30 protein-coding genes and 1 pseudogene are annotated in these 40,536 nt (G+C 46.8%); 23 read left to right on the plus strand and 8 right to left on the minus strand.

What is annotated here, in order from left to right; all coding sequences use genetic code 11:
* The 4 genes from WJ238_RS05170 to WJ238_RS05185 all read left to right on the plus strand — a co-directional run.
* On the plus strand, positions 1–911 hold a 911-nt coding region (locus WJ238_RS05170; protein WP_524536990.1), incomplete at its 5' end, for a translation factor GTPase family protein.
* A 139-nt stretch (positions 912–1,050) separates the two neighbouring features.
* A complete protein-coding gene (tuf, locus tag WJ238_RS05175; protein ID WP_230107208.1) occupies positions 1,051–2,244 on the plus strand; it encodes an elongation factor Tu in 1,194 nt (397 codons plus the stop codon).
* Between the two features lie 93 nt (positions 2,245–2,337).
* A complete protein-coding gene (locus WJ238_RS05180; RefSeq protein ID WP_337606324.1) occupies positions 2,338–3,162 on the plus strand; it encodes a carbon-nitrogen hydrolase family protein in 825 nt (274 codons plus the stop codon).
* 138 nt (positions 3,163–3,300) lie between these two features.
* A complete protein-coding gene (locus WJ238_RS05185; RefSeq protein WP_230107206.1) occupies positions 3,301–4,389 on the plus strand; it encodes a glycerol dehydrogenase in 1,089 nt (362 codons plus the stop codon).
* A 20-nt stretch (positions 4,390–4,409) separates the two neighbouring features.
* Here the strand turns inward: WJ238_RS05185 and WJ238_RS05190 are convergent, their stop codons facing one another.
* Both WJ238_RS05190 and WJ238_RS05195 read right to left on the minus strand, forming a co-directional pair.
* Positions 4,410–5,336, minus strand: coding sequence for a GTP-binding protein (locus WJ238_RS05190; protein WP_337606326.1), 927 nt, complete (start codon positions 5,334–5,336; stop codon positions 4,410–4,412).
* Positions 5,337–5,360: 24 nt separating this feature from the next.
* The gene (locus WJ238_RS05195; RefSeq protein ID WP_337606327.1) at positions 5,361–6,422 is read right to left on the minus strand and encodes an NAD(P)-dependent alcohol dehydrogenase; all 1,062 of its coding nucleotides are present in this window, start codon (positions 6,420–6,422) and stop codon (positions 5,361–5,363) included.
* Positions 6,423–6,845: 423 nt separating this feature from the next.
* On the opposite strand from WJ238_RS05195, the gene uraA reads away from it, so the two are divergent.
* Both uraA and araD read left to right on the plus strand, forming a co-directional pair.
* Positions 6,846–8,102 (plus strand): uracil permease, encoded by a 1,257-nt coding sequence (uraA, locus tag WJ238_RS05200; RefSeq protein ID WP_230107198.1) that lies wholly within the window; start codon positions 6,846–6,848, stop codon positions 8,100–8,102.
* A 113-nt stretch (positions 8,103–8,215) separates the two neighbouring features.
* Positions 8,216–8,914 (plus strand): L-ribulose-5-phosphate 4-epimerase, encoded by a 699-nt coding sequence (gene araD / locus WJ238_RS05205; protein ID WP_337606328.1) that lies wholly within the window; start codon positions 8,216–8,218, stop codon positions 8,912–8,914.
* A gap of 32 nt (positions 8,915–8,946) precedes the next feature.
* On the opposite strand, the gene WJ238_RS05210 is transcribed toward araD, so the two are convergent.
* A complete protein-coding gene (locus WJ238_RS05210; RefSeq protein WP_337606329.1) occupies positions 8,947–9,735 on the minus strand; it encodes an HAD family hydrolase in 789 nt (262 codons plus the stop codon).
* Positions 9,736–9,915: 180 nt separating this feature from the next.
* Here WJ238_RS05210 and rpiB point away from each other — a divergent pair, with 180 nt between their 5' ends.
* Positions 9,916–10,362: a ribose 5-phosphate isomerase B gene (gene rpiB, locus WJ238_RS05215; protein ID WP_230107196.1), complete on the plus strand. Its 447-nt coding sequence runs from the start codon at positions 9,916–9,918 to the stop codon at positions 10,360–10,362.
* A 65-nt stretch (positions 10,363–10,427) separates the two neighbouring features.
* On the opposite strand, the gene WJ238_RS05220 is transcribed toward rpiB, so the two are convergent.
* Positions 10,428–11,321, minus strand: coding sequence for a LysR family transcriptional regulator (locus tag WJ238_RS05220; RefSeq protein WP_337606330.1), 894 nt, complete (start codon positions 11,319–11,321; stop codon positions 10,428–10,430).
* A gap of 149 nt (positions 11,322–11,470) precedes the next feature.
* On the opposite strand from WJ238_RS05220, the gene WJ238_RS05225 reads away from it, so the two are divergent.
* Positions 11,471–12,901, plus strand: coding sequence for an alanine/glycine:cation symporter family protein (locus WJ238_RS05225; protein ID WP_337606331.1), 1,431 nt, complete (start codon positions 11,471–11,473; stop codon positions 12,899–12,901).
* A gap of 85 nt (positions 12,902–12,986) precedes the next feature.
* Here WJ238_RS05225 and WJ238_RS05230 read toward each other — a convergent pair whose 3' ends face one another.
* Positions 12,987–16,808: a choice-of-anchor I family protein gene (locus WJ238_RS05230; RefSeq protein WP_337606332.1), complete on the minus strand. Its 3,822-nt coding sequence runs from the start codon at positions 16,806–16,808 to the stop codon at positions 12,987–12,989.
* Positions 16,809–17,094: 286 nt separating this feature from the next.
* On the opposite strand from WJ238_RS05230, the gene WJ238_RS05235 reads away from it, so the two are divergent.
* From WJ238_RS05235 to WJ238_RS05250, 4 genes are read left to right on the plus strand one after another with little or no spacing between them, the layout of a single operon-like run.
* On the plus strand, positions 17,095–18,717 hold the full coding sequence (locus WJ238_RS05235; RefSeq protein ID WP_337606333.1) for a substrate-binding domain-containing protein: 1,623 nt from the start codon (positions 17,095–17,097) through the stop codon (positions 18,715–18,717).
* Positions 18,718–18,721: 4 nt separating this feature from the next.
* Entirely contained in the window at positions 18,722–19,408 is a 687-nt protein-coding gene (locus tag WJ238_RS05240) for a 5-bromo-4-chloroindolyl phosphate hydrolysis family protein (protein WP_337606334.1), read from the plus strand.
* 3 nt (positions 19,409–19,411) lie between these two features.
* Positions 19,412–20,497: a hypothetical protein gene (locus tag WJ238_RS05245; RefSeq protein WP_337606335.1), complete on the plus strand. Its 1,086-nt coding sequence runs from the start codon at positions 19,412–19,414 to the stop codon at positions 20,495–20,497.
* Between the two features lie 38 nt (positions 20,498–20,535).
* Entirely contained in the window at positions 20,536–21,663 is a 1,128-nt protein-coding gene (locus tag WJ238_RS05250) for a toxic anion resistance protein (protein WP_337606336.1), read from the plus strand.
* Between the two features lie 17 nt (positions 21,664–21,680).
* On the opposite strand, the gene WJ238_RS05255 is transcribed toward WJ238_RS05250, so the two are convergent.
* From WJ238_RS05255 to WJ238_RS05265, 3 genes are all read right to left on the minus strand, one after another.
* Positions 21,681–22,529, minus strand: a complete 849-nt coding sequence (locus WJ238_RS05255) for a putative manganese transporter (protein ID WP_337606337.1) — start codon at positions 22,527–22,529, stop codon at positions 21,681–21,683.
* An 89-nt stretch (positions 22,530–22,618) separates the two neighbouring features.
* A complete protein-coding gene (locus WJ238_RS05260; protein WP_337606338.1) occupies positions 22,619–24,418 on the minus strand; it encodes an aminopeptidase P family protein in 1,800 nt (599 codons plus the stop codon).
* A 140-nt stretch (positions 24,419–24,558) separates the two neighbouring features.
* A complete protein-coding gene (locus WJ238_RS05265) occupies positions 24,559–27,840 on the minus strand; it encodes a DUF5107 domain-containing protein (RefSeq protein ID WP_337606339.1) in 3,282 nt (1,093 codons plus the stop codon).
* 125 nt (positions 27,841–27,965) lie between these two features.
* Here WJ238_RS05265 and WJ238_RS05270 point away from each other — a divergent pair, with 125 nt between their 5' ends.
* From WJ238_RS05270 to WJ238_RS05320, 11 genes and pseudogenes are all read left to right on the plus strand, one after another.
* Positions 27,966–28,856: a helix-turn-helix domain-containing protein gene (locus tag WJ238_RS05270; protein ID WP_337606340.1), complete on the plus strand. Its 891-nt coding sequence runs from the start codon at positions 27,966–27,968 to the stop codon at positions 28,854–28,856.
* Between the two features lie 468 nt (positions 28,857–29,324).
* Positions 29,325–30,389: a zinc-dependent alcohol dehydrogenase family protein gene (locus tag WJ238_RS05275; protein ID WP_337606341.1), complete on the plus strand. Its 1,065-nt coding sequence runs from the start codon at positions 29,325–29,327 to the stop codon at positions 30,387–30,389.
* Positions 30,390–30,392: 3 nt separating this feature from the next.
* Positions 30,393–31,472, plus strand: coding sequence for a M24 family metallopeptidase (locus tag WJ238_RS05280; RefSeq protein ID WP_337606342.1), 1,080 nt, complete (start codon positions 30,393–30,395; stop codon positions 31,470–31,472).
* A gap of 154 nt (positions 31,473–31,626) precedes the next feature.
* Positions 31,627–32,037: pseudogene (locus WJ238_RS05285) on the plus strand (D-proline reductase (dithiol) proprotein PrdA); the annotation flags it as partial.
* Positions 32,038–32,294: 257 nt separating this feature from the next.
* On the plus strand, positions 32,295–33,431 hold the full coding sequence (locus WJ238_RS05290) for an ROK family transcriptional regulator (protein ID WP_337606343.1): 1,137 nt from the start codon (positions 32,295–32,297) through the stop codon (positions 33,429–33,431).
* 73 nt (positions 33,432–33,504) lie between these two features.
* Complete coding sequence (locus WJ238_RS05295; RefSeq protein ID WP_337606344.1) at positions 33,505–34,554, plus strand: NAD(P)-dependent alcohol dehydrogenase; 1,050 nt, start codon at positions 33,505–33,507, stop codon at positions 34,552–34,554.
* 196 nt (positions 34,555–34,750) lie between these two features.
* Positions 34,751–35,527 carry an SDR family oxidoreductase gene (locus WJ238_RS05300; RefSeq protein WP_230107184.1) on the plus strand — a complete coding sequence of 259 codons (777 nt, stop codon included), beginning with the start codon at positions 34,751–34,753 and terminating at the stop codon, positions 35,525–35,527.
* An 83-nt stretch (positions 35,528–35,610) separates the two neighbouring features.
* Positions 35,611–36,645 carry a sugar ABC transporter substrate-binding protein gene (locus tag WJ238_RS05305; RefSeq protein ID WP_316266169.1) on the plus strand — a complete coding sequence of 345 codons (1,035 nt, stop codon included), beginning with the start codon at positions 35,611–35,613 and terminating at the stop codon, positions 36,643–36,645.
* Between the two features lie 80 nt (positions 36,646–36,725).
* The gene (locus tag WJ238_RS05310; RefSeq protein WP_230107182.1) at positions 36,726–38,234 is read left to right on the plus strand and encodes a sugar ABC transporter ATP-binding protein; all 1,509 of its coding nucleotides are present in this window, start codon (positions 36,726–36,728) and stop codon (positions 38,232–38,234) included.
* 5 nt (positions 38,235–38,239) lie between these two features.
* A complete protein-coding gene (locus WJ238_RS05315; RefSeq protein WP_230107181.1) occupies positions 38,240–39,187 on the plus strand; it encodes an ABC transporter permease in 948 nt (315 codons plus the stop codon).
* Between the two features lie 169 nt (positions 39,188–39,356).
* Positions 39,357–40,457: an ROK family protein gene (locus WJ238_RS05320; RefSeq protein ID WP_337606345.1), complete on the plus strand. Its 1,101-nt coding sequence runs from the start codon at positions 39,357–39,359 to the stop codon at positions 40,455–40,457.
* The last annotated feature ends 79 nt before the right edge of the window (positions 40,458–40,536 follow it).

Raw genomic sequence — 40,536 nt, forward strand, 5'->3', positions numbered from 1 at the left:
AGCAGCATCCGGTAATCCTGGAGTCCATGGAGTTCCCGGAACCTGTTATCGAGCTTGCTATCGAGCCTAAGACAAAGGCTTCCCAGGGTAAACTTGGTGAGTCTCTTGCAAAACTTGCAGAAGAAGACCCGACATTCCGTGCTCATACAGATCAGGAAACAGGTCAGACGATCATCGCCGGTATGGGTGAGCTCCACCTGGAGATCATCGTAGACCGTCTGCTTCGTGAATTTAAGGTAGAAGCTAATGTAGGTGCACCACAGGTTGCTTACAAAGAGGCGTTTACTAAAGCAGTTGATGTAGACAGCAAGTATGCAAAACAGTCTGGTGGACGTGGACAGTACGGACATTGTAAAGTAAAATTCGAGCCAATGGATGTCAACGGTGAGGAGACATACAAGTTCGAGTCTACTGTAGTCGGAGGAGCAATTCCGAAGGAATACATTCCGGCAGTAGGCGAAGGTATCGAAGAAGCAATGAAATCCGGTATCCTCGGCGGATTCCCGGTAGTCGGACTGCACGCTACTGTTTATGATGGTTCTTACCATGAAGTCGACTCCAGTGAAATGGCATTCCATATTGCCGGATCCCTGGCATTCAAGGATGCGATGAAGAAAGCTGCTCCTGTACTTCTTGAGCCTATTATGAAGGTAGAAGTAACTATGCCGGAAGAATACATGGGAGATATCATCGGTGATATCAACTCACGCCGTGGACAGATCGAAGGTATGGATGATCTGGGCGGAGGAAAGATCGTACGTGCACACGTACCGCTTTCCGAAATGTTTGGCTATTCCACAGACTTACGTTCCAGAACACAGGGACGTGGTAACTACTCTATGTTCTTCGAGAGTTACAAACCGGTTCCGAAATCTGTTCAGGAAAAAGTTCTGTCAGGAAAAAATGAATAATTCCCGCGCATTTTCTTTGAAAAAGTGCGAAAAAGGCTTGAAAATCAAGGGGATATGAAATATAATCAGAAATAGCCGAGTAAACTGAAAAATCATGAAAAATGCCCGAAAGGGCGGTTGAATAAGGAGGACATTCAAAATGGCAAAAGCTAAATTTGAAAGAACAAAACCACATTGTAATATTGGTACCATCGGCCACGTTGACCATGGTAAAACAACTCTTACAGCAGCTATCACAAAAGTTCTTTCCCACAGAGTATCTGGTAACGCAGAGGTTGCATTCGACAACATCGATAAAGCTCCGGAAGAAAGAGAACGTGGTATCACAATTTCTACAGCTCACGTTGAGTATGAGACAGAGAAACGTCACTACGCTCACGTAGACTGCCCGGGACATGCTGACTACGTTAAGAACATGATCACAGGTGCTGCTCAGATGGATGGAGCTATCCTGGTTGTTGCTGCTACAGACGGTGTTATGGCTCAGACAAGAGAGCACATCCTTCTGTCTCGTCAGGTAGGTGTACCTTACATCGTTGTATTCATGAACAAATGTGATATGGTAGATGACGAAGAACTTCTTGAATTAGTAGAGATGGAAATTCGTGAACTGCTTGATGAATATGAATTCCCGGGAGATGACACACCGATCATCCAGGGATCCGCTCTGAAAGCTCTGGAAGATCCAGACGGAGAGTGGGGAGATAAGATCATGGAGCTGATGGATGCAGTTGATTCATATATTCCAGATCCACAGCGTGCTACAGATCAGCCGTTCCTGATGCCTGTAGAGGACGTATTCTCTATCACAGGACGTGGAACAGTTGCTACTGGTAGAGTAGAGCGTGGTGTTCTGCATGTATCTGACGAAGTTGAAATCGTTGGTATCCATGAAGAGAAGCAGAAAACAGTTGTAACAGGTGTTGAGATGTTCCGTAAGCTGCTTGACGAGGCTCAGGCTGGTGATAATATCGGTGCTCTGCTTCGTGGTATCCAGAGAACAGACATCGAAAGAGGTCAGGTTCTTGTTAAACCAGGTTCTGTAACATGCCATACAAAGTTTACAGCACAGGTTTACGTTCTGACAAAAGATGAAGGTGGACGTCATACTCCATTCTTCAACAACTATCGTCCACAGTTCTACTTCAGAACAACAGACGTAACAGGTGTTTGCAACCTGCCGGACGGCGTTGAGATGTGCATGCCTGGTGACAACGTAGAAATGTCAATCGAACTGATTCACCCAGTTGCTATGGAGCAGGGACTTCGTTTCGCTATCCGTGAAGGCGGACGTACAGTAGGATCAGGACGTGTTGCTACAATCATTGAGTAATCATTGACAGGAGTAATATAAAAATTTACCCTCAGAGAGCTATGCTTTCTGAGGGTTTTTGACTTTGCAATGCTGTTTAAAAGGAGGGATTCCATGAAGATCGCACAGATACAGTCCCGTGTTTATAGTGATAAGAAGAAAAATATAGAACAGCTAAAGTTGTATCTCGAAAAAACAGAACCGGAAGAGCCGGATATTGTAATGCTGGGAGAAATGTTTAACTGTCCCTATGAAACGAAGCAGTTTCCGCTTTATGCAGAGGAAGAAGGGGGAGAGACATGGACGATGCTAAGTCATCTTGCAAAGGAATACGGGATTTACCTTGCAGCAGGATCTGTACCGGAAATTTCAGACGGGAAAATATACAATACTGCCTATGTTTTCGACAGAAAAGGGAGACAGATCGCAAAGCATAGAAAAGTTCATTTGTTTGACATTCAGGTAGAGGGCGGACAGCAGTTTAAGGAGTCGGAAACACTGGCAGCGGGGGATAAATGCACATTATTTTCTACAGAGTTTGGAAAAATCGGACTCTGTATCTGCTTCGATTTCCGATTCCCGGAACTGGCAAGGATGATGGTACTTGGGGGAGCGAAAATGATTCTGGTCCCGGCCGCTTTTAACATGACTACCGGACCGGCGCATTGGGATGTAATGTTCCGCGGCCGGGCTGTGGACAACCAGTGTTTTGTGGCGGGTACTTCCAGTGCAAGAGATACAGGAGCCTCTTATGTTGCCTGGGGGCATACCCTTCTGGTATCTCCATGGGGAGATGTCATTGAAGAGATGGAGGGAGAAGAAGGATACATTATCCATGACGTTGATCTGAAAGAAGCAGATAGTATCCGCAGGCAGCTGCCGCTTCTTTCGGCGCGCCGGACGGATATATACCAGAGCGAAAATGGAGCAGAATTTTAATGATAAAAAATTAACGAAAAAATCGAAAATATAAACTGCATATTTGGACAGTTTTCATCTTGCTTTTTGAATTAAAAGTTCTATAATAAAATTAAATTGATAAATAATTAACAATAAAAATTGTAGGAGGGTGTTACTATGGCAAGATTAAGACTGATGCGTGCTCCGCAGAAATATGTGCAGGGAAAAGATTCTCTTTTGAGTTTCTATGAAGAGATGAAAGAGCTGGGAAACAAATGGCTGTTTATTTGTTCAAAAAGCGGACATAAAATGTGCCATGACAAGATTGAAAAAAGTTTCGGCACTGCAGATGACAGCAGGTGCTATGAAATCTTTGGCGGTGTTTCCAGTGTCGGTGAAATTGAAAAAATGAGAGCGATTGTCCGTGAGAAGGGGATCAATGTTGTAGTTGGCGTGGGCGGAGGTTCGGCTATAGATACGGCCAAGGCAACTGCTTACTATGAAAAGCTTCCGGTTGTCATTGTTCCTACTGTTGTGGCAACAGATGCCCCCTGTACCGGCCTTTCTGTTATTTATAATGACGATGAGACTTTTAACAGTTATCTGTTTTATCCGAAAAATCCGGAGGCAGTCATTGTGGATAGTGATATCATTGCCAAGGCGCCCGTGAGATTCCTGGTTGCCGGAATGGGAGATGCTCTGGGCACTTATTTTGAGGCCAGGGCCTGCCAGAGGACAGATGCCCCCAGTCTGGAATTTGGAGGAATTACAAGATCGGCTATGGCTCTTTGCGGTCTGTGTTATGAAACATTGAAAGAATACGGGGCAGCGGCAAAACATGCCTGCGAAAATCAGGTTGTTACTCCTGCTCTGGATGCGATTATCGAAGCGAATGTATATTTGTCCGGTGTCGGTGCAGATAACGGCGGTCTGGCTGTAGCTCATTCCTTCTACAATGGACTGACAGCTCTTGGCGGACACAGCGCTCCTCATGGAAATTGTGTGGCATATGGTACTTTGGTACAGCTTGTTCTGGAAGGGGCATCCAAAGAAGAATTTAAAGAAGTGCAGGATTTCTGCATGGAAGTAGGGCTTCCGATTACTCTGGAAGAGCTTGGAGTTACAAAGAAAGAAGAAATTGAGGTAATTGCGAAGAATGCATGTGCAGAGGGAGAATCCATTCATAACATGGTAGCGGATGTAACGCCGGAGCAGTTATATGATGCGATTGTTGCGGCAGATTCTCTTGGAAGAGCCAGAAAATAAAGGAAATAAAATTCCGGCTGTCAGGAAGACGGCCGGAACTGTATACGGGGAATGTACTGTGGAAGGAGTTTCCGGCGCAGTGCATTCCTTTTTATATTTGTGCCAATAAACACACCTTGAGATTTGCCGGATGATTCGAAACCAGTGAGGCTGTAGCGCATATCCACGGTATCAAAACGAAGATGGCACTGTCCTGTATTAAGGATCCCTTTTGACCGGCAGATGTCTCCAAATTCTCCCCGGACAAGCTGCTCTAAAAAGAGAAGAAGAGCAGAGCTGTTTTCCAGAGAAATGCCGGATAGAGTGAAGCTGTCAAGATCAGACTTTGCCTCTCCTTTATTTTCTATTATATTTCCGCTGAAGTCCGTTTCCAGAAGACTTTCCCACCAGGAAGAGTCAAGATAGGAATAGTGCTGGGCCTGGATCCTGGCATCCGGCGCTGTCTTTTGAACTTTTTGCACAAATTCGTCGGTTTCTTCAGGTGTATGGAAATCCCGCTTGGATATTATGATAGTTCCGGCGGATTTCAATTGATCTTGAAAAATTTCCTCATAGTCATGCATATAGCGGTCAAAGCAGTTGGCATCCAGAATAGTCACGGGGCGAAGCAGAGTGATACGCTCATATTCGATCTGCCGGATATTCTGGATGACATTGCTTAGCATACCGACGCCTGTAGGTTCCACAATGAGATACTCCGGATCCAGAGTGTTGGCAATGGTCAGGATGGAAGATGCGAAATCTGCTTTCATTGTGCAGCAGATACATCCTTCTGTCATTTCCCAGATATTTAGTTTTTCGTTATCCTGGAGAAAGGTTTCATCCATATTTGTCTCGCCGTATTCGTTTTCCATGACAACAAAATCACGGTCCAGTTTGCGGGACATCTCTTTTATAAAGGTGGTCTTTCCGGCGCCAAGAAATCCGGATACGATCAGTATCTTCATGTGTTATAATCCTCCATGGGGCAGTTAATCTTCGATTTTTACAACTGGTTTGATCAGATCCTTCGGTTTGTCACGCATCATGAACAGAGCTTCTTCCAGATGTTCCCAGCCTTCAAATACGTGGGATACAAGAGGATGTACGTCAAGTTTTCCGGCAGAGACAAGTGCGCCCAGTTTTTCCATACGGAGACGTCCGCCTGGCATCAGTCCGCCGTTGATCTGTTTGTGTCCCATGCCGACGCCCCATTCAGCGCGGGGGATGTTTACATAGGTTCCGCTTCCGAGATAATTTACATTTCCGATTTTTCCGCCTGGTTTCAGGGCTTTAACAGCGGATTCAAACGTTTCGCATCCGCCTCCGGCAACGATCACCTTATCTACGCCTTTTCCTCCTGTCATGGCAAGAACCTGATCTTCTATAGTTCCATCTTTATAACTGATAAAATCAACAGCGCCGTATCCTTTGGCTGCTTCTACACATGCCGGGCGTGTGCCGACTGCAATGATCCTGGATGCGCCTCTTAAATTTGCACCCGCAACAGCCATAAGGCCGACCGGGCCGATTCCGATTACAAGAACGGTATCTCCAAACTGTACGTCTGCCAGTTCTACGCCGTGGAATCCGGTAGGAACCATATCAGACAACATACATGCGTCTACCGGAGTAATGTTGTCAGGCAAAAGTGCGAGATTGCCGTCGGCATCGTTTACATGGAAATATTCGGAAAATACGCCGTCTTTAAAGTTGGAGAATTTCCATCCTGCAAGCATTCCGCCGGAGTGCATGGAGTATCCTGCCTGGGCTTCCAGAGAGTTCCAGTCAGGTGTAATGGCCGGAACAAGAACACGGTCTCCGGGTTTGAAATCCTTTACGAGAGAGCCTACTTCTACAACTTCAGCACAGCATTCATGTCCAAGTATCATATTGTGACGTTCTCCGATGGCGCCTTCCCAGAGAGTGTGAACATCGGATGTACAGATGGCAACTGCCAGTGGTTTACAAATGGCATCCAGTGGTCCAAAGTCAGGTTTTTCCTTTTCGATCCAACCGGATTCCCCGATTTTAAGCATTGCATAGCCTTTCATATCGTTCCCTCCTTTTACTTTTTGAAATTGATAATTTATCTCATTATAACAGGACGCCTATGAAAAGTAAATAAAAAACAGAAAATTAACAATAATTTATTAAGTTTGTAGAAAATATATCAAATAGAATATAATATTTTGAATATATGAAGAAAAATGTGACAGATAATCCAGCATATAAGGGAGAATCCGACAGTCTCTTTTTTCCCTGCGGAGTCCTCCTATATGGTATAATAACCACATCGTGGTTATTATACCTGCGCATAAAGCGGTTTCTGCGGAACCGCAGAAATCCGCTGCGCATCCGCCCGGGGCAGCCGTAACTGCGGCAGCAGTTATGGTATAATAACCACATCGTGGTTATTATATCTGCGTGATTCACGGCCTGAAAAGTAAAAATTGATTACGAGGAGGATGAGAGAAATGGAGAGTGGAAAAATTATACAAGTGGAGGAAAAAGTGCCATTTCGGCTTTTGGTTCCGCTTAGTATTCAGCACATGTTTGCTATGTTTGGGGCGTCGGTCCTTGTACCCTTTATGTTTGGAATCAGCCCGGCAGTTGTATTGTTTATGAATGGTGTGGGCACACTTTTATTTATCGCTATCACAAAGGGAAAGGCGCCTGCTTATCTGGGATCGAGTTTTGCCTTCCTTGCTCCGGCTGGGCTGGTGATCGATAAAATGGGATATGAGTACGCGCTGGGCGGATTTGTGGCAGTCGGATTCTGCGGCTGCGTTCTGGCGCTGATCATTTATAAATTTGGATGTGATTGGATTGACGTTGTACTGCCTCCGGCTGCTATGGGTCCGGTGGTGGCTTTGATCGGCCTGGAGCTTTCCGGTTCTGCAGCAAGCAATGCGGGACTTTTGGATGAAAAGATCAGCACCAGCAATATCATTGTATTCGGAGTAACATTGGGAGTTGCTGTATTTGGCTCCATCCTATTTAGGAAATTCCTTTCGGTTATTCCGATTCTGATTGCTGTCATTGCCGGATATATCGCCGCTATTTTATGCGGGATTGTAGACTTTACCGCCGTTTCAGAGGCATCTTTATTTGCACTGCCTAATTTTATGCTTCCGAAATTCAGTGCAGAAGCTATTATTACAATCTTGCCGGTTATTCTTGTGATCACGTCTGAGCATATCGGGCATCAGGTTGTTACCAGCAAGATCGTGGGAAGGGATCTTCTGCGGGATCCGGGGCTTCACCGGTCTTTGCTGGGGGATAATTTATCTACCATGCTTTCCGGTCTGATTGGCGCGGTTCCGACTACAACATATGGAGAAAATATCGGAGTCATGGCAGTAACCAAGGTGTACAGTGTAAGAGTCATTGCCGGCGCCGCGGTTCTGTCTATTATCTGCTCCTTTGTCGGCAAACTTTCCATGCTGATCCAGACAATTCCGGGACCGGTTATCGGAGGGATATCCTTCCTTCTTTACGGAATGATCGGAGCATCCGGTATCAGAATCCTTGTAGATTCCAGGGTGGATTACGGGCGGTCCAGGAATCTGACACTGACCAGTATTGTATTTGTGACAGGCTTGTCCGGAATTGCGGTAAATATCGGAAATATCCAGCTTACCGGCATGGTTCTGGCATGTATTGTAGGTATGATATTAAGCCTTATTTTCCACCTGCTGGATAAACTGAATCTGACAAATGACAGGGAATAGCGGTGTTAAATGAATCCGGCTATTTATGCCGGAAAAAAGAATAAAACAAGAATAAAAATTTCTCCATCTGCAGAACCTGTAAAGAGAAACAGTACAGACAGGAGGCTTTTCATATGCTGGAGGAATTGAAAAAAGAAGTCTATGAGGCAAATATGCTCCTTTTGCAGTACGATCTTGTGACATTTACCTGGGGAAATGTAAGCGGGATCGATCGGGAAAAGGGGCTTTTTGTTATTAAACCAAGCGGAGTAGAGTATGGACAACTTGCTCCGTCAGATATGACAGTTGTGGACCTGGAGGGAAACAGAATAGAAGGAAGATACCGGCCTTCTTCCGATACGGCAACCCATGCGGTGCTGTACCGGCGATTTCCGGAAATAGGAGGCGTGGCTCATACCCATTCTGTCTGGGCAACCAGCTGGGCACAGGCGGGCCGGGACATTCCATGCTATGGGACGACTCACGCAGATCATATTTACGGGGAAGTGCCTTGCGTGAGAGAACTGACTCCAAAAGAAATTGATGAAGATTACGAAAAAAATACCGGACTTCTGATTGCGGATGAATTTTCTTTGCGCAATATAGGCTACCTGGCGACCCCGGCAGTCCTGTGCAGAAATCATGGTCCCTTTGCCTGGGGGAAAAATGCCGGAGAGGCCGTATATCATGCAGCAGTTCTGGAGAAAGTTGCCCGGATGGCAGCGCTTTGTGAATGGATCAATCCCGGAAATGAACCGGCTTCCCAAAACCTGCAGGACAAACATTATTACAGAAAACATGGCGAAGATGCCTATTACGGACAAAGAAAATGAAGGATGGAAAAGAGAAAGGAGCGGCAGGGGGACTAAAGCTCCACGCCTGCCGCAATATCTTCCAATACTTCCTCTACAGAATCTGTTACATAGGTGGAATAGTATGCAATACCGGGAGCAGCGCTCGACATAGCATAACTTGTACCTGCAAGCTGCAGCATCTCCACATCGTTATATTGGTCTCCGAAGGCGACGCATTCCTCCGGCTTTATGTGCAGATGATCCATAAGAACCTGAAGGGCGATGCCTTTGTTTGTGCCTGGCGCGATAAAGTCCACCCATCTGTTTCCGGAAGTGACAATCTTTATTTCGGAAGAAAACAGTTGTTTCATATAAGCTTCGCAGTCAATACTTTTCTCAAAATGAAGAACGGCTATTTTCAGAAAAGGCTCAGGCACATCTGTTTTAAGGTTTTCTACCTGCATAACATCGAATTTCATCTCATCCAGAAGATAATGTATGAATCTGGGATCGGAAGAATCTGTATAGAGAGTTTCCACTCCTGATACAATACAGTTGCAGCCCGGATAATTGTGGACAGCATCGATGATGCGCATGGAAAGGTCGTGATCTATGGATGACCGGGAAAGCATCTGGCCGTTGTGGATACACAGAGAGCCGTTTTCTGCAATATAGGAAATGCGATCGGCAAAAGGTGCAAAAAGTCTCCTTAAGTTGTTGTACTGTCTTCCGCTGGCAGCAGTAAAATGGATGCCATTGTCGAGAAGTTTTTCGATCAGCTCTATCGCCTGCCGGCTTACTGTCTGTGCACCTTTTTGAAGCAGAGTTCCGTCAAGATCGCTGGCTATTAATTTTATCATAGTTCTGTTACACTCCTTTAAGATAGACATTGCTATTCATACAGCAAGACATTATAATGAAGTTGGGATCAAAAGCCCCAACCACTTTTGAGCAAGCTCATGTGGGCCGGGACCTTTTGAGCCTGGGATTATTATAATATAAGAGCAGAAATTTTTAAAGCAAAGATTGGAGACGAGGACATGAAAATAGGAATAGGAAACGATCATTCAGCAGTAGACATGAAAAATGAAATCGTGAAGTTTTTACAGGATCTTGGCTATGAAGTAGTAAATTATGGGACAGACTCCACCGAGAGCTGTCATTACCCGGTATATGGAGAAAAAGTTGCAAGGGCTGTGGTATCCAAAGAAGTGGATCTTGGAATTTTAATATGCGGTACAGGTGTCGGAATATCTCTTGCAGCCAATAAGGTGAAAGGCGTAAGAGCAGTTGTATGCAGTGAGCCGTACACAGCAAGATTATCAAAACAGCACAATAATACCAACATTCTTGCTTTTGGCGCAAGAGTCATCGGCATTGAGCTTGCGAAGATGATCATAGAGGAGTGGCTGAATGCAGAGTTTGAGGGCGGACGGCATCAGGAGCGTATCGATATGATCACGGCGATTGAAGAGAGGGAAAGATAAAAAAATAGAAGCAGAAACAGTAAAAGTAAAAGGAAGCAGACCACATGGTGATTTGCTTCCTTATTTTATTCTTGGGAAAAACCCCGCTTAACACAGTGCTCCATCACCGATTCCATCTGGGGGGATACCCATTTGTTCCGATGGTACAGGAGCTGTTTCCACACTTCGATTTCCAGGTCTTCCACGGGAAGAAGAACCAGCTTTCCCTCGGCAACTTTTTTTGCGGTTACATAATCCGGAAGAAGAGAAATTCCAAGGTTTTGTTCCAGTAAAGCACAGATAAGATCTGTGCTTCCGATTTCCAGAATAGGATGAATTTCCAGAGACATCTCTGCCAGCCGCTCATCCAGAAGGCGGCGGTAGCTCATTCCCTTTTCTGTCAGGATAAAAGGATGGCTGCAAAGATCCCGGACAGAAAGCTTTGCTCCGAGGGGAAGGGGATACCCGGCGCCGGCTGCAAAGTGTACGCCTACTCGTTCTTCTTTTACGATCACATATTCTGTATTGTAGATATGGCTGTCCAGGGTGAGAACAAGATCTGCCTCGTTGTGGTCTACGAGCGTCAACATTTCACCGGTTCCGGCGGTGATAATTTTCAGTGCAATCTCAGGATAATTTTTTTTAAAAGAAGCATAATTTTTGCTGAAAATGGAACTGCACAGAGAATCTGCCATTGCCAATCTTACATGACCGCGGATGGTTCCTGTTTCCTGCATGTTTTCCTGAAGTTCCGAAGTCAGTTTGTTGACTTTGTGAGCGTAATCCAGGACTTCCCGGCCTTTTTCAGTTAAAGCTATGGTGTGATTGACACGTTCGAATAACTGGGAATTTAATTCACGCTCCAGCTGTCTGATCTGAAAGGAGACAGTGGACTGAGAAAATCCCAGCTTTTCGGCTGCTTTTGTAAAACTGTTCAGTTCGGCTACATAGATAAAAGTTGTCAGATTTTTGATATCCATTCTGTTACCGCCTTTACCATCTAATTTTTAGATTCATATCATTATAATTATTAATTTTACAGATGTTCCTTTCTATTATATACTATGGGGAAGAGAAAAACAAATACAGTGTCATTCAATAATGGTGCGAGAGAGAAAGGATACATATAATGGAGATTTTAAACGCGGCCGGTCAGGCGGTTGTGCGATTTTTTGAAACAATTTATGCGATGTTATGGGGAGATATTGTAACTATCCCTCTCCCGGGAGGAAGCAGTCTGGGATTATCGCTGCTGGTTATTATCCTCGTTCCGGCAGGCATATATTTTACAGTACGTACTAAGTTCCTGCCGTTTCGACTTTTTCCGGAAATGATCAGGGTTACGGTGGAAAACAGGACTTCTGCAGAACAACATGGAATTTCCGGTGTGCAGGCGCTGATCGTATCTACGGCTACCCGGGTAGGAATGGGGAATCTGGTAGGAGTTGTTGCGGCTATATCAGCAGGAGGCGCCGGAGCAGTATTTTGGATGTGGGTTATTGCCCTTCTTGGATCGTCTACAGCATTTGCAGAAGCGACTCTGGCCCAGATATATAAAGAAAAAGATCCTCTTTATGGAGGATATAGGGGAGGACCGGCTTACTATATTCATGCTTTGTTTATTACAAATAGGGGGAGCAAAAGAAAGAAATCTGTGATAGCAGTTCTGTTTGCTCTTTCCGGTCTTCTTTGCTGGTGCGGAATCAGTCAGGTCATCGGAAATTCGGTATCGTCTGCATTTGACAATGCATTCCATATCCCGCCTCTTTACTCTACCGTTGTACTGGTAGTTTTGGCGGCTGTGATCGTTCTTCGGAAAAATGCGACAGTAAAGGTACTGGATATCATGGTGCCTGTTATGGCAGCTTTGTATTTTATTATTACTATTTTTATCATTGTCATAAATATCCCACAGCTTCCGGCCGTGTTTGCCAGAATTTTTGAGGAAGCGTTCGGGATCCGTCAGGTGGCGGCAGGAGGGTTTGGCGCAGTTTTGATGAACGGAGTGAAAAGAGGGCTTTTCTCCAATGAAGCAGGATCCGGATCAGCTCCCTGTGCAGCGGCGGCAGCGGATATCAGCCATCCGGCGAAAGAGGGGCTTCTGCAGGCTCTTGGAGTATTCATTGATACTCTGGTGATCTGCACCTGTACTGCAATGATCATGCTTCTGACTCCGGAGGAATTGACAAATGGTCTGCAAGGAATGGATCTTCTGCAGACGGCCATGAGTTATCATCTTGGAGAATTTGGAGTCATATTTATTGCTGTGATTTTGTGGCTGTTCAGTTTTTCTACCTTTATTGGGATTCTGTTCTATGCCCGTTCCAATGTAGCCTACCTGTTTGGAGATAACTGGAGATCACAGACATTGTACAAGATTCTGGCGCTTGTTATGTTGTTTATCGGCGGGCTTGCGGCATATACTTTTGTGTGGGATCTGGGAGATACAGGCATCGGACTGATGACAATATTCAATATGATCGCTCTTGTTCCGCTGGCGAAAGAAGCGGTAGGATCATTGAAAGATTATGAGAGAAAGAAAAAAGAATCCCGGCAATAGCCAAAAAGCGGGCATATCTCGAAATATGATATGCCCGCTTTACTATGACAATTGTTTCAATCTGTACCCGCAGGAGTACATCTCATTACTGTGTTTTTTTGCGGCGGATCACGATGACAGAGGCAGAGCCTGCCGCCGCCAGCGCCAGCAGCAGATACAAACCGTAATCACTGCTGTCTCCGGTTCTTGCTGCTTTTTTTACAGAAGCAGCCTGTACATCCGTGCCGTTACCTGCACCGGGTTTTTGACCATCGCCTGCACCGGGATCCTGGCTGCCATCCGGATTTTTGTCACCATCGGGGTTCTGACTGCCATCCGGATTCTTATCGCTGTCCGGGTTCTGAGTATCCTCCGGTTTTTGTTCATCATCCGGATTAACGGATCCTGGATCATAGGCTTCGTTTGCTGCTGCATTGTAGACGGCAACTGTTCCGGATACCTCGCACGCAGCCAGGAGATATGCGTTTCCGTTCCAGCTCTTGTCTGCAGGGATGAAGCACAATCCCTCCGGCGAATTGTCGCCTGCGATATCTGCGCTGAAGTCTCTGGAATTGATATAGTTTGCAAAGACGCTGTTTGCCGGATCCGTAATATCGTAGGCCATTACGCCGCCGACTCTTTCAAGTCCTACGAATGCATAGGTCTTATCACCTACTGTTCCGACTGTGATGCTCTCGGACTCGGGGCCTTTCTTTCCGGAGCGGTCGTCGATGTCTGTGTTGTCGTTGGAGCAGTTGAAGAACTCCGGTACATAGACGGCTGTCTTTGCTTCAAAGTCGCTTCCGCTGCCGAACACTTCGGTCAGTCCGTTTCCATCTGCCTTATATATAGTGAAGGAGCGTCCGCCGAAGAGATAGTCAAGGTTTGTATCCAGCCCATCGTAATCGCTGCTGTCAAAGAATACTACTTTTCCTGACAGACCGCTGTTGTTCGCTGTGATCTTTCCTGTCAGGGAAGTTTCTCCGTCTTTAAAGTTTCTCTCCACCTCATTGAGATAGTCGCCCCATTCTCTGGAGTCGCCTTCGTTTGCGGTTACTACATAGTCTGTGCCGCCTACAGAGTAGAGCGCAATGCTGTCCGGCATGCGGATACCGCGAAGGGACTCGTAGGTCTTCGGATTATAGGCTTCGTCCTTTTTGTCGATATCAACTGCCACAGTGCTGTAGTCCTCATAGCCGGCGGAATAGATGCCTGTCACTTTAAGGCTGCTTAGATCAATGGCTGCGATAGCGTTTGCCTCCTGAAGGGTTACGTATGCCGCATCGTTTCCTGCCGCGATATATTCAGGTTCCAAATCTGCTGACGGATCTGCGCCTTTCTTCAGTACGATTCCAGCATTTACAAGAGCCTGTCTTGCGCCTGCGCTATCATATGTCTCGAATCCGACATTTACCGCACTTCCGTCTGCAAGAGAGAGCACAGTTACGGTTCCTTTGGGATCGGCCGCCCCTTCAGCGTACCCTTCCCTTGGCTCCCCTTCGTTCGCTGTCAGGATCTTACTGTCATCCGGTGTGAATGTTACCATATCCGGCTGCACACCTGTTTCGTACGCCTTTTCAAACGTGAGCGTTCCGTCAGCATTACAGGTGAAGACCGCCACGCGGCCGCTGTCCGTATAGCCTGCTGCCTGGATTGCTGCTGCAAGTTTTGTACCGTCCGCAGAAACTGCGACAGACGTCATGTCACCATATGTAAATCCTTCACATGCCGCCTCGATCATGGATTTCATATCGATATCATTGCCGTCCAGCAGATCCACAGTCTCGCCGGATGTCAGTGTCTTTACAGGGATGGCGGTCAGATTGCCGGTCTGTCCGTTGATGGCGTAAGCCCATCCGGTTACGGTATTGTAGCCTACAATCTCCATCACGCCGCCGTCTGCGTTTGTCATACCTGCGTCATAACGGCCTTCCTGCGCCAGGTTCAGGGAAGCGGAAGATGTTCCGTTTTCTGCTCCTTTCGCCTTTGCTCCGCCGTCAGCGTTTTTCGTTACGCTGAAGGAGTCGATAAGCTCACTGTCCGGAGATGCACTGTCGCCTGCCAGGTTGTATACATTGACGGAAATCTTGTTTCCTGTCACATCGAATAATGCGTAGCTGGGACTGTATTCCTGGTTCCATTCCTGATTGCCGACCGGAAGATAATCAGACGGATTTTCTGCATTTTGACCCTTCAGGTATGCCTGTGACCCTTTTTCGCCGTTGGCAAGGACAGGATAATCCGCGTTGTTCTCTTTGTCTACGGAAGCAAAAGGTGTATAGTACTGCATGTCGGAGCAGCAGTTGCCGGTCAGGTAGATGGCGCCATCCGGGTCATGATAGTTGTCCAGACGTTCTGCATTTCTCTGGCCGTCTTTGAGTACGTAGCTTCTGGAGTAGACATGGTCGTGACCGCCCAGGACAAAGTCAACATCAAATTCGTCCATTACCTTTTCAAAGCCTGCATCCACATAGTTCTCGATATCAGAGTCCGCGGCGTGCTTTGCTACCGTCTGGGAGGATTTGTGGTGGGTTACGATCAGCCACTGATACTGGCCGGCATATTCCCCGGTTGCCGCATTCAGCGTGGTGCGGAAGTTGTCCACGATTCCTTTTGCCTCGTTCTCGACAGCGGCGCTGGGTACGCTGGCGTTTCCGGCGTTCTCTTCGTCATTTCCGCCCGGATAGGCGCCGGTGTTCAGTGTGACGAAAAGGACATTGTCATAAAGATAGTAGTAGTTGCCTTTTGTTTCCATTTCCCGGCGTTCCGCAAAGTCGTACTGCCCTTCCGCGTTCGGAGTCACGCCGTTGGATTCAGAGCTATTTGCGATCTCGTCAGATGTTGCCTGGATATAGTTTCCATGGCTCTGGCTTGTGCCGTTGTTCTGCCCGCGGAAAGTGGTTTTTACCTGGGCGAGCACGCCGTTCTCATCCATACCTGCCACAGACATTTCATTTGGCAGATTGAAGTGATCCTCGAACATATAGTGGCGGTCGTGGTTTCCTACTGCAGGTGCATAAGCGATGGACGCCATCTCCTCAGGAGCAAAGAATGCTTCGTACTCGCTGGATTTGCCCCAGCTCTGGTCTTCCACCTGGTCGCCGGCGGATACTACAAGGCTGACGCCCTCGGATGCCATCTTCTTCATCATAGTTGCCCAGCCGGTCTGGTTCGTACCGTCTGACGGCTGCCAGCCCTGTCCGTCTGTGCTGCCGTTCTCTTTGATCTGCGGGTCGCTGGTGAAACCAAATTTGAAACTGCCTGCTGCCGGCGTTTTGTAGGTGTGCGCTTCGGACCATGTCTGTCCGCCGTCATAAGAAATCTGATACGTATATTCGGTATCTGCCGCCAACCCTGTGATCGAAGCCTCGCACACCATTTTCCCAGTGTCGGTGTATTTGCCTGCGTCTACCTTTGTGGGTGTTGTAAGCTCGCGCACAGTTGCATCGACAGTCTTGTCCCCGAATCTGACAATTGCCTTTTCCGTGCCTGCCGGTGCGTACCAGTTCAGGTTTACTGCGGAGCTCGTCTCTCCGGGCTGGAGAGTCAGATATTCCACGGTATTGCTGACTTCTGCGGCAGGTATCTGGAGCGTATTTACCTCCCTGGACTGGGAAACCGCTTCTTTTTGAGCCGATTCACTTTCTGTATCAGAAGCGTCGCTGTCTGTTTCTGCCTTTACATTGGAAGGAGCGCCGTTTGTACCCTGATTTTCTACATCAGCAGCCGGTTCTGTGTCGCTGCCGCCGTTTTCCTGTGTATCCTGCAGCAAATTGTCGGCCTCCCTTGTGTCCGTTCCGGCATCTGCTGCAGCGGCCTCATCGGTCAGGCCGGCTTCTTCCGCCTGGACAGATGCAGGAAAGCCCGATGTGCAGAGCATAGCGGCAGCCAGGGTAAGGGCAGCGCCTTTATGCCATCTTTTTCTCATGATATTTCCCCCTCTCAATTCTCAATAGTTGAAATTTGCACAGTTACTGTACAGTATAAATATTAAGTCGGAATGGAATTTTCTGAAAAAGTAGGTAAAATCTATGTAAATGGGCGCGGAAATGTAGAAATCCTACACAGGCCGCCGGAAACTTAACAAGGGTTTCACGTAGAATTTACATGGAGTTGATAGAGAAAATACAGAAAATAAAGGAAAATGAAAGTAAACAAGTAAACAGATGATTCGGCGGCTTGGACCGAACATATGTAAAGAAAGGAATCGATTTATGAAGAAAAGAAGATTTGGAACAGTTCTGCTCTGTCTTCTGTCCCTGGCTCTTCTTGCGACCGGATGCGCAGGTGCATCCGGTGGGCGGCAGACTAAGGAAGAGAAGGATACGTCCACAGAGGTCCTGAAAGCGGACGGGACGCTCCGTATCCTGTCCGGCTCGGAGAACAAGGAGCTGGAAACGGTGATAGACGAATGCAGCCGGGCGACCGGCGTGGAGATCGTGATGGAGTATAAAGGTTCTGTGGATATTATGCGGGAGCTGGAAAGCGGCGCAGCGGATTACGACGCTGTCTGGCCGGCCAGCAGCATCTGGATGTCCATGGGAGATGTGAACCATCTGGTGAAGCACAGTCAGTCCATCTCCATGACGCCGGTGGTCTTTGGAATCCGGGAAAGTCTGGCGGCGGAACTGGGATTTAAAGATAAGGATGTATCGGTTCAGGATATTTTGTCCGCCATCCGGGACGGAAAGATGAGTTTCTGTATGACAAGCGCCACCCAGTCCAACTCCGGAGCCAGCGCCTACATCGGCTTTTTGTATGCGCTGCTTGGCAAGCAGGAGGGAATGACGGGGGAAGACCTGCGAGGAGAGCGGCTGCAGACGGATATTACGGAACTTCTAAGCGGAGTGGAGCGCAGTTCAGGCAGTTCGGACTGGCTGAAGGATCTGTTCCTCAAGGAGGACTACGACGCTATGGTCAATTATGAGTGTCTGGTCATTGATGCCAACCGGCAGCGGGAGAGCGAAGGGAAAGAACCCCTCTATGTGGTGTACCCTTATGACGGTCTGTCTATTGCGGATTCCCCCCTCGGCTATGTGGATCACGGGGACAGTCAGAAGGAGGAGGCGTTTCAGGCTGTACAGCAGTATCTTCTCTTAGAAGAGACGCAAAGAGAGATTGAAGCGACCGGACGGCGCATCAGCGCGAATGGTGTTTCCGATGAGAACAGGGATGTTTTTAACGAAGAGTGGGGAATCAATACAGAGAAGATCCTCTCCCCTATCCAGATGCCGGATTCTGATGTATTGATGGCTGCGCTTAACCTCTATCAGACAAGCTTTAAGAAGCCTTCCCTTAATATCTATTGTCTGGATTTTTCCGGCAGCATGGAAGGAATTGGCGAAACTCAGCTTAAAGATGCCATGTCACAGATACTGCTCCAGGAGAATGCCAGCAAGAATTTTCTGCAGGCGAATGCAGGGGAGGTCAATGAGGTGATCTTCTTTGACCATACGATCCTGGATACTGAGCGGGCGGCAGATGACTCTGACGAGGCGCTGGCGCAGCTCTACCAGACAGTGGCGGACTTCCGGATTGCGGGCGGTACAGACATCTACAATGCAGTAGCCAGAGCTCTGGCAGATGCATCGTCCTATGATCTGGATAAATATACGCCCGCCATCATACTGATGACGGACGGCGTATCGGATTACAATTATCAGACATTTCAGGAGGCCTGGGAGGCCTGCGGGATCGACGTGCCTGTGTTCTCCATCACCTTTGGGGCGGCGGATCCCACACAGCTTGAGGAGCTGGCAGAAGCAACAGGAGGGCGCGTCTTTGATGGAACGCAGGATCTGACGGAGGCTTTCCGGAGCGTGAAAGGATACAATTAATCATATGAAAGATAAATGGAAAGAAATCATAAGCATCGTTATATCCGCAGTACTGGCGCTTGTATTTTTTATCGCGCTTCTTGTGGGGCTTGGTTGGAACATTTTGCTGTGCATGGGGCTTGCCCTTGTGTCCTATGCCGGTTTTCTTATGGTACTGCGCCCGGTGAGAAGGATCGGGCGGATTGACATTGAAACGCTGGGAAACGGGGAAGTTCTCCATGAAAGGCTGCAGGAAGCCGGATGCGACTTAAGGCGGATGGCAGATGCGGCCAGACGGATCCAGGCGCCGGGTCTTAAGCAGTCGGCGCATGAGTTGATCGCTGTCGCGGAAAACATCCTGAAATACCTGACCGACAATCCGGAGAAGATCCCTTCCGCCAGGCGGTATATTGACTACTACCAGGAAACGGCGGCAAGCGTGCTGGAAAACTATGTAGAGCTCCAGGACGCCAGGCTTCTTACGGATGAGTCGGAGAAGATCTTCCAGAATACGGCGGAGGCAGTTGTGACGCTCAAGGATGCATTCCAGATGCAGTTTCAGAAACTGATGCAGAATGAACTGATGGACATGGAAGCTGACCTGAACCTGCTTAAGCAGACGCTCCGATCGGAAGGATATGAAGTCAGGCGGAAGGAAAATCATGACGGAGAAAGTGACAGCCTAAAAAACGAAAAGGAAACAGGAGTGTAATACATGAGAAAGAAGATCATAGGACTGGTTTTGCTGATCTGTGTGATGGCAGCTGTGGGAGGCATCTACATTCTGACGGGAGGCACAGACAGCGAAGATAAGGGAACAGGGAAGATACAGCCGGAGACAACGGTATCCGGCTATGTGGGAGGCGAGAAGATCGGGTTCCTGGAAGACAAGGAGGTACTGTCTATCCTTGGAGAAAAATATGGACTGGGAGTGGACTACTCCAAGGCAGGATCCCTCGATATGATGACAGCGGATCTGGAAGGGAGGGACTATCTTTTTCCCTCCAGCAGTATTGCTCTGGAATACTATGAGGAGCTGCACGGCAGCCCGGCCCAGAGCGAGATCCTTCTCAACACGCCCATTGTACTCTACACCCATAAGATAGTACTGGACGCCTTTGACGGCCAGGGGCTGGTCACAAAGGACGGGGATGTGAACTATATCGACATGGCTAAGCTGGTAGAGATGATCCGAAATGATACAGTCTGGGCGGACATCGGCGTGCCGGAACTGTACGGTACGGTTTCGGTGGATACCACAGATCCGGCACGTTCCAATTCGGGAAATATGTTTGCAGCTCTGCTGGCGGATGTACTGAATAAAGGGCAGATGCTGACGCCGGAGAAGGTGGATGAAATCCTGCCGCAGCTCCAGGCAATCTTCGGAAAACTGGGCTACATGGAGACTTCTTCGGCGGATCTGTTCAGCCAGTTCTTGCGGATGGGCGTGGGAGCTACCCCAATCGCGGCGGGCTACGAGAGTCAGATCATTGAGTATGCCATGCTGCACCCGGAGGAGTATGAGGAGATCAAAGAGGATCTTGTCATCCTGTATCCGGCGCCTACTGTGTGGTCCGTCCATGTGCTGATCGCGCTGGACGATGAGGGCAAGACCCTGATCCGGGGACTACAGGACGAAGAAGTGCAGAAGCTGGCATGGGAGAAGCATGGCTTTCGTACAGGAAACTACGAGATATCTGACAAAGAACTTGGCGTGGCAGGCATTGCGGATAATATTACACAGGTAGCACAGGTGCCTTCCTACGCTGTGATGCGTCGGATCATAGATGGGCTCCAGTAAAAGGTTCTGAAAAAAGCAGTAGAAAGGAATGAATGACTATGGCAGAGATAACCCTGGAAATGTTGAGAAAACAAAGAGGGCAGACGGAAGATATGCCGGCGGCGGAAACAGCTGCCGCCCTGAAAGATCAGATTACCGCGCTTACTCCGGAGGAGAGACGTAAGGTGGAAGAGCTGAAGGAGCAGATCGATCTTACAGACTCCCAGATGCTGATGCAGTATGGCGCCGGAGCAAAGCAGAATATCGCAGATTTCTCTGAGAATATCCTCAATAATGTACGGGCGAAAGATACGGGATATGTCGGGGAATTGATGACCGGGCTCATCTCCAATGTGGAAGGACTGGATTTCAGCTCCCTGGAAAAAGAAGGAAGGATCATGGGCCTGTTTAAAAAGATGGAATCCAAAGTAAAGAAATTCCTCATGCAGTACGAGAAGCTGGAAGTGCAGGTGGACCGGATCGAGGGTAAGCTGGAGGAAGCCCGGATGGAGATGCTTAAAGACATCGGGATGCTGGACGCCATGTACGAGAAGAATCTGTCCTATTTCCGGCAGCTGCAGCTTTATATTGCAGCCGGAGAGGAGAAACTGCAGGAATTACGGGAACAGACACTCCCGTCTCTGCGCGCGGAGGCGGAGAAGAGCGGTAATCCTATGAACGCTCAGATTGTCCGGGATTTTGAAGATACGGTGAATCAGTTTGAGAAAAAGATCCATGACCTGAAGACAAGCAGGACGATCGCCATCCAGACGGCGCCCCAGCTTCGGCTTGTGCAGAACAACGATAAACTTCTGGCGGACAAGATACAGACGGCTATCCAGGAGACCATCCCCCTGTGGAAAAGCCAGATGGTCATGGCGCTGGGACTGTACCGGCAGCAGGAAGCCCTGAAGCTGCAGCGCGATATCACGGATACAACGAATCAGCTCCTTTTGCAGAACTCGGAGAAGCTGAAGCAGAACACCCTGGATGTGGCGAAGGAGTCGGAGCGCAGCATCATTGATATTACAACGCTGAAGAAAGCAAATGAGAACCTGGTCCATACAATGAATGAGGCGGTCCGCATCCAGCAGGAAGGCCGCAGAAAACGGCAGGAAGCGGAAGCAGAGCTGGAAAAGCTGGAGCACGATATCCGCGCTTCCCTGCTGGGGACAGCCCAGAGCTGATATGGAGAAGAGTTTTTTTAAAGTTTTGTCAAATAAAGGAGAATGCCTGAGATGACGGCGGTTCCATAGAGGAGCGTAATGAACTTAAGGCATTCTTTTTTGCTTTCGTTTACTTTAAAAAGAACGATCAGTCCGATTCCGGCGTTGGTACAAAGGCCTGCTATCACAGAGGCAAAGGAGAGAGCGCCTCCCAGATAAAGTTCTGTTAAAAGGACAGAAGCGGCGCAGTTGGGGATAAAACCAAGGAGCGCTGCCAGGAACGGCTGAAAGATGCTGCCCTGTAAAAGGAAGGAAGAAACGGATTCCAGTCCGGCGGCCTCAATGATAAAGGTGAGGATTCCGGTAAAAACAAAAATATAGGCAAACAGCTTTACAGTATGATTCAGAGCCGGGCGGATAATGCCGTGATGATCATGGCAGCCGCAGTGGTGGCACAGATCACCGATTTCCTTTTTTGTACAGATGAAACGGGCAAAGAAAATATCGGCCAGATATCCTGCAATAACCGCGATAATTACCTTTACAATGAGAAGAAAGAAAATATCCCTCTCATAGCCGGGATGGGCCATGAGGATAAGAAGCGCTTCGTCTGATGTGGCAAGAAATACAGCCAGGAGTGTGCCAAGAGAAACGACTCCGCCTGCATAAAGGTTGGCTGCCATGACAGAGAAGCCGCATTGAGGTATACAGCCGAACAGAGCGCCTACAATGGGACCTGCCTTTTCCAGTTTGATAAGGGTCTGCCGGATCCATGAGCTGGAGTAGTGCTCCAGCGCTTCCAGGAGAAGGAAGGCGACAAACAGGAACGGCAGCATACGGATCGTATCATTTGCAGTGTGTATAAAAACGTGTTCCAGTAATTCCATGTAAACTCCTTTTGAATCAAAACTCACGATATCTTGAAAATATTAGCAAGTTTCATGGGAAATGTCAAATAAAAGTTAGATGAAACGAACTATATTTTTCTGGTATATCCGGCCAGCCATTGTTTCTCTTCTGATGTCAGATAAGGAGAAAGTGTCTCATAAACTTTCTTATGGTAGGAGTTAAGGATTTGCCGTTCAAAATCGCTGATGAGCGAAGGATCCAGGGCGTCCAGATCTATGGGGGCCAGAGTGAGAGGCTCAAAGCACAGGAAAGTTCCATAGTCTGTCCTTTCTTTTTCCAGACACAACAGTTCGTTTTCCAGACGGATCCCATGTTTGCCGGAGATGTAGACGCCGGGTTCATCGGTGGTGATCATGCCGGCACGTACCGGTACAGGATCTGTGCCGCTTCGCATTCTCCAATTGAAGCTGTTTGGTCCTTCGTGTACGTTTAATAAATGCCCCACTCCATGTCCGGTGCCGTGGAGATAGTCAAGACCCTGCTGCCACAGGGGAGTTCTTGCCAGAGCATCCAGGTTCTGGAAGCAGACTCCTTCCGGAAATACTGCAGACATAAGGCTTAGCATACAGCGAAGAACCAGGGCGAAATGCTCCTTTTCCTCAGCGGTAAGGGGACCGAGGGCAAAGGTGCGGGTAATGTCAGTGGTTCCTTCGATATACTGACCTCCGGAATCCACCAGGTAAAGGCCCCGGGCTTTCAGAGGAATATCTGTCTCTTTTGTGACCGCATAGTGGACAATAGCTCCATGAGGGCCATAACCACTGATAGTCTCAAAACTAAGCCCCAGGCTCCCGGGAGCGGCTTTTCTTAGTCCATCCAGATAGGCTGCAGCGCTGGCCTCGGTGAGAGGACAGCCGTTTTGGATCTGTTCTTTCAGCCATTTCATAAAACGGACCATGATAACGCCATCTTTGATATGGGCCTTTTTGCTCCAGGAGATCTCGGTTTCGTTTTTCGCAGCCTTGAAACCGGTAACCGGATCCGGGCTGCACAAAATAGAAGCGCCTCCCTCTTTCAGAATATGAAAAAGAGTATAATTAAGCTGGGATTTTGAAAGCAGTACGCTGCTGTTGCTATAGCGCCTGATAAAATCATAGACGGAATCATAAGGGTGGATCTGAACGCCCTGCCTTTCGATATACCGGCAAGTGTCCGCATCCAGTTTTTCCATGTCTGTAAAAAGAAACGCCTTCTCTTTTTCAATGACTGCATAAGATAAAAAGACAGGATTATAGTCCACATCGCTGCCTCTTAAGTTAAAGAGCCATGCAATCTCATCCAGTGCGCATATGATATGGGTGTCTGCGCCTCTTTTCACCATTTCCTGGCGAAGAGCCGACAACTTGGAGGAGACGGACTGCCCCACATAAGTTTCTTCATAAATCCAGATTTTTTCTTTGGACATAGACGGTCGATTTTCCCAGATAGTGGATGCCAGGTCAAGAGAAGCATCCAGGCGGATCTGCTTTTTTGCCAGTGTCTCAGCCAGTTCCTCACCGGCAGAGGCGGAAAGCGTCCGTCCGTCAAAGCCGACACAGCTTCCGGCGCTTAAGCGGGAAGTCAGAAATTCTTCGACGGAAGGGACTTTTGGCATCTGCATTTTATAGAGTGTGATACCGGTGCCTTTAAGCTGCTGCTCTGCCTGAAGAAAATAGCGCCCGTCTGTCCAAAGGCCCGCCTCATCGGGCAGGACCACAAGGGTTCCAGCCGATCCTGTAAATCCGGACAGCCATGCGCGGAATTTGAAATGTTCTCCCACATATTCAGAGAGATGGTAGTCGGCGGTGGGAATATAATATGCAGATAATTGCTTTTCTGCCATGACGCTGCGAAGCAGGGCCATGCGCTGATTGATGATCGTATTCATAAGAAGCCTCCATTTCTTTGCTGTCATTTTCACCTATAAATAGACCATAACACCGAGTAAGAGGAAAAGTCAAGGGAGCGGGCAGCCTGTGATCAAGCTGCCCACTCCCTTGCAAATTGCATGGTGAGTTTTATGTAGTTTTATGCCTGGAGGCGTTTCAGCAGTTCTTTATGCTGGATCGCACCCTGATGGTCTGCCTGCATCTGAAGCACCATATCCAGCATGCCGGAAGCGGTGCTGTAATGTTTCAGACCGATCTCGCCAAGAGCTATAAGGTAGCGGCAGTATATGGTATTCCTCATCTGGATGTTATTGGGGAATACTTCCAGTTCCGGCAGGGAGACAGCAAAGTAATCATAGGATACTTTGTCAAAGATATGTTTTTCTCCGAAGGCTTTCAGCTGGTGGTAATCCCGCTTTGCTTTGTCGGTCTGCCCCAGAGCGTCTTTGGCAAGCCCCTGATAGAGAATGGTGTCCGAGGGCTGGTCATTGTAGTACAGTGCAACGGAAGGCTCGGAAAGGCCCTCGGATGCACGGGTAAAGTATTCTTTGGCCTTTTCCTGTTCGTCCATCGCTTCGTAGCAGCGGCCGATGTAGTATTCTGCCATGTTATCCTGTACGTTCGGCAGTTTCCCTTCGCCCAGATTATCCGGATAAGTAAAGGTGTCAGTAAGAAGCCGGATTGCGTCCCGGTAGTTTCCGGCATCCATTTCCTGAAGGGCTTTTTCTGTGAGGGCATAGCGGTACTGACCGCTTACCTTGCCTTCTCCGCCTTCCCATGGATGGAAGATATGTCCTTTCAGGCAGGTGAGCGCTTTGTCATACTGTCCGGTTTTGTTCAGCAGTGTAATGTATTCCAGATAGAGGACATCTCTTTCTTCCAGAAGATGCGGATACTGTTCAAGGACGGACAGCCGCTCTTTGACAGAGACATTATTTTTGGCAAGGAGCTGGTCGTACTCCTGAAGGAAACGGGGATAAGACGGATCCAGTTCCAGCGCTTTCTTCATGACATCCAACGCTTTAGCGGGATCTTTTTCTTTATTATAGTAAGCAATGGCAAGATTGCGGTAAGGCATTGCATAGGTTCCGTCTTCCTGAACGGAGGTTTCCCACTGGGCAGCTGCAGCTGCGTACTGCTTTTTGTCATAGAATAAAAGTCCAAGATAGTAGTGTGCATACGGAGCAGTGCCAAGAACCTTTACTGCACGCTGAAGAATGACGATTTCCTCTGCTTTATTTGGGAAACAGTAGTCAGGGTTCGCTTTTTCAGCCTTCATAAAAGCGGCAGCAGCCTTCTCGTTATCCTGCATTTCTGTAAATACAAAGCCCTGGTAGTAGAAAGTCATAGGCGTTTTTTCCGGTGAGGCTTCCAGAATATCTGCAGCGTCCTGGTAGAATCCCGCCTTCATATAAAGAAGGGAGAGTTCCAGGTAATTGTAAGAAGGAGAGCGCATTACATTTACCCAGGCATCCATGTCATTTTCTGCTTTTGCATTTTCGTAGAGACAGCCCATGGAAAGCGGATCGATCTCAAGGCTTTCCGCCAGGAAGCTCTTCGTGTCTCTTTCAAGAGCACGAAGAATAGCAGCTTTCAATGTGCGGGCGTTCATGTTGTGCCAGTTGTAAATGAGAGATTTGTCAATAAACTCCAGTGCCTGGCTGTAGAGGCGCTTCTTACAGCTTAAGGCAGCCAGCTGATAAAATCCTCCGCTCTGTGTTTCCATGCTCCAGGTGGATTTATAGAAAGCATCAAAGGCTTTTTCATCTTCGCCTAAAAATCTGAGGGCAAGCCCGAGATTAAAGTAGCTCTCTCCGTAGTAAGGATTGGGATTTTTCCAGGTCTGTTTTTCGATGGCTTTTTCAAAATGTTCTTTGGCTTTTTCAAAATGGCCTCTCTTGAGAAGAAGCAGACCATAGCCGTTGTTCAGGCGGATATCGGTAGGATCACGGCGGAGTCCTTCTTCATAATAGTCTGCCGGCTCATAGGTTGCATGGCGGTACTGCTCCAGATGCTGTGCCCCTAAGAAAAGTTCCTCTGTGGATTTCAGTTCTTCAGGAGCCGCCAGCGGAACTGCCGGATCCGGGGTGGGTTCCAGTTCTTCTTTTATGGCCTGATAGCTTACCAGGATTTCGTTCTGCTCGGTTGTCACAGTTACTTCACAGCCGTCAGCGCTTGTAAGATCTGTGGCAAAGGAATCTTCAAAATATTCACAGGGGTCAGCGTTCAGTGTTGTTTCATAGAGCAGTTCTCCGTTTCTGGAAACAGTCAGACGAAGATTGTCAAAGCATCCGGATGTATAGAGGAGAAGATTGGCGGTTCCATCCTCTACGGTAAAGTTGATCATGGCATCCTTGGTTGCATTTTTCACTCTTCCCACGCCTTTGTAGGGCATGAAATATTGTACAAATGTTTTTTCCTCATAAGGCTTCAGCCACGTAAAGTCCGGCTGGTTGTCGGCAAAAACGCCGGTCATCAGTTCGATATACGGCCCGTCAGCGTCAGTGAGGTTGCGGTCCCAGGCACGTCCGAAATCAGCATTTCCCCATGTCCACTGTTTTTTGCCCGGAGAGATGTGGTGGTCTGCCACATGGAGAAGACCTGCTTTTTTCTCTTCATCATAGTTTCCGATAAAGTCAAAGTCAGAATGAGCTGCCATATAAGAAGTAGGAACTTTGATATTTTTATACATGGAAATATCGATTCCTGCGGAGTAATCATATTTATAGTATTCTCCCGTTGCAATAGGGAAGGTAGATACGGCGCGTTTTCCGTGATCCATCACTGCGTGCACATCCGGCGGAAAGACAGAGTAGGTATGGTCGTTTACCGGGACAGCCGGATTTGCCCACCACAGAAATGTCTGGGGAGTATCTGTGCCGTTGAACAGACGCCCCTTGATCTCTATGTAAGCTTTATCGGGATACAGGGTAAAGGAAGCCATGCCTTTTGTACCGTACATTTTATCTGTCTCGCTGACAAAAACAGTAGCAGAGCCATCTTCATTTTTGCAGAAGGAATAGTCCACAGGAGAATAAGTGCTGGGGCGATGGTGCTGCGGCCAGTTAAACTCGATTCCTCCGGAGATCCAGGGGCCGGTAAGTCCCACAAGAGCCGGTTTGATCACATGATTGTAATAGACAAAATCATAGTCGTTAGTTTTGTCATAGGCTCGCTGGATCCTTCCGCCAAGTTCCGGGAACACCATGACTTTCAGAAAATCATTTTCCAGAAAAACAGCATGATAGCTTACATCCTCTTTTTCATCCGAAATCTTCTCCGTGACAGGGAGGGGGTATACTTTTCCGCTGCTTCCCTGATATGCGCGGTTCTCAATAAACAGAGGCCCTTTTTCCGGAGGATACACTTTATAAGTGGGAATAACGACGTTTTCTTCCCAGACATTTACTGATGCGTTCATAATATTCACTCCTTATTTGTTGTGATTGATCTGTTGTCATTAAAGTATCATATCTGTCTTTTGGGAAAAATATCATATCGTTTGCAATGATGGACAATATTCCATAAAGTTGCTATTATCATAACATGATGGAAAAAAACGAGAAAAAGAAAAAAGACGGTTTTGTGGATGAGCAGTATTTTATCATTCCTACAGAGTCCTTTGGAAACTATGCAGGGCATCCGCTGATAAAGGGGATGTACCTGACGGATATCGGATTTTTCCCCAGGGCGCGCCACCACTACAGAGAAAGGGAGGAGGGGACACCGGAATATATTCTGATCTATTGTGTGGAGGGTGAAGGCCATATCCATGTGGGAGAGGAAAAATACGTGCTTCATGAACGGGAGGCGTTCTGCATTCCGGGAGGCCAGGGACACAGGTACTATGCAGATGAAAAGAATCCATGGAGTATTTTCTGGGTGCATTTTAAAGGGGAGAATGTGGGATATTTCCCGTTAGAGGAAAAGAAAGTGACAAAGATAAATTCCCGACATGCCCAGAGCCGGATCATTACGCTGTTTGATCTGTTGTTTCAGGTGCTGGAGCGCAACTATACGCTGGGAAATTTTATCTATATTTCCCAGGTGCTCATGCTGATCCTTTCAGAAATTTATTTTCGGGAAAAGGCAGATGAGGCCAGCGAACAGAACCGGCATGTCACAGCAGCGGTGAGATATATGTACAAACACCTGCATGAGAATCTGAAACTGCAGGATATTGCCGATGAGCTGAAGCTGTCGAAGAGTTATATCAATGCCGCTTTTAAGAAATATACCGGCCGTGCTCCGGTGGATTTTTTTATTAATCTGAAGATGCAGGAGGCCTGCAAGCTTTTGAAATCCACCAATCTTTATATTGTGGATATCGGACAAAGACTCGGCTATAATGATCCTTACTATTTTTCGCGGATCTTCAAAAAGATGGTAGGCGTTTCTCCGAAGGAATATCGGGAAAAAGAGCTGATCCAGCCATAAGAGGAGAAATTACTATTTATTCAGCCATAAGAGAGGCAATTACTATTTATTCAGCCATGAAGCTCGGATTGGCAGCTGATGCTGCCCATTTTGCTGCTAGCGCAGCTAAATCCTCGCTTAAGGCTAAACGCCGTAGGTCTGGGAATATCCTATTTATTCAGCCAGGAAGCTCGGATTCGCAGCGTACGCTGCTGTTTCGCTGCTAGCGCAGCTAAATCCTCGCTTAAGGCTAAACGCCATGTGTCCGACTACATCAGATGTCCTTCGCAAGTAAACTTGCGCGGCCATCTGATTTGTCGTACGCATGGCTGAATAAATAGTAATATAGTCCATCAATTTGAAGGATAATTAATTTTGGATGTGATCTGAAAGTATTAAGATATGGGTAAGAAATCATTCAGTGATTCGCGGAAGTTCTTTGTTTGGGAACCCGCATTCTTAAGTATTCATTTAAGGAGGAGAACGGATATGAGTTATGAAGTGCCAAAAAAAATGATCGGTATGAAACTGCCGGGAGGCGACCGGGTAGAGCAGGTGGAACAGGATGTGCCGAAGCCGGGATACGGACAGGTGCTTTTGAAAATGAAGGCAGCAAGCCTGTGCGGAAGTGACCTTAAATTTATTTATCATGAACATACGGATAAGACCGGGGGAGCAAGATATGACAATGTGATCGCAGGACACGAGCCCAGCGGCCAGGTAGTACAGGTAGGAGAAGGCGTCCTGGATTTTAAGGAAGGCGACAGGGTAGTTGTATACCATATCCAGGGATGCGGATACTGTGACGAGTGCCGGAAGGGATTTTTCATCAACTGTCAGCAGCCGGAGAGACGGGCTTACGGATGGCAGAGAGACGGCGCGCTTGCAGAGTATATGGTAGCGGATGTGTCGACCTGCATTCATCTGCCGGAATTTCTTACTTATGAAGACGGTGCCATGATTGCCTGCGGATTCGGAACAGCATATCAGGGACTTTTGAGGGCGAATGTATCAGGACGCGACCGTGTTCTTGTTATGGGACTTGGCCCTGTAGGACAGGCGGCCCTGATCCTGGCAAAGGCTATGGGAGCAGAGACGATCGGCGTTGATATTGCCAAGGAGCGCCTTGAGATGGCAAGACAGATCGGAGCAGACCAGGTATTTATGGGTGATGACGATGCAGTGAAAAATGTTATGGAATATACAGGCGGCAAGGGAGTGGAAGTTGCCATTGACTGCTCCGGAAGCGCTATCGGACGGCACAGATGTCTGGAGGCTGCAAGAATGTGGGGGCAGGTTGTGTTCCTTGGAGAACAGGGCACGGTATCTTTTGAACCAAGTCCGCTTCTGCTTCACAAAAATCTGACTCTTCACGGATCCTGGGTAACATCCGTGGCAAACATGGAGCGCCTGGTTGAATTTCTTGACCGCAAGAAGATCCATCCAAGCCAGATCATTACACATCGGTATCCTCTTAGCCAGACAGAAGAAGCATATCGTGTATTTGCCACAGGAAAGACGGGAAAAGTGTGTGTAAATATGGAGATGGAATAGAAAATGAGCAATTTAGAGAAAATTGTAAAGTGGCTGGGAACGACTTCTTATGAAGGCGTCGTTCTCGGAAGAAGAGATAATTTCAAATGGATCACAGAAGAGAACGCAAATGCAGTAGTGACCAATGGGGAAGTCGGTATTGCATTTCTTGTGATCGAAAAATCCGGGAAAGTGAAGATGATTGCTGACAGCAGCGACTGCCCGAGAATGAGTGAAGAGCAGAATGCTCTGGGGGCAGAGTGTATTCTTGCCCCGTGGTATGAGACTCTTGACGGCTTTCTTGCAGACTGCTGCAGGGGAAAGAAGTATGCTTCCGATACAGGTATTTCCGATACTGTATATGTCCAGGGAGAGCTTGTGGATCTTCGGATGCAGCTTAGCCAAAAAGAGTTGGAGCGGTATCGGGAAATCGGACAGGAATGTGCCCGGATCGTAGAGAGAGTAGCGAAAGATGCGCGTCCCGGACAGACGGAAAATGAAGTGGCAGCTATGCTGAAGTGCCGGTGTATTGAAAAGGGCGTCAGCCCGGACTGTGTCCTGGTGGGAAGCGACGACCGGATTTTGAAATACCGCCATCCCGTTCCTACAGATAAGAAAATAGAAAAATCTTTAATGGTAGTTCTGGGAGGAGAAAAATACGGACTGAACATCAGTATGACAAGGATTGTCAGTTATGGAAAGCCAGATAAAGAGATTGCAGCGAGAATGAAAAAGACCCAGTATATTTTTGCGTCTATGCAGAATATGATGGAAGATGGAATGGCATATAATGAATATTTTCGGAAGGTGCAGAAGCTTTATGATGAAGCCGGGTGGCCTGGCGAGTGGAAGATGCATCATCAGGGAGGACCTACCGGATATGGCTGCAGAGAATTTGTAGTCACACCGGATACAAAAGGCTTTCTCCGGGAGGGGCAGGCTTATGCATGGAACCCGACAATCCTGGGGACAAAATGTGAGGAGACAACCTATCTGAAAGATGGACGGGTTGAGATCCTGACAAGGACTAAGGACTGGCCGTGCACTGTTGTGGAGACAGAGTACGGAAGCCTGGATGCGGCAGATATCCTGATAGTGTCTTAAAATTGATATATCGTGGAATAGGTGTTGTTTGAGGGTTATAGAATCAGCCTATAAGTATATACGGAAAAACAATTGGCTTTTGTCTGATGAGATTACTATACTTAGTGATAGAGAAAATGTTCTTTGCAAAAGAAGAATTAGGAGGTAAAGAATTATGTCTATTACAGCTGAAACAGCCAAACAACATGCAAATGATCCAGCAGTATTGTGCTGCAGAGCGGAGGCAGGGATTACAATTGAAGCAGCAAATCTGGAAGATCCGGCCATCTTTGACGAACTGGTGGATTCAGGGCTCCTGTCATTGGAAGGATGTCTGAAGATTGGACAGGTATTGGGAGCAAAGCTTACAAAAACGAGTGATTCTCTTTCACCTTTGACCCCTGATAATGTAGAAGGGTTCAAAGATACGGTAGAATCAGAAGAAGAGACTAAAGAAGAGCAGGCGGAAGCGCCGGCAGCTGTGGAAGCGGCAGCAAGCGTTCAGGGAGCGGTTGCAACAGTAAAGGGAGGAAAAGTTGTAATTTCCATCAAAGAAGGAAAGGATATTTACCTGGAACTTCCTGTTTAGAGAACATATGACGGCAAAATGGCAGAGGATGTCCTGAAAATATAATTCAGCGGCATCCTTTTTTGAGTGTTCTGATTTTGTTTTGCCGGTGGATGTAAGAATTTAGAGGAAGTTGAACAAATAGAAAAGAAAATGGAGGAGGAAATTATTGAATCTGTACAAATATAGTGCTATAATAAACATGCCATTAACAATGGAGAAACGGTGAAAAAAGAGAAATGAAAGGGAATGCAAGTAATATCCAAGTTAAACAGTTGAACAGAAACCGAGTGTTTCGCTATATTAACAGCAGAGAAAAGACGAGCATGCCGGAGATTGCAATGGCGCTGCATATCAGTACGCCTACCGTGCTTTCTATTGTAAATGAGCTGGAAAAAAGACAGATGGTAGAGGTAAACGGCGAGTTTGAATCTACCGGAGGAAGAAAAGCCAAGATCCTTACTGCTGTAAGGAACAGCCGATATGCGGTGGGGCTGGATATTACGGCAAACCATGTGAGCATTACATACACAGATCTTTCCGGTCGTGCATTGAATCACAGAAGGATTCGCAAACCCTTTGTCTATTCGGATGATTATTTTGCGGAGTTAGCCCGCCTGACAGAAGAGTTTGTGAAAGAATGGGATGTGCCTCCGGAGAAAATCGAGGGAATGGGAATTTCCATGCCGGCTATTATTAACAGCAGGGAGCAGATCATTACTAATTCTCATGCGCTGGGAGTCTATAATGTATCCTGCAGGAGCTGGACCGAGAAAATGCCCTATCGGTGTGATCTTGTCAATGATGCCAATGCAGCGGCGGTGACGGAGATCAGTGGCAGGAGAATACCGGGAAATATGGTATATTTCTCTTTGAGCAATACGGTCGGAGGAGCAGCTCTTTTTCGTGATGATCTGGGAAGGATCAAATTCTGGTCGCCATGGCAGGGAGATACTTACAGTCTTTATGAGGGAGACAATTGGAGGAGCTGTGAATTTGGTCATATGGTGATCCATCCGGGAGGAGAAAGGTGTTACTGCGGAAAAGAAGGATGTGTAGACGCCTACTGTTCCGCTTTGAAACTGGCAGACAGGACAGAGGGAAATCTGGAGAGATTTTTCCTGGAAATGGAAGCGGGCAATGAGGAGTTTCAGAAGGTATGGGAAGAATATCTTCAGAATCTGGCAATTGCTGTTGATAATCTCAGGATGTGTTTTGACTGCCGGGTCGTTCTGGGAGGATATGTGGGAAGCAACATTTCCCCTTATATAGACAGGATCCGCAGGCTGGCAGCGGAAAAAAATATTTTTGAAAAAGACGGAAGTTATATTGACGCATGCAGGTATCAGAAGGAGGCTTCGGCTCTCGGAGCAGCCATCCTGCAGATAGAGAGGTATATAGACACGATATAAAAGTGTCTTTTCCTTTCGACACTTTATTAAATACATTATTAAAGTATAAAATAAAAATCAGGAGGACATTGTGATGGAAGGAAATATGAAAGTTGCTGTGATGAACGGAATTGGAAAGATGGGATATACCGAAAGACCAATTCCTGTTCCGAAGGATGACGAGGTGTTGGTAAAACTGGAATATGTCGGAATCTGCGGCAGCGACATGCATTATTACGAGATGGGAAGGATAGGAGACTATGTGGTAGAGCCTCCGTTTGTTCTTGGACATGAGCCGGGAGGCACTGTTGTGGAAGTCGGAAAAAATGTGACTCATTTGAAAGTGGGCGACCGTGTTGCCCTGGAGCCGGGAAAAACATGCGGCAAGTGCAAATTTTGCAGAGAAGGCAAATATAATCTCTGTCCGGATGTTGTCTTTTTTGCTACTCCGCCGGTAGACGGAGTGTTCCAGGAGTATGTGGCTCATGAGGCTGCTCTTTGCTTTAAACTTCCCGATAATGTGAGCACACTGGAGGGAGCTCTGATCGAGCCTCTGGCAGTTGGTTTTCATGCGGCGAATCAGGGAGGCGCTCATATCGGACAGAAAGCAGTTGTATTTGGAGCGGGATGTATCGGCCTTGTATCTATGATGGCTTTAAAAGCAAGCGGAGTATCAGAAGTATATGTGGTTGATATTATGCAGAAGCGGCTGGACAAGGCTATGGAACTTGGCGCGGACGGCGTGATCAACAGCAAGGATGTGGATGTGCTGGAGAAAGCAAAAGAACTGACAGACGGAGAAGGTTTTGACCTTGCCATTGAGACTGCCGGAACTGAGATTACCACAAATCAGGCCATTCAGGTCGTAAGGAAAGGATCCAATATAGTTCTTGTCGGTTATGGAAAGACAGGCATGATGAATATGATGATGAGTCTGGCTCTGGATAAAGAGATTACTTTTAAGACGGTATTCCGCTACCGCCACATTTACCCGATGGCAATTGATGCGGTGGCACAGGGAAAAGTAAATTTGAAAGAAATTGCAACACATATTTTTGACTTTGATGACATCCAGAATGCCATGGATCGAAGCATAAATGAAAAAGCAGAGATTGTGAAGGCTGTTGTGAAAATTGCTAAATAATACCCAGATTGCTAAATAAATAACATTATGCAATTTGTATAAAATGTTAAAAAAATAATTGTGAAATATTGCATCTTGTACAAAGAAAAAGAGTTGTATATAATTAAATGCATAAAATAGATTTGTAAAACCATTTTATTAAAGAAATAAATAAAACTAATTTCTTTAATAGGAAAGGCTGAAAGGAGCAAAGAAAATGGGAATTATTGAAAGCATGAGACTTGATGGAAAAGCAATCTATGTAACAGGAGGCGCAAGCGGAATCGGAAGATGTGCGGCAATGGCTTTTGCAGAGGCAGGAGCTGATGTGGCGATCGTAGATATCAATCTGGAAGGAGCTGAAAAAGTAGCAAAAGAAATTGCAGATGCTACAGGCTCAAAGACAATTGCGATCCAGGCGGATGTAACCAACCAGGAACAGGTTGAAGCTATGGTTGCAAAGGTTGTTGAGACATACGGAAAGCTGGATGCTGCTTTTAATAACGCCGGAATTTGTATCAATGTTCCAGCAGAAGAAATGACATATGAGCAGTGGAGAAAAGTAACCGATATCAATTTGAACGGAGTATTCCTGTGTGCAACAGCAGCAGGAAGACAGATGCTGAAACAGGGATACGGTTCCATTATCAATACAGCTTCCATGTCAGGACATATCGTAAATGTACCGCAGCCACAGTGTGCATACAATGCATCTAAGGCAGGCGTGATCCTTCTGACAAAATCTCTTGCTGTTGAATGGGCGAAAAAAGGCGTCCGCGTAAACTGCATCAGCCCGGGATATATCGGAACAGAGCTGATCCTTGAGGCAGAACACCTGAAACCTCTGATGGCACAGTGGAATGAGATGGCTCCGATGGGAAGAGTTGGAAAACCGGAAGAACTTCAGTCAATTCTGGTATATCTGGCAGGAGATACAAGTACATTTACAACAGGATCGGACATTGTTGTGGACGGAGCATTTACCTGCTTCTAAAAACTTCTAAAGGCCAGAGGTTATTTATTGCGATAGCTATTAGCAGAGGCTATAAAAATATTTATTTTCAAGGAGGAAAATGTATGAAGAAGAAAGTTGTAAGTATTTTGCTGTGTGCGGCTATGGTTTCAGCAATGGCGATGGGTTGCTCATCAGAAGCGCCGGCAAGCGACAGCGGAAGCGAAGACAGCGGTTCTGAGGAAGGCGGGGATGGTTCTCTGACGATAGGAATTACGATCCAGTCCCTTAAGAACGACTACTGGGCAGGCGTTATGTCCAAGCTGGAAGAACTCATGAAAGACAAAGGATATGAGTATACTCTGATCGACTGTGAAGACAACGCTGCAACACAGGTTGGACAGATTGAGAACTTTGTTACAACAGGTGTGGACGTAATCATGGTTCATCCATCCGATCCGGACGCTATTGAAACGGCTTGTAAGGAAGCCCTTGACGCCGGTGTAAAAGTAATGTGCTGGGATGATGAGATGGAAAACACCACAGCCAACTGGGTACTTGACAATACAGCCCTCGGTGAAGAGATCGGAAAGCTGGCTGCTGAATTTATCAACGAAAACTTTACAGCAGATGATAAAGCAGAAGTATGCGTTATCGGATATCCTTCTACAAAGGTTCTGTTAGAGAGACAGCAGGGTATTGAATCCGGACTGGAAAAATACTGTGAAGATAACTATGAGATCGTAGCAACAACAGAAGGTCTGGAAGCTCCGGAATCTCAGACAAACGTTGAGACAGTTCTTCAGGCGCATCCTGACTGCCAGGTATTCGTTGGAACAGGTGCAGGCCCGATGAACGGCGCAAACCAGGCACTTCTTCAGCACTACGGCGGAGCTGGAAAAATTCCGGCAAATGTTGGAGTATTTACAACTGACGTTACAATGCAGCAGTTAGACTCCATCAAAGCTGGCGATGAAGCAGCAAAAGGTATCGTAGGATTTGAAGGTTCCAATACAGATACAGCATCTGCTTGTCTGGAAATGATTGAGAAAGTTGCAGCAGCAGGCGATGATGATTTCCAGGGAGAAGATCACAATACATTCAGACCGACATCTGTTATCAACATGGATAACATTGATGATATCCTCGCAGGAATGTAATAACAACCTTCGGTAACAGGAAGACAAGATAGAGGCGGTGTATTCCGCCTCTAAATAATATAAGCCACAGGGGGACGAACATGAGTGAAGAATATGTATTGCAGTTACAGCATATAAGAAAAGAATACCCGGGTGTTGTTGCGCTGAAGGATGTTACATTGGAGTTGAAACCGGGAGAGATACTGGCCCTTATCGGCGAAAACGGAGCCGGAAAATCTACCCTGATCAAATGTTGTTCCGGAGCAGTTATCCCCACCTCCGGGAAGATTATAGTCAATGGAAAAGAATTTACAAGCATGACACCGCAGCTGGCAGCAGAGAATGGAATTGCGATTATTTACCAGGAATTTAATAACGTAAAGGAACTGTCGGCAGCAGAAAACTTATTTTTGGGAAGGCCTATTAAAAAAGGAATTGTTATCGACAAGGCGGCTATGGAGAGAGAGGCTGCCAAAGCGTTTGAACAGTTGCATATTAAAATTGACCCGAAGGCTCTGATGAAGAATCTGACCGTCGGATATCAGCAGATGGTGGAAATTGCCAAGGCAATCCAGCAGAATGCGAAGATACTGATTATGGATGAACCTTCCGCACCTTTGACAAGCGCGGAAGTTGAAAGTATGTTTGAAGTGGTGGAAAGACTTCGGAAAGAGGGAGTTTCAATTATTTATATTTCTCATCGTCTGGAAGAAATCTACCGTCTGTCAGACAGAATTGTTGTTCTTCGTGACGGCGAATACATCAAGACTCTTATTACAAAAGAGAGTCATGTCCAGGAGCTGATCAAGCTTATGGTAGGACGTGAGCTGACACAGACCTATCCGCCGAGAGGAGACTGCATAGACGAAAATGAAGTAATACTGGAATTGAAAGATGTGACCGGAAACGGTGATAAAAATATCAGTCTGAAGGTACATAAAGGTGAGATTCTCGGTCTTGGAGGCCTGGTTGGAGCGGGACGTACAGAACTGGCGCAGATGATTTTCGGCGCAGTAAAAAAACAGTCCGGAGAGATATATTTTAAAGGCAAGGAAATTAATCCCAAGAGTCCGAGAGAAGCAATTGATATCGGAATTGCCCTTGTACCTGAGGACAGAAAGCGTCATGGCGCACTTTTGGGAGTGTCTATTAAAAACAATATCAATATGCCGATCTATCAGAGAAACTCGACTTTAAGCGTGATCAATTCCAAAGTTGAGAGAGAAACTGCAGAGAAATATGAAAAGAGTATGGCGATCAAGACTCCGTCGCTGCAGCAGCTTGTCAAGAATTTAAGTGGTGGTAATCAGCAGAAGGTTATTCTGGCGAAATGGCTGGCTGCTGATGCAGAACTGATTATTGTTGACGAGCCTACAAGAGGTATTGACGTAGGCGCGAAGTATGAAATCTATAAGCTGATGAACGAGCTGGTAGAAAAAGAAGGAAAGGCGATCATCATGATCTCTTCCGAAATGGAGGAGCTTATGGGTATGTCTGACCGTATTGTTGTTCTTTCAGAAGGAAATATGACCGGTTCTCTGGAGAAGAGTGAGTTCAGCCAGGAAACGATCATGGCATATGCATCCGCAGCGAGAATGGAGGAGGGTTAAACCATATGAAGAGTAATGTAGGATCTAAATTAAAAGAACATGCCATCTGGATTGTATTAGTAGTCCTTGTTATTGGATTTACGGTGGCAAACCCAAGATTTGTAAACCCAAGCAATATATTTACACTGCTTCGTCAGGTGGCTGTATTTGGTATTGCTTCCATCGGTATGACATTTGTTATTTTGCTGGCTGACATCGACCTTTCTATCGGTTCGATCATGTCTTTTGTAAATGTTGTCTGTGCTTACCTGATGGTAAATGCCGGAGTAAACTGGATTCTGGCAACACTGATTACTTTAGTACTCTCTACTTTGGTAGGTGTACTGAACGGTTTTATGGTATCCACTATCGGCATCCCGGCCCTGATTGCGACCTTTGCGACACAGACCGCCTTTTCGGGATTGACGTATATCATTTGTGATGGTATGCCGATCTATGGATTTACAGAATCTTTCAATGTATTTGGCCAGTGGTATGTAGGACCTGTTCCGGTTCCTGTTATTATCATGATTATCTGCTTCATAGTAGGAGCTTTTATCCTGAACAAGACCTATTTCGGCCGTTATTTCTATGCGGTTGGAGGTAACCCGGAGGCAGCGAAGCTTTCCGGTATCCGTGTAGGAAGAGTAAAATATCTTGTATTTGCACTTTCCGGATTTTTCTCAGGACTGGCAGGTATCGTGCTTCTGTCCCGTACAGCTTCCGGTGCCCCGAATGCAGGAACAGGCTATGAATTTAAAGTAATCACCTGTGTTGTACTTGGTGGTGTGTCCGTAGCCGGTGGTTCCGGTAGAATGTCAGGCGTTGTGGCCGGTACATTTATCATCGGAGCGCTCCAGAACGGTATGGTTCTTATGAACATCGACAGCTATACACAGAACATCGTTATGGGTATTGTGCTGGCACTTGCAGTTGGATTTGACTGTATCCAGAATAAAAAGCAAGCAAACTAAATTCCATATAGGCCAAGAAAATCCCGGCAATGTTATATTGCTGGGATTTTCTGACAATATGATGTTTTTGCCGGAGGAGTTGCTTTCTCCAGAGGAACAAAAGTTGACTTTTAGTGTGCAGAATAGTAGTATTAAATTGTATATTTTTGAACATTGAGAGGTTAAAATTTTGAAAAAGAGTCAGTTGATATATCATTATATAAGGGAGCAGCAAGCTGTCTCGAAACAGGACATTGTTGTGGGGCTGAAGCTCAGCCTTCCTACAATTACCCATAATCTTCAATATCTTGAAGAGTTGCATCTGATTGATACATCCGATAAAATCCGAAATACCGGCGGAAGGAATGCAACAGCTTACTCTTACGTGAAAAATGCAAGGGCAGCTATTGGTCTCTATTTGACAGCGCATCATATTAATTGTGTATCAGTGGATCTCTCGGGGGATGTGATCCAGATGATTCGGAGGAAGCGTGATTTTAATCTGGATGATGATGGATATTTGCAGGAAATCGGCGTGATCGTCGAGGAGGTAAAAAGAAAATCTAAAATAAAAGACAAAGATTTTCTGGGGGTTGGCATATCAGTTCCCGGCCTGGTCTCGCAGGATGGAGAAATTGTCACGTATGGAATGACCCTGAATTTCGGCGGAAGAACAAGGGAAGGAATTGCCAAATATATTCCCTACAGAAATAAGCTGTTTCACGATTCGATTGCAGCAGGGTATGCAGAGGTGTGGAAAGAGCAGGATATACAGAATGCCTTCTACTTAAGTCTCAGTAACAGTGTGGGAGGAGCAGCGCTGTTTGACAAAAAGATTTATGAAGGAAACAGCCAGAAGGGCGGAGAAGTGGGCCATATGACAGTTGTGCCGGAAGGAGGGGAACAGTGTTACTGTGGCCGTAAGGGGTGTTTCGATACCGTGTGTCGTTCTACGCTTCTGGATCAGTATACAGATGGAAACCTGGAACGGTTCTTTGGACTTCTGGATGCCGGAGATGCAGAGGCAGTTAGATTGTGGGATAAATATTTGGACAATTTGTCGTTGGGAATCCACAATCTTCGGATGTTGTTTGACTCTGATATTATTCTGGGCGGATATGTAGGAGCTTATATTGAGAAATATATGGAAGATCTCTGCGACAGGATAGATGCGAGAAATCCGTTCGGGGATCCGGCCAGGGAATATCTTGTTCCTTGCAAATATAAAGTGGAAGCGGCAGCTGCCGGAGCAGCGATCTATTTTATTGATGAATTTTTTGAAAGTATTTGATAAAAAATTAACTGGGGACGTAACAAAGTTTAACTTCAATGTCATTAAGTTTAGAAAATGAGTCCTCAAAAGAAAGACA

It is taken from the genome of Claveliimonas sp., from assembly GCF_037273965.1.
Taxonomy (GTDB): domain Bacteria; phylum Bacillota; class Clostridia; order Lachnospirales; family Lachnospiraceae; genus Claveliimonas; species Claveliimonas bilis.

What these genes read in the sequence shown, in the direction of transcription:
- WJ238_RS05260 (WP_337606338.1), bottom strand. Translation starts at nt 24,418, where the DNA reads ATGAATACGATCATCAATCAGCGCATGGCCCTGCTTCGCAGCGTCATG.
- WJ238_RS05210 (WP_337606329.1), bottom strand. Translation starts at nt 9,735, where the DNA reads ATGATAAAATTAATAGCCAGCGATCTTGACGGAACTCTGCTTCAAAAA.
- WJ238_RS05265 (WP_337606339.1), bottom strand. Translation starts at nt 27,840, where the DNA reads ATGAACGCATCAGTAAATGTCTGGGAAGAAAACGTCGTTATTCCCACT.
- WJ238_RS05220 (WP_337606330.1), bottom strand. Translation starts at nt 11,321, where the DNA reads ATGGATATCAAAAATCTGACAACTTTTATCTATGTAGCCGAACTGAAC.
- WJ238_RS05315 (WP_230107181.1), top strand. Translation starts at nt 38,240, where the DNA reads ATGAAGAGTAATGTAGGATCTAAATTAAAAGAACATGCCATCTGGATT.
- WJ238_RS05305 (WP_316266169.1), top strand. Translation starts at nt 35,611, where the DNA reads ATGAAGAAGAAAGTTGTAAGTATTTTGCTGTGTGCGGCTATGGTTTCA.
- rpiB (WP_230107196.1), top strand. Translation starts at nt 9,916, where the DNA reads ATGAAAATAGGAATAGGAAACGATCATTCAGCAGTAGACATGAAAAAT.
- WJ238_RS05295 (WP_337606344.1), top strand. Translation starts at nt 33,505, where the DNA reads ATGGAAGGAAATATGAAAGTTGCTGTGATGAACGGAATTGGAAAGATG.
- WJ238_RS05225 (WP_337606331.1), top strand. Translation starts at nt 11,471, where the DNA reads ATGGAGATTTTAAACGCGGCCGGTCAGGCGGTTGTGCGATTTTTTGAA.
- WJ238_RS05250 (WP_337606336.1), top strand. Translation starts at nt 20,536, where the DNA reads ATGGCAGAGATAACCCTGGAAATGTTGAGAAAACAAAGAGGGCAGACG.
- araD (WP_337606328.1), top strand. Translation starts at nt 8,216, where the DNA reads ATGCTGGAGGAATTGAAAAAAGAAGTCTATGAGGCAAATATGCTCCTT.
- WJ238_RS05240 (WP_337606334.1), top strand. Translation starts at nt 18,722, where the DNA reads ATGAAAGATAAATGGAAAGAAATCATAAGCATCGTTATATCCGCAGTA.
- WJ238_RS05230 (WP_337606332.1), bottom strand. Translation starts at nt 16,808, where the DNA reads ATGAGAAAAAGATGGCATAAAGGCGCTGCCCTTACCCTGGCTGCCGCT.
- WJ238_RS05180 (WP_337606324.1), top strand. Translation starts at nt 2,338, where the DNA reads ATGAAGATCGCACAGATACAGTCCCGTGTTTATAGTGATAAGAAGAAA.
- WJ238_RS05310 (WP_230107182.1), top strand. Translation starts at nt 36,726, where the DNA reads ATGAGTGAAGAATATGTATTGCAGTTACAGCATATAAGAAAAGAATAC.
- WJ238_RS05235 (WP_337606333.1), top strand. Translation starts at nt 17,095, where the DNA reads ATGAAGAAAAGAAGATTTGGAACAGTTCTGCTCTGTCTTCTGTCCCTG.
- WJ238_RS05190 (WP_337606326.1), bottom strand. Translation starts at nt 5,336, where the DNA reads ATGAAGATACTGATCGTATCCGGATTTCTTGGCGCCGGAAAGACCACC.
- WJ238_RS05185 (WP_230107206.1), top strand. Translation starts at nt 3,301, where the DNA reads ATGGCAAGATTAAGACTGATGCGTGCTCCGCAGAAATATGTGCAGGGA.
- uraA (WP_230107198.1), top strand. Translation starts at nt 6,846, where the DNA reads ATGGAGAGTGGAAAAATTATACAAGTGGAGGAAAAAGTGCCATTTCGG.
- WJ238_RS05280 (WP_337606342.1), top strand. Translation starts at nt 30,393, where the DNA reads ATGAGCAATTTAGAGAAAATTGTAAAGTGGCTGGGAACGACTTCTTAT.
- WJ238_RS05270 (WP_337606340.1), top strand. Translation starts at nt 27,966, where the DNA reads ATGATGGAAAAAAACGAGAAAAAGAAAAAAGACGGTTTTGTGGATGAG.
- WJ238_RS05275 (WP_337606341.1), top strand. Translation starts at nt 29,325, where the DNA reads ATGAGTTATGAAGTGCCAAAAAAAATGATCGGTATGAAACTGCCGGGA.
- WJ238_RS05245 (WP_337606335.1), top strand. Translation starts at nt 19,412, where the DNA reads ATGAGAAAGAAGATCATAGGACTGGTTTTGCTGATCTGTGTGATGGCA.
- WJ238_RS05300 (WP_230107184.1), top strand. Translation starts at nt 34,751, where the DNA reads ATGGGAATTATTGAAAGCATGAGACTTGATGGAAAAGCAATCTATGTA.
- WJ238_RS05195 (WP_337606327.1), bottom strand. Translation starts at nt 6,422, where the DNA reads ATGAAAGGCTATGCAATGCTTAAAATCGGGGAATCCGGTTGGATCGAA.
- tuf (WP_230107208.1), top strand. Translation starts at nt 1,051, where the DNA reads ATGGCAAAAGCTAAATTTGAAAGAACAAAACCACATTGTAATATTGGT.
- WJ238_RS05255 (WP_337606337.1), bottom strand. Translation starts at nt 22,529, where the DNA reads ATGGAATTACTGGAACACGTTTTTATACACACTGCAAATGATACGATC.